Origin of the sequence: Isoptericola sp. NPDC056134 (assembly GCF_042264825.1) — a bacterium.
In the GTDB taxonomy this organism is placed as follows: Bacteria; Actinomycetota; Actinomycetes; order Actinomycetales; family Cellulomonadaceae; genus Isoptericola; species Isoptericola nanjingensis.
In genome coordinates, this window is sequence record NZ_JBHJVM010000012.1 from 97,715 (window position 1) to 139,471 (window position 41,757).

At 74.7% G+C, this 41,757-nt stretch carries 42 protein-coding genes (1 of these 42 running past the window's edge); 35 read left to right on the forward strand and 7 right to left on the reverse strand.

Annotated features, from left to right (window positions below):
• Together ychF and ACFCZN_RS13250 are read left to right on the forward strand one after the other, a co-directional pair.
• Positions 1 to 267, forward strand: the end of a protein-coding gene (ychF, locus tag ACFCZN_RS13245) for a redox-regulated ATPase YchF (protein ID WP_429762555.1). 819 nt of this gene lie to the left of the window's left edge; only the last 267 of its 1,086 coding nucleotides appear in the window; its start codon lies off the left edge, out of view; its stop codon occupies positions 265 to 267.
• 95 nt (positions 268 to 362) lie between these two features.
• On the forward strand, positions 363 to 791 hold the full coding sequence (locus tag ACFCZN_RS13250; RefSeq protein ID WP_429762554.1) for a hypothetical protein: 429 nt from the start codon (positions 363 to 365) through the stop codon (positions 789 to 791).
• A gap of 6 nt (positions 792 to 797) precedes the next feature.
• Here the strand turns inward: ACFCZN_RS13250 and ACFCZN_RS13255 are convergent, their stop codons facing one another.
• On the reverse strand, positions 798 to 1,139 hold the full coding sequence (locus ACFCZN_RS13255; RefSeq protein ID WP_429762553.1) for a YciI family protein: 342 nt from the start codon (positions 1,137 to 1,139) through the stop codon (positions 798 to 800).
• Between the two features lie 43 nt (positions 1,140 to 1,182).
• Positions 1,183 to 1,803: an ArsR/SmtB family transcription factor gene (locus tag ACFCZN_RS13260; protein WP_430557085.1), complete on the reverse strand. Its 621-nt coding sequence runs from the start codon at positions 1,801 to 1,803 to the stop codon at positions 1,183 to 1,185.
• Positions 1,804 to 1,873: 70 nt separating this feature from the next.
• On the opposite strand from ACFCZN_RS13260, the gene ACFCZN_RS13265 reads away from it, so the two are divergent.
• From ACFCZN_RS13265 to ACFCZN_RS13285, 5 genes are all read left to right on the forward strand, one after another.
• The gene (locus ACFCZN_RS13265; RefSeq protein WP_430557086.1) at positions 1,874 to 2,449 is read left to right on the forward strand and encodes a dienelactone hydrolase family protein; all 576 of its coding nucleotides are present in this window, start codon (positions 1,874 to 1,876) and stop codon (positions 2,447 to 2,449) included.
• 172 nt (positions 2,450 to 2,621) lie between these two features.
• Positions 2,622 to 3,041, forward strand: coding sequence for an oxidoreductase (locus ACFCZN_RS13270; protein WP_429762550.1), 420 nt, complete (start codon positions 2,622 to 2,624; stop codon positions 3,039 to 3,041).
• Between the two features lie 34 nt (positions 3,042 to 3,075).
• Complete coding sequence (locus ACFCZN_RS13275) at positions 3,076 to 3,531, forward strand: SRPBCC family protein (protein ID WP_430557087.1); 456 nt, start codon at positions 3,076 to 3,078, stop codon at positions 3,529 to 3,531.
• 80 nt (positions 3,532 to 3,611) lie between these two features.
• Positions 3,612 to 4,379, forward strand: a complete 768-nt coding sequence (locus ACFCZN_RS13280; protein ID WP_429762548.1) for a phosphatase PAP2 family protein — start codon at positions 3,612 to 3,614, stop codon at positions 4,377 to 4,379.
• An 86-nt stretch (positions 4,380 to 4,465) separates the two neighbouring features.
• On the forward strand, positions 4,466 to 4,840 hold the full coding sequence (locus ACFCZN_RS13285; RefSeq protein ID WP_430557088.1) for a hypothetical protein: 375 nt from the start codon (positions 4,466 to 4,468) through the stop codon (positions 4,838 to 4,840).
• Here the strand turns inward: ACFCZN_RS13285 and ACFCZN_RS13290 are convergent.
• On the reverse strand, positions 4,804 to 5,502 hold the full coding sequence (locus tag ACFCZN_RS13290) for a LysE family translocator (protein WP_429762545.1): 699 nt from the start codon (positions 5,500 to 5,502) through the stop codon (positions 4,804 to 4,806). The two genes, ACFCZN_RS13285 and ACFCZN_RS13290, sit on opposite strands and share 37 nt — an antisense overlap.
• Positions 5,503 to 5,591: 89 nt before the next feature.
• Here ACFCZN_RS13290 and ACFCZN_RS13295 point away from each other — a divergent pair, with 89 nt between their 5' ends.
• Together ACFCZN_RS13295 and ACFCZN_RS13300 are read left to right on the forward strand one after the other, a co-directional pair.
• Positions 5,592 to 6,065 (forward strand): GNAT family N-acetyltransferase, encoded by a 474-nt coding sequence (locus ACFCZN_RS13295; protein ID WP_430557089.1) that lies wholly within the window; start codon positions 5,592 to 5,594, stop codon positions 6,063 to 6,065.
• The gene (locus tag ACFCZN_RS13300) at positions 6,062 to 6,658 is read left to right on the forward strand and encodes a hypothetical protein (protein WP_430557090.1); all 597 of its coding nucleotides are present in this window, start codon (positions 6,062 to 6,064) and stop codon (positions 6,656 to 6,658) included. Before ACFCZN_RS13295 ends, ACFCZN_RS13300 begins: the two co-directional genes overlap by 4 nt.
• Before the next feature lie 18 nt (positions 6,659 to 6,676).
• On the opposite strand, the gene ACFCZN_RS13305 is transcribed toward ACFCZN_RS13300, so the two are convergent.
• Complete coding sequence (locus ACFCZN_RS13305; protein WP_430557091.1) at positions 6,677 to 7,165, reverse strand: NUDIX domain-containing protein; 489 nt, start codon at positions 7,163 to 7,165, stop codon at positions 6,677 to 6,679.
• A 97-nt stretch (positions 7,166 to 7,262) separates the two neighbouring features.
• On the opposite strand from ACFCZN_RS13305, the gene ACFCZN_RS13310 reads away from it, so the two are divergent.
• The 18 genes from ACFCZN_RS13310 (at position 7,263) to ACFCZN_RS13395 (ending at position 32,316) form a co-directional block, all read left to right on the forward strand.
• Entirely contained in the window at positions 7,263 to 8,072 is an 810-nt protein-coding gene (locus ACFCZN_RS13310) for a GNAT family N-acetyltransferase (RefSeq protein WP_430557092.1), read from the forward strand.
• Positions 8,073 to 8,082: 10 nt separating this feature from the next.
• Positions 8,083 to 8,298: a hypothetical protein gene (locus ACFCZN_RS13315; protein ID WP_430545067.1), complete on the forward strand. Its 216-nt coding sequence runs from the start codon at positions 8,083 to 8,085 to the stop codon at positions 8,296 to 8,298.
• A gap of 37 nt (positions 8,299 to 8,335) precedes the next feature.
• Entirely contained in the window at positions 8,336 to 11,302 is a 2,967-nt protein-coding gene (locus ACFCZN_RS13320; RefSeq protein ID WP_430557093.1) for an FtsX-like permease family protein, read from the forward strand.
• A complete protein-coding gene (locus ACFCZN_RS13325) occupies positions 11,302 to 14,040 on the forward strand; it encodes an FtsX-like permease family protein (RefSeq protein WP_430557094.1) in 2,739 nt (912 codons plus the stop codon). Before ACFCZN_RS13320 ends, ACFCZN_RS13325 begins: the two co-directional genes overlap by 1 nt.
• Positions 14,041 to 14,122: 82 nt before the next feature.
• Entirely contained in the window at positions 14,123 to 15,067 is a 945-nt protein-coding gene (locus ACFCZN_RS13330) for an ABC transporter ATP-binding protein (RefSeq protein WP_430557109.1), read from the forward strand.
• A complete protein-coding gene (locus ACFCZN_RS13335; protein WP_430557095.1) occupies positions 15,064 to 15,789 on the forward strand; it encodes an ABC transporter ATP-binding protein in 726 nt (241 codons plus the stop codon). The genes ACFCZN_RS13330 and ACFCZN_RS13335 overlap by 4 nt, the downstream gene beginning before the upstream one ends.
• Before the next feature lie 211 nt (positions 15,790 to 16,000).
• Positions 16,001 to 17,680: an ABC transporter substrate-binding protein gene (locus ACFCZN_RS13340; protein WP_430557096.1), complete on the forward strand. Its 1,680-nt coding sequence runs from the start codon at positions 16,001 to 16,003 to the stop codon at positions 17,678 to 17,680.
• A gap of 205 nt (positions 17,681 to 17,885) precedes the next feature.
• Entirely contained in the window at positions 17,886 to 18,812 is a 927-nt protein-coding gene (locus ACFCZN_RS13345; RefSeq protein WP_429762536.1) for an ABC transporter permease, read from the forward strand.
• Entirely contained in the window at positions 18,805 to 19,782 is a 978-nt protein-coding gene (locus ACFCZN_RS13350) for an ABC transporter permease (protein WP_429762535.1), read from the forward strand. Before ACFCZN_RS13345 ends, ACFCZN_RS13350 begins: the two co-directional genes overlap by 8 nt.
• Positions 19,779 to 21,560, forward strand: a complete 1,782-nt coding sequence (locus tag ACFCZN_RS13355) for a dipeptide ABC transporter ATP-binding protein (protein ID WP_429762534.1) — start codon at positions 19,779 to 19,781, stop codon at positions 21,558 to 21,560. Before ACFCZN_RS13350 ends, ACFCZN_RS13355 begins: the two co-directional genes overlap by 4 nt.
• 101 nt (positions 21,561 to 21,661) lie before the next feature.
• Complete coding sequence (locus ACFCZN_RS13360; RefSeq protein ID WP_429762533.1) at positions 21,662 to 23,407, forward strand: BCCT family transporter; 1,746 nt, start codon at positions 21,662 to 21,664, stop codon at positions 23,405 to 23,407.
• 57 nt (positions 23,408 to 23,464) lie between these two features.
• Positions 23,465 to 25,375, forward strand: coding sequence for a translational GTPase TypA (gene typA, locus ACFCZN_RS13365; RefSeq protein ID WP_430557097.1), 1,911 nt, complete (start codon positions 23,465 to 23,467; stop codon positions 25,373 to 25,375).
• Positions 25,376 to 25,385: 10 nt separating this feature from the next.
• The gene (locus tag ACFCZN_RS13370) at positions 25,386 to 26,531 is read left to right on the forward strand and encodes a PIG-L family deacetylase (RefSeq protein WP_430557098.1); all 1,146 of its coding nucleotides are present in this window, start codon (positions 25,386 to 25,388) and stop codon (positions 26,529 to 26,531) included.
• Positions 26,528 to 26,944 (forward strand): DUF6113 family protein, encoded by a 417-nt coding sequence (locus ACFCZN_RS13375; protein WP_430557099.1) that lies wholly within the window; start codon positions 26,528 to 26,530, stop codon positions 26,942 to 26,944. The genes ACFCZN_RS13370 and ACFCZN_RS13375 overlap by 4 nt, the downstream gene beginning before the upstream one ends.
• Positions 26,945 to 27,153: 209 nt before the next feature.
• Complete coding sequence (locus tag ACFCZN_RS13380; RefSeq protein ID WP_430557100.1) at positions 27,154 to 29,427, forward strand: VanW family protein; 2,274 nt, start codon at positions 27,154 to 27,156, stop codon at positions 29,425 to 29,427.
• Positions 29,427 to 30,329 carry a hypothetical protein gene (locus ACFCZN_RS13385; protein WP_429762528.1) on the forward strand — a complete coding sequence of 301 codons (903 nt, stop codon included), beginning with the start codon at positions 29,427 to 29,429 and terminating at the stop codon, positions 30,327 to 30,329. Before ACFCZN_RS13380 ends, ACFCZN_RS13385 begins: the two co-directional genes overlap by 1 nt.
• Positions 30,330 to 30,340: 11 nt before the next feature.
• Positions 30,341 to 31,300, forward strand: coding sequence for a prephenate dehydratase (locus ACFCZN_RS13390; protein ID WP_429762527.1), 960 nt, complete (start codon positions 30,341 to 30,343; stop codon positions 31,298 to 31,300).
• Positions 31,294 to 32,316, forward strand: coding sequence for a prephenate dehydrogenase (locus ACFCZN_RS13395; RefSeq protein WP_430557101.1), 1,023 nt, complete (start codon positions 31,294 to 31,296; stop codon positions 32,314 to 32,316). The genes ACFCZN_RS13390 and ACFCZN_RS13395 overlap by 7 nt, the downstream gene beginning before the upstream one ends.
• Before the next feature lie 34 nt (positions 32,317 to 32,350).
• Here the strand turns inward: ACFCZN_RS13395 and ACFCZN_RS13400 are convergent, their stop codons facing one another.
• Entirely contained in the window at positions 32,351 to 32,647 is a 297-nt protein-coding gene (locus tag ACFCZN_RS13400) for a hypothetical protein (protein ID WP_429762525.1), read from the reverse strand.
• A 73-nt stretch (positions 32,648 to 32,720) separates the two neighbouring features.
• On the opposite strand from ACFCZN_RS13400, the gene fdxA reads away from it, so the two are divergent.
• From fdxA to ACFCZN_RS13415, 3 genes are all read left to right on the forward strand, one after another.
• Positions 32,721 to 33,038 carry a ferredoxin gene (fdxA, locus tag ACFCZN_RS13405; protein ID WP_429762524.1) on the forward strand — a complete coding sequence of 106 codons (318 nt, stop codon included), beginning with the start codon at positions 32,721 to 32,723 and terminating at the stop codon, positions 33,036 to 33,038.
• Positions 33,038 to 34,189: a succinyldiaminopimelate transaminase gene (gene dapC, locus ACFCZN_RS13410; protein ID WP_430557102.1), complete on the forward strand. Its 1,152-nt coding sequence runs from the start codon at positions 33,038 to 33,040 to the stop codon at positions 34,187 to 34,189. Before fdxA ends, dapC begins: the two co-directional genes overlap by 1 nt.
• 193 nt (positions 34,190 to 34,382) lie before the next feature.
• On the forward strand, positions 34,383 to 35,705 hold the full coding sequence (locus ACFCZN_RS13415) for a citrate synthase (protein WP_429762522.1): 1,323 nt from the start codon (positions 34,383 to 34,385) through the stop codon (positions 35,703 to 35,705).
• 61 nt (positions 35,706 to 35,766) lie between these two features.
• Here ACFCZN_RS13415 and ACFCZN_RS13420 read toward each other — a convergent pair whose 3' ends face one another.
• Positions 35,767 to 36,624, reverse strand: coding sequence for a hypothetical protein (locus ACFCZN_RS13420; protein ID WP_430557103.1), 858 nt, complete (start codon positions 36,622 to 36,624; stop codon positions 35,767 to 35,769).
• 61 nt (positions 36,625 to 36,685) lie between these two features.
• Positions 36,686 to 37,654, reverse strand: a complete 969-nt coding sequence (gene dapD, locus ACFCZN_RS13425) for a 2,3,4,5-tetrahydropyridine-2,6-dicarboxylate N-succinyltransferase (RefSeq protein ID WP_430557104.1) — start codon at positions 37,652 to 37,654, stop codon at positions 36,686 to 36,688.
• A 31-nt stretch (positions 37,655 to 37,685) separates the two neighbouring features.
• Between dapD and dapE the strand changes: the two genes are divergently transcribed.
• The 5 genes from dapE to ACFCZN_RS13450 form a co-directional block, all read left to right on the forward strand.
• Positions 37,686 to 38,912 (forward strand): succinyl-diaminopimelate desuccinylase, encoded by a 1,227-nt coding sequence (gene dapE / locus ACFCZN_RS13430; protein WP_429762692.1) that lies wholly within the window; start codon positions 37,686 to 37,688, stop codon positions 38,910 to 38,912.
• Positions 38,909 to 39,790, forward strand: a complete 882-nt coding sequence (locus ACFCZN_RS13435; RefSeq protein ID WP_429762519.1) for a TIGR00730 family Rossman fold protein — start codon at positions 38,909 to 38,911, stop codon at positions 39,788 to 39,790. Before dapE ends, ACFCZN_RS13435 begins: the two co-directional genes overlap by 4 nt.
• Complete coding sequence (folP, locus tag ACFCZN_RS13440) at positions 39,787 to 40,770, forward strand: dihydropteroate synthase (RefSeq protein ID WP_430557105.1); 984 nt, start codon at positions 39,787 to 39,789, stop codon at positions 40,768 to 40,770. Before ACFCZN_RS13435 ends, folP begins: the two co-directional genes overlap by 4 nt.
• A 183-nt stretch (positions 40,771 to 40,953) precedes the next feature.
• Positions 40,954 to 41,121 (forward strand): DUF3117 domain-containing protein, encoded by a 168-nt coding sequence (locus tag ACFCZN_RS13445; RefSeq protein WP_430557106.1) that lies wholly within the window; start codon positions 40,954 to 40,956, stop codon positions 41,119 to 41,121.
• On the forward strand, positions 41,122 to 41,757 hold a 636-nt coding region (locus ACFCZN_RS13450), incomplete at its 3' end, for a M17 family peptidase N-terminal domain-containing protein (protein ID WP_430557107.1).

Here is a 41,757-nt window from a genome sequence, read left to right on the forward strand (position 1 = left end):
ACGCTCGGCCTGCAGACCTACCTCACGGCCGGTCCCAAGGAGTCCCGCGCCTGGACGATCCGCAAGGGCTGGACCGCCCCGCAGGCCGCCGGCGTCATCCACACCGACTTCGAGCGCGGCTTCATCAAGGCGGAGGTCATCTCGTTCGACGACCTCGTCGAGGCCGGTTCCGTGCAGGCCGCCCGCTCCGCCGGCAAGGCGCGCGTCGAGGGCAAGGACTACGTCATGCAGGACGGCGACGTCGTGGAGTTCCGCTTCAACGTCTGACGTCCCGTCCCGATGCCACGGCTCACCCGCGAAGGTGAGCCGTCTGCCCCCTGCGGAGGATCCCGGGGGCGCGCTGAGCCGGTCAGCCTGGAGGCATGGACACCACGACCGACACGCGCCCCCTCGACCGGACCCTCCCGTTCTCCCGCCCCCGCCGGATCGCCGGTGGTGTCGGGGCGCTCGCCCTGGCGGGGCTGGGCGTCGCGCACACGGTCACGAACGCCGTCGGCTTCGCCGCCGACCCGGAGGCCTCCTGGCCGCTCTTCCTGATCTTCGGGGCGGGGCTCAGCCTCGCGCTGTGGGCGATCGCTGCCGTCGCGTGGCGGTACTCGCGTCGTGGGGCCGGGCGGGGCGCGCGCGTCGTCGTCCTCGTCGCCGGAGTCCTCTGCGGCGCTCTGGCCGTCAACGTGCTGCGGGTGCACCCCGAGGTCGTGCTCTCTCCCGCCGGCCCCGGTCCGTGGTCCCTCGTCGCCGGTCCGGCGCTCCTGGTCGCGGCGGCGCTGCCGCGGCGACGGCGGTCGTGAGCGCGCTCAGACGACCCGACGGACCTCCTGAGGCCAGCCGCAGGCTGCGGCGACCCGGCCGCCCCACGCCTTCGCGTCGTCGTCGTCCGCGACGTCGATGATCGTCAGACCGCCGATGCGCTGCTCCGCCGGGGCGAACGGCCCGGCGGTGACCACCGGCGTGCCGCTGGTCGCGTCGGCGGTGAAGGCCGCGGCGTCGTCCTCGTCCACGCCGGCGGCGAACACGAGGACGCCCGCGTCCCTCATGTCGTCCACGACGGCGTTGGCGAGCGGCCCGCGCTCGGCGAACCACGCGGGGTCGTGGTCGCCCACCCACTGCTGGTTGAAGTAGATGAGGTAGTGACTCATCGTCGCTCGTCCCGTCGCGGTCGTCGGACACCTGGGCAGGACGCTACTCCGACCGCCGTCGTCCGGCGACGGCTCCCGTGCCCCGCTCGTCGTGCGACGCCGGTGGGAGCTGCGGGTAGTCCGCGACCGGGTAGACGCCGACGGCGAACCCGTGCACGACGTCGCCGCGGCGGGGGAGGGCGTCGAACTCCTCCACGAGCGCCGCCATGCGCTGCCAGAACTCCTGCTTCTGCGCCTCGTCGATCCGCGCGTGCCGCAGGAAGCCCCACAGCTCTCCCTCGAGGTACGCGGGCCGGGACTCGCGGGCCGCGACCTCGAAGTCGTTGAAGTCCACCGGCCTCGCGCCGTCGGCCCTGTCGCCCGATCCCTCGAGCGCGACGTAGAACAGCCGGGCGGTCCGGCCGTAGAAGGCCTCCTCGACGGCGCGGACCCGGCGCGTCCTGACCACCCGCAGCAGCCCGGCGTCGGCGAGGACCTTCACGTGGTGGGCGACCGTGCTCTTCGGGCGCCCCACCGCGCCGGCGAGCTCGGTGACGCTCGCCGCGCGCTCGTGGAGCAGGCCGAGGATCGTGGTGCGGAGCGGGTTGCCGAGAGCCCGGACCTGGTCGGGGCTGGTCAGGGCGATCCGGTCCTCGAGCTCGTAGTCGGGGGTCTTGCCGTCCATGGTCGACGATACTAACGTTCTGGAACGTTCGATGTATTTGGATCGTACTGCGGATCCTCGAGGAGGGGCCATGGCCGAGATCGTCCTGTTCCACCATTCCCAGGGGCTGACGCCGGGGATCCGGGCGTTCGCCGACGAGCTCGCCGCGGCGGGGCACATCGTGCACGTGCCGGACCTGTTCGACGGCCGGACCTTCGACGACGTCGAGACGGGCGTCGCCCACGCCCAAGAGCTCGGGTTCGACACGGTGATGGCCCGGGGTGTCGCCGCCGCGGAGGACCTCCCCGCGGAGCTCGTCTACGCGGGGTTCTCGATGGGGGTCATGCCGGCGCAGCGGCTCGCCCAGACGCGGCCGGGCGCCGTCGGCGCGCTCTTCGTCGACGCGTGCCTCCCGGTCGAGGAGTTCGGCACCTGGCCGGACGGTCTGCCCGTCCAGATCCACGGCGGCGTGGACGACGACTGGTTCGCGGAGGACCTCGAGTCCGCCCGCGCGCTCGCGGGCTCCGTGCCGACGGCCGAGCTCTTCCTCTACTCGGGCACGGCGCACCTGTTCGCCGACCGGTCGCTGCGGGGGCACGACCCCGCGGCGGCCGCGCTCCTGGGTGAGCGCGCCCTGGCGTTCCTCGACAGCGTGGCCGGTAGTTGAGGCCTGCGAAGTCGTCGCCACCGGGTCGAGCAGGTCGGGCATCGTGGGCTCCCTCGCGTCGTCTCGTCCGCCGTCGTGCCCGAGTGAGGCAGTGCGACGGCCGGAAATCACCGATCGTGTGAATCCCGATTCACACGGTGTCGACGGGTGCGCGGAGTGGATACTGGGAGGCATGACCCTGTACGACGACGTCGGGGGCTTCGACGTCCTGCTGGCGGTGTGCCGCCGCTGGAACGCGCTCTGCCTCGCCGACCCGGTGGCGGCGCACCCGTTCTCGCACGGCACGCTGCACCCGCAGCACGACGAGCGCCTCGCCGCGTACCTGGCCGAGGCGCTCGGCGGACCGCGCCTGTACACCGGCGGCTACGGGGACGAGTCGACGGTGCAGCGCATGCACGCGGGCAACGGGGAGCACGCGGAGCTCGACGAGGCGTGCGTCGGACTGTTCCGCCGGGCGCTGGACGACGTCGGCGTCGCGGCGCCCGTGGCCGCGAGGCTGGGCGAGTTCTTCGAGCGGCAGACGGTCGCGATGCGCGTCTACGGCCGCAGCCGCGACGACGTGCCCGCGAGGCTGCCCCTGCCGCGGGCGTGACGGCGCTCGGGAGCGGTGGGCCTACCATCGCCGGGTGCCGACCATCACGCTGACCACCGAGATCCCGGCGTCCCCGCAGGCGTGCTTCGCGGCGAGCCTGTCCGTGGACGTGCACACGGCGTCGATGCGCCGCTCGGGGGAGCGGGCGGTGGCGGGCGTGACGTCGGGCGTCATGGGGCCCGGCGACACGGTGACGTGGCGGGCGCGTCACTTCGGCATCCCGTTCCGCATGACGTCGCGCATCAGCGCTCACGACGCCCCGCACTGGTTCGTCGACGAGCAGGTGGCCGGGCCGTTCCGCCGCTGGTGGCACGAGCACCGGTTCGAGGCGACGCCCGGCGGCACCCGGATGACGGACACGGTGGAGTTCGCCGCCCCGGCCGGGCCGCTGGGGCGGCTGGTGGAGCGGCTGGTGCTCACCCGGTACATGACGCGCCTGCTGCGCACCCGCAACGCGTGGCTCGCGTCGGCGCTGGCGCCGCGCGCCTGACCGGGGCCGACGGAGGACGTGCGGCACACCACACGCGCTCGACCAGGTGATGCCCAGCCGGGCTGCTTACCCTGGGCGCGATGTTGCTCCAGGCTCCTGATGCGCCCGCGCGCGCCCTCGACAGCTCGCGCGTCGCTACCCGAGCCGGGCACTCCCGGCAGCCGGAGGACCCGCTCGGCCGGCTGACCTCGGCGCCCGCCCTCCTCGTGGGGCTGGTGGTGGTGACGCTCCTGGCGGCCGGCCCGTTCCGGGGCGTCGACGAGGACGCGCACGGGTACTGGGCCAGGTTGTTGACGCCGGGGCTGCAGCCCTTCATCCAGCACGTGCTCGACCCGATCGCCGGGCAGGCGGTCTGCCTGCCGGTCCTGCTGGCCGTCGCGGCCACCCTCTCGTGGCGGCACCGCACGTGGCGCCCGTTGTGGTGCGCGGCCATGGCCGAGCTGGCGTTCTACGGAGGTGTGGGGTTGCTCAAGGTGGTCCTCGCGCGGCCGGCGCCCACGACGGACGACGCCGACCTGTTCGACGGCGGGCTGCGCCCCCTCGGCTGGGCCGGCATCAGCTTCCCGTCGGGCCACGCGGCCGAGGCGGTGCTGATCTACGGCACGGCCGTCTACCTCGTCGGGCGCTGGACGAACGCGTCGTCGCGCACGATGACGACCCTGCGCCTCGGCGTCGGCCTGGTCGCGCTCAACGCGGTCGCGGTGTCCTACTACCTCGGCTGGCACTGGATCAGCGACCTGGTGGGCGGGCTGCTGGTGGGCGGGCTGCTGCTGCGCCTGCTGGTCGAGGCGGACCGGCGCGGCTGGTGGCTGCGACCCCGGCGCGCGGTCGTCGCCCGGCACCTCTGAGCGCCGCTGCCGGACCGGCCCCCCGACGCCGTCTCCGTGCGTCGGACGGGCTTGCGCGGCCTCCGCAGGCCTGGGAACGTCGGCGGATGAGCCGACCCGCACCCGTGCCCCCGACGCGGGGCCGTCATCTCGCCTCGTTCGTCGGCGGACTCCTCGTGGCCAACAGCGCGCCGCACCTGGCGTCGGCCGCGACGGGACGGGAGCACCTCACCCCGCTGGCGGGACGCGGGTCGTCGCCGCTGGTCAACCTCGTGTGGGGCGCGGCCAACCTGGCCGGCGGCCTGGCGCTCGTGCGTGCGGCGACCGGCCCGGGCCGGCGCTGGGACCGGCGGCTCGTGGCGTTCGAGCTGGGTGCCGTGACGTTCGCCGCCTGGATGGCCGCGAGCGAGGGGTTGGCGCCGATGAACTCGGTGCCGCGCGGCGATCAGACCACGACCGCGGTGCCGGCCAGCGCCAGGTAGATCCCGCCGGACGCGCGGCCCAGCCTGCGCCGGGCGCGCTCCGACCCGCGCAGCCGCCACGACATCCGGTCGGCGAGCAGGACGTACGAGGAGTCCACCAGGGCGGCGAGACCGACGAAGAGGCCGCCGAGGAGCGCCAGCTGCGGCGCGACGGCCCCGCGCGCCGGGTCGGCGAACTGCGGGAGGAAGGCCAGGAAGAACAGGGCGGTCTTCGGGTTGAGGACGTCGACCAGGACGCCGTCCGCGAAGAGCCGCCAGCGGCGCGGCGACGCCGGCGCGGCGCCCTCGCCGGTGGCGTCGCCCGGGGCCGTGGCCCGGGTCCGGGCCGCGCGCAGCTCGCGGACCCCGAGCCACACCAGGTAGGCGGCGCCGGTCCAGCGCACCACGTCGAACAGCGCCGGCGACCGCGCCAGCAGGGCGGCCAGCCCGGCCGCCGCGGCCACCACGTGCAGGGCGGCACCCGTCTCCAGGCCGGCCATCGAGTACAGGCCGGCGCGGCGTCCGTGGGCGGTGGAGCGCGCGACGACGTACACGATCGACGGGCCGGGGGCGGCCAGCGTCGCGAGGGAGGCGCCGAGGAAGCCGAGCAGCGCGGCGTAGCTCGGCAGCAGCGCCGTCACCGACTCCACCGCCTGCGTCACCTGCATCGCCTGCACGGTCATGGTGGGGAAGGAGGGTGCCGGACTGTTGTCGGTGACATCCTTCGGCGTTCGCGTGGCCCGCGCGGGCGCCCCGGGCGAGGATCGTCTCCATGGCGGGATGGACGGTCGTGCAGGTCACGGACCCGGCGGAGCTGGTCGCGGCGTCGTACCTCTTCGATCGCCCGGTCTCGCCGGAGGGCGCGGCGGACACGCTGCGCCGCCCGGGCCACGTCGTGCTGCTGGCGCGCGCGGCCGACGGGAGCGACGTCGGGTTCGTGTCGGGGGTGGAGATGCGCCACCCGGACAAAGACGCGGAGCTCTTCCTGTACGAGCTGGGCGTCGACGCGGCGTGGCGCCGCCAAGGGGTGGCGACGGCGTTGCTCGCGGCGTTGCGGGACGTGGCCCTCGCCCGCGGGTGCCGCGGCATGTGGACCGGCACCGAGGCGGACAACGCCGCGGCGCTCGCCACCTACCGCGCGGCGGGGGCGGACGTCGACGACGGGTCGGTCTTCGTGGTCTGGGACGACCTGGCCGGGGGCAGCTCCACGGGCGCGGGGCGGACCGACGGCGGGAGCGTGGGATGACAGGGCTCGGTGCGACGCTGCGGCGCGCCTGGGGGGAGTTCGTCGGGCCGGAGGCGACGCCGACGAACCACGCGCTGACGGCCGCGACGACGGCCGTCGGGGCGGTGGCGGCCCCGCTGGTCGCCCGGACCCGCGGCGCAGGGCGGGCCCGGGCAGGTGCGGCCTGCCTGCTCGCCGTCGACCTCTGGGGCGGCGCCTACGTCAACAACACGCGGGCCTGTGCGCGGTGGTACGAGCGGCCGGGACAGGGGGCCGCGGCCCACTACGGGTTCGCGGCGCTGCACGTGCACCCGGCGGCGGTGGCGTGGCTCGACGCGAGGGCGGAAGGGCCCCCGCGTCGGGTGCCCCCGGCGGCATGGGCCGTCGCCCAGTACGCCTACCTGATGGCGGCGACGGTCGTCGTCCGCCGCAACCCCGCGCGACGGCGCGCGCTCGGCGTCGCGCTCACCGCCGGTGGCCTGGCGCTGGACGCCGTGCTGGGCCCGTCGCGCGTCGCGCCCTGGTTCGCATGGACGTACTACCCGAAGCTGCTGCTGGGCCACGCGTCGGCCGCCCTGTGGTCGGACGCCGACCTGGCAGGCGCCCGCCCCTGACGCCCGGCGCCGTCCCGATCAGTCCCAGACGCCGCGGCGCCCGGCGACCAGGGCGTCGAGCATCGGCACGTGCGGGCCGAAGAGGGGCTCGGGCAGGGCGTCGAGGGCGAACCAGCCCAGCGCGCGCGTCTCGGCGCCGTCGACCGTGAGCTCCCCGGACAGCGCGCGGGCGACGAACACCGTGACGACCGACTGGACGACGTCGCCGTTCGGGTAGGTGTGGGGCCGGGCGCCGGAGAAGACGCCGAGGAGGGCGTGGGGCTCGACGTCCAGCCCGGTCTCCTCGCGCGTCTCGCGGACGGCGGCCTCCGCGACCGTCTCGCCCAGGTCCAGGGCGCCGCCGGGCAGGCCCCACGGCCCGCCGGGCTCGCCGCGCTGCTGCAGCAGGACCCGCGTCGCGCCGTCCGCGCCGTCCCGCAGGACGGCGCAGCAGGCGGCGGGCAGGAAGATCGGGTCGTGGCCGACCAGGGCGCGCAGACGGTCGACGTAGCCGTCGCGCTCGGTCATGGGCGCCGATGCTAGCGGACCGGAAGCCCATGCCCGCTCCATGCATCCCCGTGAAAACCGTTGCCCCGCGTGCCCGGGCTCTGGAAGGGTGTCCGCCGTGAACGCACCTGCTGCCGACGTCGACGTCGCGCGCCTCCTCGCCGCCTACGACGACCAGCTGAGGACCGACGCCGAGACACCGAGCGCCGTCGCCGTGACCCGCCTCGGACCGTTGCGCCTCGTCACGTTCACGGGCAGGCGCGGCTTCGTCACCTACCGCGATCTCGGCGGCGCCGACGCGGCGACGATCCGGGGGTTCGTCGCCGCGGCCCTCGCGCACTTCCGCGACGACGCCACGATCACGAACGCCGAGTGGAAGACCCGTGGTCACGACGTCGCCCCCGGCCTGCACGAGGCCCTGGTCGACCACGGCTTCCTGCCCCAGGAGCCGGAGTCGATCATGATCGGCGACGCGCGGCTCCTCGTCGCGGACGTCCCGCTGCCGGCCGGCGTCACCCTGCGCCGCGTCACCGCGGAGGCGGACGTGCGCGCCATGTCCGCGATGGCGGACGAGGTCTTCGGGGACGACCCGGCCACGTCGGGGCACGCCGACCAGATCCTCCGGCGCCAGGAGCGCGACCCCGAGATGGAGCTGTGGGTCGCGGAGGCGGACGGGCAGATGGTCAGCGCCGGCCGGCTCGAGCCCGTGCCCGGCACCGAGTTCGCCGGGCTCTGGGGCGGGTCGACCCGCCCCGAGTGGCGGGGGCGCGGCATCTACCGCGCGCTGACCGCGGCGCGCGCCCGATCCGCCGTCGAGCGCGGCAAGACGTACCTGCACAGCGACTCGACCGAGTTCTCCCGCCCCATCCTGGAGCGCTCCGGCCTGGTCAAGGTCTCCACCACCACGCCCTTCGAGTGGCGTCGCTGAGGGGGACTCCGTGGGCCTCGAGGACGACCCGTTCGAGCACCGGGTCACCAAGGACGGCAAGGTGCTCGTGAGCCGCGGCGGCCGCCCGGTCGTCACGGTCGCGGGGGCGCGCGCCGCCCGCCTGGCCGCGCTGCTCGGCCGCGACCCCGAGACCGACCAGGAGCTGCTGGCCCGCGCGACGGGCAACTACCGGCGCGGCAACGAGAAGCGGGGGCACCGCCCGTGACCGCGGCCCGCGGAGCGCACGCCGTCGGGGCGGGCCGGTGAGCCGCGCCCGGCTGCTGGCACGCCGCTCGGGCGCACGCCGCGGGCTGCTGGTCCTCGTCGCGCTGCTCGTCGCCACCGTCGCGGCGGCGCTCGGCACCGCCGTCGGAGCGGTCCGCGCCGCCGAGGCGGACGTCGTCCACGACGGGCTGACCCGGGGCGACGTCCCGGCCGAGGTGCAGGTGACCACCCGGCTCGCCCCGCAGGCGGACGCCGCGGCACAGGACGCCGCGCTGCGCAGCGACGTCGACGCGCTCTTCGCCCCAGCGCCGTACGACCTGGTCCGCGAGGAGGTGCCCGACGACGACTCCGACGACCCGTTCGTGCGCTGGACGCTCACGCCCGACGTCGCCGCCATCGGCACCGCCGACCTCGCCGTCCTCGCCGCCGGGTCCGACGCGCTCCTCGAGACGGTCCTCGCCGACGACGCCGTCGCCGTGCGCGGCGCGACGGTGACCGGGGACCTCGGGGAGCGGGCCGCCGACGCGGCCGCCGCGGCCGCCGCGGCGTCGGCCGTGGCCCTCGTCCCGATGCTGGTGCTGGCGCTGGCGGGCGCGGTCGCGGTCGCCCAGGTGGCGCGGCTGCTCGCGGCCACCCGGGCGGGGGAGGTGCACCTCCTGGTCTCGCGCGGGGCGTCGGCGGGCCAGCTGACGGCGGCCGCGGCGTCCGAGGCGGTCCTGGTGGTGGTGGTCGGCGCGGCGCTGGGTGCGGGCGCGGCGGCGGCCGTGCTGGCGGCCCAGGGCACCCTCGCCGGATCCTTCGCGGGGACGCTGGCGCCCTCGGTAGTGGCGACGGCGGCGGGTGCGCTGCTCCTGCTGGTGGCGGTCGGCGGCCTGCAGGCCCGGGCCGCCGCGGCGCTGCGAGACACGGACCGGTCGGGTCGTGCGCGGCGGGCCGCCACGTGGGGGACCGTCGTGCTGGTGGCGGTGGCCGCCGGGGTCACCACGTGGCTGCTGCGGCGGTACGGCTCGCCCCTCGTCCCCACGCCCGACGGCGGCCAGACCGACCCGGCGGCCGCCGCGGCGCCCGCTCTCGTCCTCGCGGCCGCGGCCGTCGTGGCGGTGGCGCTGCTGGGCCCGCTGTCGCGGGCCTGGGCGGCGCTCACCGCGCGCCGCCCGGGCACGCGGGTGCTCGCGGCGCGGCAGGTGGCCCGGCGGCTCGCGGTCACGGCGGTGCCCGTGGTCCTGGTGGTGGTGGCCGCGGGGAGCGCGGTGCTCGCGTCCGCGTACACAGGGACCGGTCAGCACCTGCGGGCGGCGGCCGCCGGCGTGGCCGCGGGCAGCGACGTGCGGGTCGTCGCGACGGAGGGGGCGCCCGGGCCGGCCGCGATGTACGCGGCGCTGCCGGGGGCGGCGGACGCCGCCCCCGTGCGGGTGTCCGAGGCGGTCGTGGACGGCATCCCCCTGACCACCACGGGCGTGCCGCCCGACCGGGTCGCCGCGGTGGCCCGCGGGCCGCACGGGCAGCAGGGCGTCGACGAGATCGCGGCGGCGCTGGACGGCCCCGGCCCGTACGCGGACAACCCCCGGCTCCCGGCCGGCACGACCGGGTTGGTGCTGCGCGCCACTGGGCAGTACTACGTCGTCGACGAGGCGGCCACGGCAGAGGCGGCCACGGGCGCGGCGGGCGGCGAGCCCGCGACCTGGGCGTCCCTCGAGGAGGCGACCGCGTCGGCGCCGTCCGAGCGGGGGCAGCTCCTCGTGCTCGAGGACTCGACGATCACCCTCCGGCTCTGGCTCGCCGACGCGGACGGACAGGTCGTCGGCGTCGACGTCGAGGAGCTCGACGTGGACCTCGACGGCGACCCCGGCGGCGGGCGGGTCGACACCCGCCCCATCGGCCCCGACGAGAGCACGGTCGAGCTCCGGGCCGACGTGCCGGCCGCGCCCCCGGGCACCGACGGCGCGCCGGGAGCGTGGACCGTCGTCGCGCTCGACACCCGGCTGCCGAGCTCGCCGAGCGCGCTCACCACGCTGCGGCTCTCCGTGGACGGGCTGGACGCCACCACCGAGGAGGGCGCGACGGCTGAGATCGACGTCGCCGGCGCCGACTGGGCCCCCGCCCGCGACGACCCGAACGTCGCCTTCGGTGCCCGACCGGGCACGGGCCTGAGCTTCGCGGCCCAGGCCGACCACGAGGCGATGCCCTCGCCGTTCCGCGCGATGGTGGCGGGCTCCGGACGGCAGCCGGCCCGCGCCGTCCTGTCCCAGGACCTGGCCAGGCTGCTCGACGTCACCACCGGGGGCACGACGGAGGTGCCGCTGGGCGAGGGCGGGCGGCTGCCCGTGCAGGTGGTCGACGTCGTGGACGTCGTGCCGGGCTCCCTGCACCAGGGTGCGGCGATGGTGCGGCTCGACGAGCTCCAGGCGGCGTCCCTGCACCTCGCGACGGTGGTCCCCGGGGCCGCCGAGACGTGGGTCCGTGCCGCGCCCGGCGGCGACGTCGACCGGCTGGCGGCGGCCGCCCAGGACGCCGCCGGGACGGTGCCGGTCCAGATCACGACGTCGACCGGGTCGGAGGGGGCCGACGCCGCGGGGCCGGTGCGCCAGGCGTTCGGGGTCGCCGCGCTCGCGGCCGCGGCGCTCGCCCTGGTCGGCGTGGGTGCCGTGAGCGTGGCCGGCGTGCGGGAGCGGCGCGGCGAGGTCGCGGTGCTCCGCGCCGTCGGGCTCCCGCCCCGGGCGCAGGGGGCGAGCCGCGCGACGGAGCTGGCCGTCGTCACGGCCGCCGCGCTGGTCGCGGGGCTCCTGGCCGGGTGGGCCCTGGCGGCCGCGACGGTGCCGGGCCTGGCCGCGGCCACGCTCACCGGGTTCGCCGTCGTCCCGACCCCGGACACGGCGTACTCGCCCGCGGCGGCGCTCGTGCCCGGCGGCGTCCTCGTCGCGGGTCTGGCCGCCGTCGCGTTGGTCGTGGGGGCCGCGGTCGCCGCGCAGGCGCGCGACGGCGGCTACCGGGAGGAGGTGCGCTGATGCTGTGGCTGCTGCTGCGCCGCCACCTGCGCTCCGCGTGGGGGACCGCGCTGGTCCTCGCCGTCGTGACCGTGCTCGGGGCGGGCGCCGCCACCGTCGCCACCCGCGCGATCGGCGAGATGCGCTCGGAGCAGGTCACCTACGCCACCGAGCAGCTCTCGCCCCAGCGCCGGGACGTCTCGTCCCGGTCGTCGGTGGTCCCCGGCGGGGGGCTGTCGGCCACCGACGCCGTCATGACCGGGCCGGCGAGCGAGCCCGCCGTGCCGCCCGAGCCCCAGTGGGACGAGTTCCTCGACGGCATGGTGCGGCTGCGCGACGAGCGGCCGCAGCCGCTGCGCGACGTGCTCGGCGAGCCGTCGTTCGCCGTCTCCTCCCGGAAGACGGTGACCGAGCAGGTGCCCGGGTCCGGGATCCAGGTCCCGCAGGTCGTGATGCGGGCGTCGGCGCGGATGACCGAGGACCTGCGGCTCGTCGAGGGCGAGTGGCCCGCCGCGACCCCGGTGGTCACGAGCTTCAACGGGCCGGAGGGCGATGAACCCGTGCAGGTGGTCCTGTCGAGCTCGGCCGCCGAGACGCTCGGGTGGGAGCTCGGCGGCACCTACGCCGTGGACGTCTGGAAGTTCCCCCCGCTGCGCGTCGTCGGGCTCACCGAGCCCGTCGACCCCGGTGCGAGCACCTGGTACCACCAGCCGTTCGGTCGCGACGCCCAGCTGAGCGTGACCGCGGACGGCGCCACCATCGCGACGGCGGCCGTCTACGTCGACCCGGCGATGATCGGCTCCCTCGCCTTCCGGGAGGCGCAGACCGAGCTCTGGTACCCCGTGACGGTCGCAGGGCTCCGGTCCGACGACGTCGCGCTCCTCGCCGACCAGGTGCGCGGTCTCACGCACGAGACGCTGGCCGTGGTGCCCGGTGACCCGGTGGTCCTGCAGGCGCGCACCGCCCTCTCGGACGTGCTCGACGCGCTCCTGCGGGAGCGCGTGACCACCGACGCCGTCCTCGCGGTGCTGGTGGTGGGCCCGCTCGGCGCGCTCGCCGCGGTCGTGGTGCTGGCGACACGCCTGGTCGTGGAGCGGCGCCGGTCGGCGCTCGCGGTGCTGCTCGCGCGCGGCGCGACCGGCGCCCGGCTGCGGCTGCTCACGGCGTGCGAGGGCCTCGCCGTCAGCCTGCCGGCCGCCGTCGTCGGCGTGCTGCTCGGCCTCCTGGTCCGCCCCGGCGCCGTGACCGGGACCCAGCTGACGTGGGCCGTCGCGGCGGCGCTGGCGCCGGCCGTGGCGGCCGCCGCCGTGACGGTGCCGCGCTCGCTGCGCGGCGAGCGGAGGGACCTCGCCGCGGGCAAGAGCGGACCGTGGCGGCGGACGGCGGAGCTCGCGGTGGTCGGCGTCGCGGCGCTCGCGGCGGTGCTCCTGGCGCGCCGCGGCGTCGTCGGGGGTGCGGGAGACGGCGGGGTCGACCCGCTGGTGGCGGCCACCCCGCTGCTCGTGGCCGCCGCTGCCGCCCTGGTCGCCGTGCGCCTGATCCCGCTGCTGGCGCGCGGCCTCGAGCGGCTGCTGTCCCGGCGCCGCGACCTGGTGCCGTTCCTGGGGGCGGCCAGGGCCACCCGTGCCCCGGCCGGCGGCGTCGTGCCCGCGCTCGCCCTGGTGCTCGCGGTCTCCGTGGGGGCCTCGTCGGCGGTGCTGCTGTCGACCGTGGACGCCGGCGTGGCGCGCCAGGCGCACGTCGAGCTGGGGGCCGACCTGCGGGTCTCGGGACCCGCGCTGGGCGAGGAGACCGTGACGACGCTGCGCGAGGTGGACGGCGTCACGGCGGTGGCGACGGCGTCCCGCGTGCCCGAGACCGGCCACCTGAGGTCGGCCGACGGACGGACCCGCTCGGTGCAGGTGGTCGCCGTGGACGCGGTGGAGCTCGCCGCCGTGCAGGCCGAGGTGCCGGACGCCCCGCTCGACGTCGCGGAGCTGTCCCGCCCGGCCGCAGACGGCGCCCTGCCGGTCCTTTCGCTGCGGGTCCCGGAGGTCGCGGCGGGCACCACCGGGCTCGTCCTCGACCTGCAGGACGAGAGCGCCGACGTCGTGGTGGCCGGCGCGACGGACCGGGTGCCCGGCGTGATCGACGCGCCGTCGACACTCGTGCTCGACGCGGGCGTCCTCGCCGGCCCGCTCGACTACGCGACCGAGCCGCGCACCGCCCTCGTGGCGCTCGACGCTGGCGCGGACCCGGCGCGGGTCGCCGCGGCGCTGCGCGACGCCGTGCCGGGCGCCACCGTCGACGACCGCACGACGGTCGCCGCGGAGCTCCTGGAGTCGCCGGCGGCCCGGGGGATCGCGACCGGGGCGCGGGTCTCCGTCGCCCTGGCGGGCGTGCTGGTCGCGCTCACCGTGGCCCTCACCCTGGTGCTGGCCGCCCCGGACCGGGAGCGCCTGCTCGCGGTGCTGCGCTCGATGGGGGTGCGGCGCTCGGAGGCGCGCGGGCTGGTCGCGTGGGAGGTGGCGCCCTGGGCCCTGGGCGCGCTCCTCGTGGGGGCGCTGGTCGGGGTCGCGGTGCCCGCCCTGCTGCGTGCCCGCGTGGACCTGACCGCGCTGACCGGGGGCGGGCCGCAGCCCGCGCTCGCGGTCGACCCGGTGCTCGTGCTGGGGGGAGCGGTCGGCTTCGTGGCGACGGTGGTCGTCGGAGCCGTGCTGGCGGCGGTCGCGGGGCGTCGCGGCGCGACGCCGGAGCGGTTGCGGGAGGCGGCGGAATGAGGGAGGACGGCTGATGGGCGACGGCGACGACGATGACGACACGGTGGCGACGACACGGTGGCGACGGGACGGTGGTGACGCGATGGTGGTGACCGAGGAGGGGGCAGGCCGGCCCGCGGCCGACGCCGCCCGGTCGGAGCCCGGCGAGATCCGCTGCCGAGGGCTGGTGCGCATCTTCGCCACGGACGGCATCGAGGTGCAGGCGCTGCAGGGGCTGGACCTCACCGTCGACCGCGGGGGACTGGTCGCCGTGGTCGGGGCGTCGGGCTCGGGCAAGTCGACGCTGCTCAACATCCTGTCCGGCATGGACCTGCCGACGGCGGGCTCCGCGGTGGTCGCGGGCACGGACCTGCTGGCGATGACGCGGCGCGACCGCGTGCGCTACCAGCGCTCCACCGTCGGGTTCGTCTGGCAGCAGACCGGGCGGAACCTGCTGCCGTACCTCACGGCGGCCGAGAACGTCCGGGTGCCGCTCGAGATCGCGCGCTCCGGCTCCCGGGCCGCGCGCGCGGCGCGCGTCACCGAGCTGCTCGAGCTGCTCGACGTCGGGCACGTGGCGGACCGGCGGCCGGGCCAGATGTCGGGCGGGCAGCAGCAGCGGGTCGCGATCGCCGTCGCGGTGGCGGGCGCGCCGCGCGTGCTGCTGGCGGACGAGCCCACGGGGGAGCTGGACGAGGCGACGAGCGTCGAGGTGCTCGAGGCGCTGCGCGGGGTGAACGCGGCGACCGGGGTGACGACGCTGATCGTCACGCACGACCCGGCCGTCTCGGAGCACGTCGCGCGGACGGTGCAGATCCGTGACGGGCGCACGTCCACGGAGGTGCTGCGCCGCACGGAGGTGGACGAGGACGGCGCGCAGCGGCACGTCGCGGAGGAGTTCGCGGTGCTGGACCGCGTGGGGCGCCTGCAGCTGCCGCAGGACTTCGTCAGCGCCCTGGCCCTGCGGGACCGGGTGCGCCTCGCCCTGGAGCCCGACCACGTCGAGGTCCGGCCGGACGGCCGCCGGGGACCGGGGGAGCGGCGATGAGCGTCACGACGACGACGGTGCTGCGCGCGGAGGGCGTCTCGCGCGTCTACGGCAGCGGCGCGGGCGAGGTGCGGGCGCTGGAGGACGTGTCCGTCGAGGTCGGAGCCGGCGAGCTCGTGGTGGTGGTGGGGCCGTCAGGCTCCGGCAAGTCGACGCTGCTGCACCTGCTCGGCGGGCTCGACCGCCCGACCACGGGGACGGTGCACCTCGGCGCCGACCCCACGGCACCGGGCGGCCCGGGCGCCGTCGAGCGCGAGCTGGGCGGCCTGGACGAGGACGAGCTGCACGCGGTGCGCCGCACCGAGATCGGCTTCGTGTTCCAGTCGTTCGGGCTGATCCCGGTGCTGTCGGCGGCCGAGAACGTGGAGGTGCCCCTGCGCCTGGCACGGGTCGACGCCGCCGAACGGGCGGCCCGGGTCGCGGAGGCGCTCGAGGCGGTCGGCCTCGCGGACCACGCCGAGCAGCGCCCGGACGAGCTCTCGGGCGGGCAGCAGCAGCGGGTCGGCGTGGCGCGGGCGCTCGTCGCCCGTCCGCGGGTGCTGCTCGCCGACGAGCCGACCGGCCAGCTGGACTCGACGACGGCCGCCCGCGTCATGGCGCTGCTGCGCGACCTGGTGCACTCGCGCGGGGTGGCCGCCGTCGTGGCGACCCACGACCCGGAGCTGGTGGCCATGGCGGACCGCGTCCTCGTGGTCCGCGAGGGCCGGTTGGTGACGGTATGACGGCGTCCGGGGCCGGCCGCCGGTCGTGTCCCTGAGGTTGCGCCCAGATACCGGATTGGTCACGGTTCCGGGCGCAAAGCGGGCGAAGGGTATGTCCGGGCCCTGAACCGTGACTAGAGTCACCCGCGCACAGTGCAGTGCGCGGGCACACGCGCCTGCACCTCACCGAGGGGTGATCCCCGCCGGTGAGCGACTCAACTCAGGAGGACACGTGACACCTCGACGACGACTTGCAGGCATCGGGGCCTTCACCCTCGCCTCGGCCCTGGTGCTGTCCGCGTGCGGTGGCGGTTCGGGCGACGACCCCGAGGCCGGCGGGGGCGGTTCCGACGCCGGCATCATCACCGTGCAGAACGGCGAGCCGCAGAACCCGCTCATCCCCACGATGACGAACGAGACCAACGGCTCGCTGGCCATCTCGAACATCTTCGCGGGCCTCGTCTACTACGACGCCGACGGCCAGACGCAGAACGACATGGCGGAGTCCATCGAGTCTGACGACAACCAGACGTGGACGATCACCATCAAGGACGGCTGGACGTTCACCGACGGCTCGAAGGTGACGGCGCAGAGCTACGTCGACGCCTGGAACTACGGCGCGTACGGGCCCAACGCCCAGAACCTCAGCTACTTCTTCGAGCCGATCGAGGGCTTCGCGGACGTGAACTTCGCGGAGGACCAGCTGCAGGAGGACGGCAGCCCGAAGGAGGGCGAGAAGCCCGCCTCGGAGACCATGAGCGGCCTCAAGGTCGTCAGCGACACCGAGTTCACGGTCAAGCTCGCCCAGCCCGAGTCGGACTTCCCGATCCGCCTGGGCTACTCCGCGTTCATGCCGCTCCCGGAGGCGTTCTTCGACAACCCGGACGCGTTCGCCGACAAGCCGATCGGCAACGGCCCGTACCAGGTCGAGAACTGGACGCACAACGAGGTCATCGAGTTGCGCCCGAACCCCGACTACCAGGGCGAGCGCAAGGCGCAGAACGACGGCGCCGACCTGGTCGCTTACACCGAGGAGGACACGGCGTACAACGACCTCCTCGGCGGTCAGCTCGACATCGTGAAGAACGTGCCGTCGTCGTCGTTCGCGACGTTCGAGGACGAGCTGGGCGACCGCGCGGTCAACCAGCCCGCGGCCGTCATCCAGGTCGTCAACGTCCCGGAGTACGTCAAGGAGTTCCAGGGCGACGCGGGCGTGCTGCGCCGCCAGGCCATCTCCATGGCGATCGACCGTGACCAGATCACCGAGACGATCTACAACGGCACCCGCACCCCGGCGAAGGACTTCACGTCGCCGGTCATCGACGGCTGGTCCGACCAGATCGAGGGCAACGAGGTGCTCGAGTACAACCCCGACGAGGCCAAGAAGCTCTGGGACCAGGCCGAGGGCGAGGACCCGGTCGGCAAGGACTTCACGCTGCAGATCGCCTCGAACGCCGACTCCGACCACCAGACCTGGGTGGACGCCGTCTGCAACAACGTCCGCAGCACGCTCGGCATCGGGTGCGAGTTCGACCCGTACGCCACCTTCGACGAGTTCCTCGACGCGCGTGACAACAAGGAGATCAAGGGCCTCTTCCGTGGCGGCTGGCAGGCCGACTACCCGGCGCTGAGCAACTTCCTCGGGCCGATCTACGGCACGAACGCCGGCTCGAACGACATGGGCTACTCGAACAAGGAGTTCGACGCCAAGCTCAAGGAGGGCAACGGCGCGACCGACCCGGAGGCCGCGATCAAGGCCTACCAGGAGGCGCAGACCATCCTGTTCGGTGACATGCCTGGTATCCCGCTGTGGTACCAGAACGCCACCGGCGGCTTCGGCGAGGACGTCGAGAACGTCACCTTCGGCTGGGACAGCGACCCGATCCTGTACCAGGTCACGAAGCAGGGCTGACGCCCGATTCGGTGACGGCCGGCCGCGTCCGGTAGGTTCGCGGCCGGCCCGCCGACGTCCGGAGGGCAGGGTGTGCCGACGCAGCACACCCTGCCCCCTATCCTTGTCCTGGCCACACCCCGTCGTGGCCGTCGTCCTGGCAACGAGGCCCGAAACTTGAACCCGTGGCCCTGGGAATCCCGGGGCGAACGAGGAGACAACACACATGCTCTGGTATCTCGGACGCAGGCTCCTACAGGTGATCCCTGTGTTCCTGGGAGCGACGCTCCTGCTCTACGCACTCGTGTTCCTGCGGCCCGGAGACCCCGTGGCAGGCCTGGGCGGGGAGCGCGGTCTCCCCGAGGCCGTGCAAGCCCAGATCCGCGAGCAGTACAACCTGAACGAACCGTTCATCGTGCAGTACCTGCTGTTCCTCAAGGGCGTCTTCACGCTCGACTTCGGCGTCGACTTCCGAGGTCAGGACATCATGGACGTCATCGGCGCGGCGCTGCCGGTCACGTTCCAGCTCGCGATCATGGCGCTCGTCATCGAGGCCGTCTTCGGCGTCCTCTTCGGCCTCTTCGCCGGCATGCGCAAGGGCGGCTGGTTCGACGGCACCGTGCTGGTGATCAGCCTGCTCGTCATCTCCGTCCCGACGTTCGTCATCGGCTTCGTGCTGCAGTTCGTGATGGGTGTGAAGCTCGGCTGGTTCCCCGTCACCGTCGGCAGGGACCCCAACTTCTACAGTCTCCTGCTACCGGCGATCGTGCTGGCAGCGACGTCGTTCGCGTACGTGATCCGCCTGACCCGCACGTCGGTCGCGGAGAACCTCAGTGCCGACTACGTCCGCACCGCGCGGGCCAAGGGGCTCCGTCGCTCGCAGGTCACCGGCCGCCACGTGCTGCGCAACTCGCTCATCCCCGTCGTGACGTTCCTGGGCGCCGACCTCGGCAACCTCATGGGCGGCGCGATCGTGACGGAGGGCATCTTCAACATCAACGGCGTCGGGGGGACGCTCTACCAGGCGATCATCCGCGGCGAGAACATCACCGTCGTCTCGCTCACGACCGTGCTGGTCATCGTCTACATCCTGGCGAACCTGCTCGTCGACCTCCTCTACGCCGCCCTCGACCCGAGGATCCGTTATGCCTGAGAACCGATACGAGACCGTGCCCGGCGGACGGCGACCGCGCCCCGGGCAGGAGCACTTCGCCGCCGAGGTCGACGAGGGCGGCCTCGGTGCCGTCGACGCGGTCAAGACGGACGAGGCGCCGTCCAGCCTCTGGCGCGACGCGTGGCGCCAGATGCGCCGCCGCCCCATGTTCTGGGTCGCGGCCGTGATCATCCTGCTCGTCATCACGGTGGCGGCGTTCCCCGGCTGGTTCACGTCCGTGCACCCCCGCTTCGACTGCGAGCTCGCCAAGTCGCTCGACGGCCCCGAGCCCGGGCACCCGTTCGGCTTCGACAAGCAGGGCTGCGACATCTACGCGCGCACCATCTACGGTGCCCGCGCGTCCGTGCTCGTCGGCGTCATGTCCACGGCGATGGTCGTGATCCTCGGCACCATCATGGGGGCCGTCGCCGGCTACTTCGCCGGCTGGTTCGACGTCATCCTGTCGCGCATCACCGACATCTTCTTCGCGATCCCGCTGGTGCTGGCCGCCATCGTCATCATGTCGATCACCACCAACCGGACCAGCTTCACGGTGGCCCTGGTGCTCGCCGCCTTCGGGTGGACGTCGATCGCCCGCATCACGCGCGGCACCGTGATGTCCGTGAAGAACAACGAGTTCGTCACCGCCGCCCGCTCGCTCGGCATGGGGCGCGGCAAGATCCTGCTGAGGCACGTGCTGCCCAACTCGGCCGCACCGATCATCGTGTACGCCACGGTCGCGCTGGGCACGTTCATCGTCGCGGAGGCGACGCTGAGCTTCCTCGGCATCGGCCTGCCGCCCAGCACCGTGTCGTGGGGTGGAGACATCGCGCAGGCCCAGCGGGCGATCCGCCAGGCCCCCGAGATCCTCTTCTACCCGGCCGCCGGCCTGGCCATCACGGTGCTCGGCTTCATCATGATGGGCGACGTCGTGCGCGACGCCCTCGACCCGAAGGCACGGAAGCGATGACGACACAGTTCCCAGTGACGAACGGCAACCAGCCCGTCGGTGAGGGCGCCGGCCGCAGCTACGAGGCGGGGACCGACAAGCCCCTGCTCGAGATCCGCGACCTCGAGGTGTCGTTCACGACCTCCGAGGGCGTCGTGCACGCCGTCCGCGGTGCCGACATCACCGTGTACCCCGGTCAGTCGGTCGCGATCGTCGGCGAGTCCGGGTCGGGCAAGTCGACCACCGCGCACGCCGTGATCGACCTGCTGCCCGGCACCGGCAAGGTGACCGGCGGCAGCATCACGTTCGACGGTCGCGAGATCGTGGGCCTGCCCCGCACGGAGATCGAGGCGATGCGCGGCCGGGACATCGGCCTCGTCCCGCAGGACCCGATGTCCAACCTCAACCCGGTGTGGCGCATCGGCACCCAGATCGAGGAGGCCCTCAAGGCCAACGGCTTCGAGGGCGGCAAGCGGGAGCGCAAGGAGCGTGTCGCCGGCCTGCTCCAGGAGGCCGGGCTGCCCGACGCCGAGCGGCGGGCGCGCCAGTTCCCGCACGAGTTCTCGGGCGGCATGCGCCAGCGCTCGCTCATCGCGATCGGGCTGGCCTCGCGGCCGAAGCTCCTCATCGCGGACGAGCCGACGTCGGCCCTCGACGTCACGGTGCAGCGGCAGATCCTCGACCACCTCGACGTGCTCACGCAGGAGCTCGGCACCGCCGTCCTGTTCATCACGCACGACCTGGGCCTGGCCGCGGAGCGCGCCGAGCACCTCGTGGTGATGTTCAAGGGACGTGTCGTCGAGTCGGGCCCGGCCCAGCAGATCCTCGCGAACCCGCAGCACCCGTACACGCAGCGGCTGGTCGCCTCGGCGCCGTCGCTCGCGTCCCGCCGCATCCAGGTGGCGCACGAGCAGGGCGAGGAGTCGGACGAGCTGCTGGCGCCCGACCTCGAGGCGACGGTCCCGCTCCGGGCTGCCGGCAAGGCGGCGCAGTCGGACATCGTCGTGGCGAAGAACCTCACGAAGGTCTTCAGCATCCGTGGCGGACGCCCGGGGGCGTCGACGGACTTCAAGGCCGTCGACGACGTGAGCTTCACCCTCCAGCGTGGCCACACGCTGGCCCTGGTGGGCGAGTCCGGCTCCGGCAAGTCCACGGCGGCGAACATGGTGCTGGGCCTGCTCGACCCGACCTCCGGGGTCGTCGAGTTCGACGGCGCGGACGTCGCGAAGTACTCGCCCAAGGAGGCCTTCGCGTTCCGGCGGCGCATCCAGCCGGTGTTCCAGAACCCGTACGGCTCGCTCGACCCGACGTTCTCCATCTTCCGGTCGATCGAGGAGCCCCTGGCCCTCCACAGGGTCGGCGGCAAGAGGGAGCGCGAGAAGCGGGTGCGGGAGCTCCTCGACATGGTGTCGCTGCCCCAGTCGGCGATGCGCCGCTTCCCGAACGAGCTCTCCGGCGGTCAGCGGCAGCGCATCGCCATCGCGCGTGCGCTCGCCCTGCGTCCCGAGGTCATCGTGCTCGACGAGGCCGTGTCGGCCCTCGACGTGCTCGTCCAGGCGCAGATCCTGGAGCTCCTCGGGAACCTTCAGGAGGAGCTGGGGCTCTCGTACCTGTTCATCACCCACGACCTCGCGGTCGTGCGGCAGATCGCCGACTCGGTGGTCGTGATGCAGAACGGTCGGGTCGTGGAGCAGGCCACCACCGACGAGGTGTTCGACAACCCGCGCCAGCAGTACACGCGCGACCTGCTCGCCGCCATCCCCGGTGCGGGGCTGGAGGGCGCGGCGATCGCGGGCTGACGCCCCGGCGTGGCCCGACGGGGGCCGGCGCACGACCAGGTCGTGCGTCGGCCCCCGTCGTCCGTTTGCCGAGGGGCGGACCCGGCGTCAGGGTGAAGGGCATGGCAGGGGCATCGACGCTGGCCCGCGGGGTCTTCTATCCGGCAGCAGGCATCATCTTGCTGTTCGTCCTGGTCGCGGTCCTCTTCACCGACGCCACCGACGCCGTGATGACCACGCTCCAGGGCGAGGTGATCGGCGCCTTCGGCTGGTACTACGTGCTCCTGGTGGCCGCCTTCGTCATCTTCGCGATCTGGATGGGGCTGAGCCGCTTCGGCGACATCGTGCTCGGCCCGGACGACGAGGCGCCCGATTTCAAGCTCCCCGTGTGGTTCTCCATGCTCTTCGCCACCGGCATGGGCATCGGGCTCGTCTACTACGGCGTGTCCGAGCCGTTGTCCCACTTCGTCACCCCGAAGCCCGGCGTGACCGGCGACGACGCCGCCCTCGCCCAGGCGGCGATCTCGCAGACGTACGTGCACTGGGGCATCCACGCCTGGGCGATCTACGTGGTGGCCGGTCTCGCGCTGGCGTACGCGATCCACCGCAAGGGCCGTCCCGTGTCGATCCGCTGGGCCCTCGAGCCGGTGCTCGGCGACCGCGTCAAGGGCTGGCTGGGCAACGTCATCGACGTCGTGGCGATCATCGGCACCGTCTTCGGCGTCGCGACCTCCCTCGGCCTGGGCGTGCTGCAGGTGGCGCACGGCCTGGGCTATCTCGACGTCGTGGAGCCGAGCACCGCCCTCGAGCTCGGCCTGATCGCGGCGATCACCGCGCTCGCGGCGTTCTCGGTGGCCTCGGGCCTGTCCAAGGGCATCAAGTGGTTGTCCAACGGGAACATGGTGCTCGCAGGAGTCGTGCTGGCCGTCGTGCTGGTGCTGGGCCCCACCCTGTTCATCCTGCGCAGCTGGGTGCAGTCGTTCGGGTACTACTTCGCGAACGTCATCCAGATGACGTTCGACACCCTGGCCTTCCGGGGCGACGAGGGCCTGGCCTGGGAGTCGAGCTGGACGATCTTCTACTGGGGCTGGTGGATCTCCTGGGCACCCTTCGTGGGCGTCTTCATCGCGCGGATCTCGCGCGGGCGCACGGTGCGCGAGTTCGTCCTGGGCACGCTGGCCGTCCCGATGGCCGTCGCCACGATCTGGTTCAGCGTGTTCGGGGGAGCGGGGCTGCACCAGGAGATGACGGAGCCCGGCAGCATGCTGGATCCCGCGACCGGAGGCGTGAACACCGACACGGCGATGTTCCAGCTCTTCGACAGCCTGCCGGGTGCCGGGACGTGGCTGTCCGTGGCGGGCATCGTGCTGGTGGTCATCTTCTTCGTGACGTCGTCCGACTCGGGGTCGTTCGTGGTCGACATGCTTGCGAACGGCGGCGACCCGAACCCGCCGCTGTGGAGCCGGCTGTTCTGGGCGATCCTCGAGGGCCTGGTCGCGGCAGCGCTGCTCCTGGCGGGCGGGCTCACGGCGCTGCAGACGGCCGCGATCCTCATCGCCCTGCCGTTCTCGCTGGTCCTCATCGGGATGGCGGTGTCCATCGTCAAGGAGCTCAGCGTGGAGCACCGGCAGATCGTGCGCGCCGAGCGTCGCGCCGCCCGGGCGGAGCTCACGGAGCACGTCACGGAGAAGGTGGCGACCACGCTGGCCGGCCGGTGGGAGAACGTCCTGCCGCCCGCGCCGGGCGCGCTGCGGCTGCGCGTGCCGCGCCGTCGGGAGGCGAAGGGACCACCCGGAACAGCGCCCGGAAGTGCGCCTGGGAAGCCGCGGGAGGCGGGCGGGGACGAGCAGCCTGGACCGGGCGGGTAAGATAGCGGCGGCCCGATTGACGGGTCGCCTCCCCACCCCAGGAAATGAGACCCGTAGATGTCTGTGCGCTCCGACCTGCGCAACGTGGCGATCGTCGCCCACGTCGACCACGGCAAGACGACCCTCGTGGACGCCATGCTGCGCCAGGCAGGCGCCTTCTCCGCCCACCAGCACGTGGACGACCGCGTCATGGACTCCGGTGACCTGGAGCGCGAGAAGGGCATCACCATCCTCGCGAAGAACACCGCGGTCCGGTACGCCGGCCCGGCGGCGGCGGAGGAGGGCGAGCCCGACGGCATCACCATCAACGTGATCGACACCCCGGGGCACGCCGACTTCGGCGGCGAGGTCGAGCGCGGCCTGTCCATGGTGGACGGCGTCGTGCTGCTGGTCGACGCGTCCGAGGGCCCGCTGCCCCAGACCCGCTTCGTGCTGCGCAAGGCGCTCGCCGCGAAGCTGCCCGTGATCGTCGTCGTGAACAAGGTCGACCGCCCCGACGCGCGCATCACCGAGGTCGTGGGGGAGACCACCGACCTGCTGCTCGGCCTCGCGAGCGACCTGTCCGACGAGGTCCCCGACCTCGACCTGGACGCCATCCTCGACGTGCCCGTCGTGTACGCGTCGGCCAAGGCCGGCCGCGCGTCGATCGACCAGCCCGCCGACGGTGCGCTCCCCGCGAACGAGGACCTCGAGCCGCTGTTCGGCACCATCCTCGAGAAGATCCCCGCGCCGACCTACGAGGCGGACATGCCGCTGCAGGCGCACGTCACGAACCTCGACGCGTCGCCGTTCCTCGGGCGGCTCGCGCTGCTGCGCATCTTCAACGGCACCCTGCGCAAGGGCCAGACGGTCGCCTGGGCCCGCCACGACGGCACCCTGTCGAGCGTGCGGATCACCGAGCTGCTCGAGACCAAGGCGCTCGACCGCGTGCCCACCGAGTCCGCGGGGCCCGGCGAGATCGTGGCCGTGGCCGGCATCTCCGACATCATGATCGGCGAGACCCTCACGGACGTGGACGACCCGCGCCCGCTGCCGCTCATCACGGTGGACGACCCGGCGATCTCGATGACCATCGGCATCAACACCTCGCCGCTGGCGGGCAAGGGCGGCAAGGGCCACAAGGTCACGGCGCGCCAGGTCAAGGACCGCCTCGACTCCGAGCTCATCGGCAACGTGTCGCTCAAGGTGCTCCCCACCGAGCGCCCGGACGCGTGGGAGGTGCAGGGCCGTGGCGAGCTGGCCCTGGCGATCCTCGTCGAGCAGATGCGCCGCGAGGGCTTCGAGCTCACGGTCGGCAAGCCGCAGGTCGTCACGAAGCAGATCGACGGCAAGCGGCACGAGCCGATGGAGCGCATGACCATCGACGTGCCGGAGGAGTACCTCGGCGCCGTCACCCAGCTGCTCGCGCAGCGCAAGGGCCGCATGGAGACGATGAGCAACCACGGCACCGGCTGGGTGCGCATGGAGTTCATGGTCCCGGCGCGCGGCCTCATCGGATTCCGTACGCAGTTCCTCACCGAGACGCGCGGCACCGGCATCGCGGCGTCCATCTCCGAGGGCTTCGAGCCGTGGCACGGCCCGATCGAGTCGCGCAACACGGGCTCCCTGGTCGCCGACCGTGCGGGCAAGGTGACGCCGTTCGCCATGATCAACCTGCAGGAGCGCGGCTCGTTCTTCGTCGACCCCACGCAGGAGGTCTACGAGGGCATGATCGTCGGCGAGAACTCCCGCAACGAGGACATGGACGTCAACATCACCAAGGAGAAGAAGCTGACGAACATGCGGTCCTCGACCGCCGACAACTTCGAGAACCTCATCCCGCCGCGCCACCTCACGCTCGAGGAGTCCCTCGAGTTCGCGCGCGAGGACGAGTGCGTCGAGGTGACGCCGGAGGTCGTGCGGATCCGCAAGGTCGAGCTCGACGCCACGGCGCGCGCCCGGGCGACGGCGCGGGCCAAGCGCGCCTGACCCGCTCCCGGTGACCGGCCCCGCCGCGCCCGCCCCGGAGCAGCCGGTGCCCGACGGCGGGCTGCTCGCGGTGCACGCGCACCCCGACGACGAGACCCTCGCGACCGGCGCGCTCCTCGCGTCGTGGGCGGCCGCGGGTCGGCCGGTCGCCGTCGTCACCTGCACGCGCGGCGAGCGCGGCGAGGTCATCGACACGCCGTCGCACCCCACCGGCCTGGCGCGCCTCGAGGGCGACGGCCCGGCGCTCGCTGCGCACCGGGAGACCGAGCTGGCCGCGGCCCTGGCCGCGCTCGGTGGCGGGCCGGGCGTCGTCGGGCACGTGTTCCTCGACGCCGTCGACCTGTCAGACGCTCAGGTCACCGGGGTGCGCCCCGGGTCTGACCCCGCCGGCGAGGCGCGCGCGGCGTTAGACGTCCAGCCCACCGGGATGCGCCCAGGGTCCGACAGGCGGTTCGAGGACTCCGGCATGGCGTGGGTCGCGCCGGGAGTGGCCGGGCCGGCGGACGACGCGCCCGCGACGGCGTTCGTGCGCGTCCCGCTCGACGACGCCGCCGCGCGTCTGGCGGCCGTCGTGCGCGCCCGCCGCCCCGACGTGGTGGCGACGTACGAGGAGCAGGGCGGGTACGGGCACCCGGACCACGTCCGCACGCACGAGGTCACGGTGCGGGCGCTCGCCCTCGCGGCCGACCCGGACGCCCCCGTGCCCGGCGAGCCCTGGGGCGACGCCGAGCTGTGGCGTGCGGTGACGCCGTCCGCCGCGCTCCGGGCGGGGCGCCGCGCGCTGGCCGCCGTGCCCGCGGTCCAGGACCTCGCGGCCCGCACCGGGCTGACGTTCCCCGACCCGGACGAACCTCTGCCCCCGCTCGCGCGCCACGACGCGGAGCTGCGCGACGCCGGGCCGCACGACGTCGCCCAGGTCGCCGTCGCCCCGGTGCTCGACCGGGTGCTCGCCGCGATGCGCGCGCACGCCACCCAGGTGCAGCACGCCACCGGGGCCCCGGAGGCGGCGCTGCCCGGTGCCGACCTGCCCGGCTGGTACGCCCTCAGCAACGCCGTGCTCGCCCCGGTGCCGGCGCACGAGGTCTACCTCGTGTCCTCGTCGCCCACGGCGCCGGACGTCGCGGCACGCCGGACGCCGGTAGGCTCGCGCCGATGACCGGCCCCGAGCACGCGACGTCTACCTCGCCCGTTCCCCCCGCGGGTGCGGGCCGGTGGTGGAGGTCCGCCGCGCGGACGCTCCTGGCCGTCGCGCTGGGCGGCGTCGTCGGGGTGCTCGGCACGGTCGCGCACCGCACCCAGTGGCACGACCTGCCCGCCGGCATCGTGCTGGCCCTCGCGATCACGCTGTCCACGGCGGTCCTGTGCCGCGCGTGGGCCGGGCTGGGCCCGCTGCTCGCCGCCGGCGCCGGCTGGGTCGTGGCCGTGCAGGTGCTGGCCGTCGCGGGGCCCGGCGGGGACGTGCTGGTCCCTGCCCAGGCGGTGGGCCTGGTGTGGACCTACGGCGGCCTGGCGATGTTCCTCGTCGCAGCCTTCCTGCCCCGGTCCTGGTTCTCCGACCGGCGGGGCTGACGCCCGGTCCACGCGGCCGCCTGTGAGCGTCCCGTGCGCGCCACCCGGCCGGGCGTGACGAAGCTGTGCGGACCGGCGTCCGATTTGGCGCTTTCACCCGGACTTGCGCCGAGGCGGTCGGTGCCGCCCGAGTAGGATCCCCCAGGCGGGTCTGCCCGCTCACCTGTCCCCCGGGGCGTCGCCCCGCACCCCACCCTGACGGAGCATGCATGGGTCACCCGACCGAGCGCGAGCCGGACCCCGCCGGGTCCGCACCCGCCGAGCCTGCGCGCCCCGAAGCCGAGCCCGAGCCCCAGGCCGGAGTGCCCGCCGCGGCGCCCGAGGAAGCCGGTGCCGCCGAGCCGTCCGCCGCCGAGCCGTCCGCCGCGCCCGAGGCTCCAGCCGCGCCCGAGGCTCCCGCCGCCCCCGAGGTCGCGCAGCCCCCGGTCGCGCAGCCCCCGGTGGCTCAGGGGCCCGCCGCGACGGCGCAGGCTCCCGGGCAGCCGGCCGACGACGAGCCGGAGACGCCGTACGAGCCGCGCGTGCGGCTGTACGAGCAGCGCGTCATCGCGACCGTGCCGGCACCGTCGGGACCGCCGACGCAGGCGCTGCCGGCGGTGGCGGCGTCGGTCGCCGGCCCTTCGGCGGCCCCGGCCGGCCCGGCGTTCGCCGGCGGCCCTGCGGACCCGGCCGGGGCGGCCACGCCGCCGCCCGCGGACCCGGGCTCCCCGCTCGACGGCCTGGCCGGCGACGGTGCGCCCAGCCGCGCACCGAAGGTCGCGCTGTGGGCCGGCGTCGGGCTCGTGGTCGTCGCGGGCCTCTACGCGGGGGCGCAGTGGGCCGTCGCAGGGACGGTGCCGAAGGGCACCAGCGTCGCCGGGGTCGAGATCGGCGGGATGGACACCGGGCCCGCGGTCGCGGCGCTCGACGACGGCCTGGGCGAGCGTGCCGCCGAGCCGATCGACGTCCGGGCGGGCGAGGCCTCGAGCACGATCGACCCGGCCTCCGCGGGCCTGTCGTTCGACGCGCAGGCGACCGTCGACGGGCTCACGGGGTTCTCGCTCAGCCCCGCGCACCTGTGGGAGCACCTCGTCGGCGGCGACGCCGTACCGCCCGTCGTCGACGTCTCCCGGCCCACGCTCACCGAGGCGGTCTCCGGCCTGGAGGACTCCCTGAAGGTCGAGCCGGTGGACGGCTCGGTCGGGTTCAAGGGGGCCAAGGCCGTGTCCACGGACGCGGTCGAGGGGTCCAGCGTGCTGGTCGACGACGCCGTGGACGCCGTCGTGGACGCCTGGCTCGTCACGTCCGGGCCGGTCGACCTGCCGACCGAGGTCGTCGAGCCCGCGGTCACGCAGGCGGAGACGGACGCCGCCCTCGAGCAGGCGCAGCAGGTGGTGAGCGGCCCCGTCACGGTCGATGTGGGGGAGCAGTCCGCGGAGCTGACCCCGAAGCAGCTCGCCAAGGCGACGTCGTTCAAGAACTCCGACGGTGAGCTGAAGGCGCGGTTCGACGGCGAGAAGCTGGTCTCCGACGTCGTGGACGACACCGACGACCTGCTCACCGAGCCGGACGACGCGCACTTCGTGTTCGCCGGCGGCAAGCCGGTCGTCGAGGGCGGGGAGCAGGGCACGACGCTCGACCCGGACGACACCGCGTCCGCCGTCGGCGATGCCGCCCTCTCGGACGACCGGACGACCGAGGTGAAGCTCGTCGAGCGCGAGCCGGAGCACACCAAGGAGGCCCTCGAGGACATGGGGGTCAAGGAGGTCGTCTCGTCCTTCTCGACCCCGCTCACGAGCGAGCCGATCCGCACCCGCAACCTCGAGCGGGGCGCCCAGATCGTCACCGGCACCCTCGTGGCACCGGGGGAGACCTTCTCGCTGCTCGACACCCTGTCACCGATCGACGAGTCGAACGGCTTCGTCGCGGCCGGCGTCGTGAGCAACGGCGTGCACACCGACGCCGTGGGCGGTGGCCTGTCCCAGATGGCCACGACCACGTACAACGCCGGCTTCCTCGCCGGGTACGACGACGCGGGCCACCAGCCCCACAGCTACTGGTTCAGCCGGTACCCCGCGGGGCGCGAGGCGACCATCTACGTGGGCGCCATCGACATGAAGTTCACCAACGACACCCCGTACGGGGCCGTCATGCAATCGTGGGTCTCGGGCGGCGAGCTGCACGTGCAGATCTGGTCGACGAAGTACTACGAGGTCACGAAGCAGGCGGGCGACAAGCGCAACGTCGTGCCGGCCACGGCCGTGCACAAGTCGGGTGCGGGCTGCGAGCCGTACCCGGGCGGGAACGACGGGTTCACGATCACGAACTACCGGCAGGTCTTCCACGACGGCAAGCAGGTCAAGGACGAGTCGAAGACCTGGACCTACAAGCCCGACAACCCCGTCGTGTGCGACCAGCCGAAGGCCGACCGCGACGACGACCGCCAGCCCAAGGACGACGGCAAGGACGACGCCGCCGACGACGGGAAGGCCGAGGAGGACTGATGCTCGGACGCTCGGAACGCGAGTCCCCGGCGCACGCCGCGCAGGCGGCGCACGACGCGGGCTGGTCGGGGGTCGCCCCCGGGTCCGCGGTGGCCACGGCCGTGCCGGACGAGTCGATCGAGCTGCTGGACCTCGGCACGACGTCGGACACGCTGGCCACCGTGGCGACCATCGACGACCTGGCGGCGGTGGTGCACCTGGGGCATCCGGAGCAGCCGTCGCCGGGGCTCGAGGAGGCGCTGCTCGCCGGTGAGCCGTCGCTCATCGTCACGGCCGCCGTGCCGGTCGCGCCCCAGTGGGTGTGGGTGGCCCCGGCGGGCGCTACGGGCGGCCAGGTGGTCATCGACGAGGCGGGGATGCGGGACTGCCAGGACCTGCTGCGCGCCATGGGCGTGAGCCCGCGGCTGGTGCCGACCCGCACCCCGGTGGACGAGCGTGTCGCGCTGGCGGGTGCGGCCGGCTCGCTCGTGGTCGAGCGGTCCCGGGTGCCCGCCGGCTGGGTCGAGGTACCCGGCAGCGAGCGGCTCGCCGGGAGGCGGCCGGTCTGGTACGGGCTCCTCGAGGCGCGGGCGGCATGGCCGCGGTTCGACGTTCCCGCCCAGGTGTGGCTCGCCGTCGGGCCGTCGGACGACCACCGCGGGTCCCTGCAGCACACGCTGGCGGTCCTGTCGGCGGCGGGCGTCGACCTGCAGCACCTGCGCAGCCACCCCTCGGCCCACGGGCCGCACGTCTTCTTCACCTCGTTCGGCTGCGCGAGCGTCGACGTGCTCGACGGGCTCGTCGCGGAGCTCGACGGGCGCGGCGTCGCGCACCGCACGCTGGCCGTGCTGCCGGGCGAGGGCTTCGTGCCCGGCCCCGTGCCGCTGGCGCCGCGGTGGGCCACCGGCCCCGCCGGGGCGTGAGGGGGCGGCGGATGAGGATCGCGTACCTCGGGCCGGAGGGCACGTTCACCCACGAGGCGGTCCGGCGCTGGGCCGGCGCACGGACGAGGGGCGGCGACGCCGCGCAGCTGCCGCTGGCCACCGTCCGGGAGGTGCACGACGCCGTCGCGTCGGGCGCCGCTGACCGCGGGGTGGTGGCGATCGAGAGCTCCGTCGAGGGGTACGTCGTGCCGTCCCTGGACGCGCTCGTGGGCAGCCCCGACGTGGTCGCGGTGGACGAGGTCGTGCTGGACGTCTCCTTCGACGCGTTCGTCCGTCCCGGGCACGCCGACCCGTCGGGGCTGCGCGAGGCGACGGCGCACCCGCACGGCCTGGCGCAGTGCACGCGGTTCGTCGCGGAGCACGACCTGCTGCCCGTGCCGGCGTCGTCGAACGCGGCCGCGTGCCGCGACCTCGCCGACCACCAGGTCGCCTTCGGGCCGAGGCTGTGCGGAGAGCTCTACGGGCTGGAGACGCTCGCGACGGGGGTGGAGGACTTCGCCGGCGCGCGCACGCGGTTCGTCGTGCTGTGCCGCCGGGACGACGCGACCGCCGCGTGGGCGCCGGTGCGTGCGGCGGGGCACGCCCGCGACGCGTGGCGCACCATGGCCGCCGTGACCCCGGTGGTCACCGGGCCGGGCGTGCTGGCGCGGGTCACGGCGGAGTTCGCCGAGCGCGGCGTGAACATGTCGAGCCTCGTGGAGCGCCCGTTGAAGGTGCGCGAGAGCCAGTACGTGTTCGTCGTGACGCTCGACGGCGCCCCCTGGGAGCCGCAGGTGCGCGACCTGTTCGCCGCCCTGCTCGGCGCGGGCGACTCGCTCAAGGTGCTCGGCGCGTTCCCCGTGGCGCCCGGCGGGCCGGGCCTCGACGGCGTGCTGCCCGACCACGTGCCGACGGGCAGCGTGCTGGGCTCGGACGACGACGCGACGGTCGCGCGGGGCCTGCTGTGGTGAACGACGCGCGGGACGGCCGGGTCGGGGTCGTCGGCCTCGGCCTGGTCGGCGGGTCGCTCGCGCGGCTGCTCGCCGCGCGCGGCGTGGACGTCGTCGCGACGGACACCGACGCCGGCACCCGCGGCGACGCGCGCGCCGTCGGGCTGCGCGTGGCGGACGATCTGGCGGACCTGTGCGCCGAACGTCCCGACGTCGTCGTGCTCGCCGTCCCGCTGCGCGCCGTGCGCACCACGGCCGCCGAGCTCGCGCCGCTGCTGGCGGGTGGCGACGCGACCGTGACCGACGTCGGCTCGGTCAAGGGCCCGGTCCGGGCAGCGGTCCTCGCCGCGGGGCTGGGCGACCGGTACGTCGGGGCGCACCCGATGGCCGGCACCGAGCACAGCGGCTTCGCCGCGTCCGACGCCGGCCTGCTCGACGCGGCGCCGTGGGCGGTGACCGTGGCCGAGCCGGGGGGTGCTGCGCCCGACGAGCCCCGGCGTCTGGCGCAGGTGCTGCGCCTGGTGACGGGTCCGCTGGCCGGCACCGCCGCCGTCGTCACCGACGACCGGCACGACGAGGCGGCCGCCCTGGTGAGCCACGTGCCGCACGTGCTCGCCACCCAGCTGCTCAACGCCGTGGCGGGCGCGCCGGTCCGCGACCTCGCGCTGGGCCTCGCCGCCGGCAGCTTCCGCGACGGCACCCGGGTCGCGCTCACCGACCCGGCCCGCACGGAGGCGATGGTCACCGAGAACGCTGCGTGGGTGGCGCCCGCGCTGCGCAAGGCGGTGCGCGACCTCGAGGTCGTGATCGGCGCCCTGGAGACGAACGGCTCGCTGCACGACGTCTTCCACGCCGCCGACGACGTCCGCGAGCTGCGCGCGGGGGGCCGCGCGCGCCCGGCGGGTCCCGAGGAGTCGCTGCCGGTCGGCGACGCCTGGACGTCCGGCCTGGTCGACGACCTCGTGGCGCGCTGCACGGCGGGCGCCGTCGTCGTGGGCGTCGACGACGGCGCGGTCCGGGTGCGCGCGCCGCGCTGAGCGGTACGACAGCCTCGCAGGCTCGGGCCGCGGCTCAGGTCTGGTCGGGCCGCCCCCGCCGCGGTCGCCGCGGCGGGACCGGCTTCACGGCCTCGACGTCGTCGGCGGCGACGGCCACCTCCGGCAGGTCGGGGGAGCGGTCGGGGCGCACGCGCAGGCCGGCGGGCCCGACGGCCGTGAGAATCCCCACGACGTCCGCCCACCGGGCCCCGTGCTCGGCCGCCTCGGCGGGGGACAGGCGCCGCCGCACGACGACGCGGGTGCCCGCGGGCACCCCGCGCCAGGCGGGCGGGGGTACGGCAGGTGGGACGGCTGACGGCGGAGGCACCACGTCAGCGATACTAGAGTTGGTTCGGCGCCCGGCTCTCCGGCGCGCGCCCTCGTCACCTGGAAGGTAGCCCGCAGTGACCTACGTGATCGCTCAGCCGTGCGTCGACGTCAAGGACAAGGCGTGCATCGAGGAGTGTCCCGTGGACTGCATCTACGAGGGCTCGCGCTCCCTGTACATCCACCCGGACGAGTGCGTGGACTGCGGCGCCTGCGAGCCGGTGTGCCCGGTCGAGGCCATCTACTACGAGGACGACGTCCCCGAGCAGTGGAAGGACTACTACCGCGCCAACGTCGAGTTCTTCGACGACCTCGGCTCGCCCGGCGGCGCCGCGAAGATGGGGCTCATCGAGAAGGACGACCCCATGATCGCCGGCCTGCCGCCCCAGGCCTGATGGGGTTCGCCGACCTCAGCGGACTGCCCTACCCCTGGGACACGCTCGAGGACGTGCGGGCGACCGCCCGTGCGCACCCCGGCGGCGTCGTGGACCTGTCGATCGGCACGCCGGTCGACCCGACCCCGCAGGTCGTGCGCGACGCGCTCGCCGCGGCGTCCGACGCCCACGGCTACCCGCTGACGCACGGCACGCCCGCGCTCCGGGAGGCCGTGACGGGCTGGTTCGCCCGCCGCCGCGGGGTCCCCGGTCTCGACCCGGACGCCGTGCTGCCCACCGTCGGCTCCAAGGAGCTCGTCGGCCTGCTGCCGTCGCTGCTGCGCCTGGGCCCGGGCGACGTCGTCGTGCACCCGGCGGTCGCCTATCCCACCTACGACGTCGGGGCGCGGCTGGCCGGTGCGACGCCGCTGGCCACGGACGACGTCGACGCCTGGGCGGGGCGCCGCGACGTGCGCCTGGTGTGGGTCAACTCGCCCGGCAACCCGACCGGCGAGGTCGCCGACGTCGCGCACCTGCGCCGCGTGGTGGAGGCGGCGCGGGAGATCGGCGCCGTCGTCGTGGGCGACGAGTGCTACGCCGAGCTGCCGTGGGCCGACGCCTGGGTCGGCGACGACGGCGTCTCGCGGGTGCCCAGCCTGCTCGACCCGCGAGTCACCGGGGGTGGCACCGAGGGTCTGCTCGCGGCGTACTCGCTGTCGAAGCAGTCCAACGTGGCCGGGTACCGCGCGGCCTTCGTGGCCGGCGACCCCACCCTCGTGTCGGGTCTCCTGGCCACCCGCAAGCACCTCGGGATGATCGTTCCCGCGCCGGTCCAGGCGGCGATGACCGCCGCCCTGGGCGACGACGCGCACGTCGCGGCCCAGCGCGAGGTCTACCGCGGCCGCCGCGCCGCGCTGCTCGGCGCGCTCGGGACGGCGGGCTTCGTCGTGGACGGTTCCGAGGCCGGCCTCTACCTGTGGGCCCGCCCGGCGGACGGGACGCCGCTCGCGGGCGCGACGTCGCGCGACCTCGCGGCGTGGTTCGCCCGCCGCGGCATCCTGGTGGGGCCGGGGGAGTTCTACGGCGACGCGGGGCGGTCGCACGTCCGCGTCGCGCTCACCGCACCCGACGGGTCCGTGGCCGAGGCTGTGGCGCGCATCACAACTCTGTGACCCGACGGATGGCTGCGGCTGGGTGAGGGATTGGAACACCTTGGTGTTGGGGGGTAGGTTCGACCGCAGGCCGAGGTAGCCCTGGAGGATGCCACGGCCGGCGTGCCCCGGGCCGCCCCCGTCCCAGAGTCACGAGTCACGCGCCCACCGGTCCCGTCGTCGGGAGTCGGCAGGCCCGTCACGGAAGGAAGACATGACGTCCACCACGCCTGCCGCAGGCACCACGGGCGACTCCGCCTCGGTCGAGCTCGTCGTCGACGGTACCGCTCGCCAGCTGCCCGTCGTCCCCGCCACGGAGGGCAACGACGGCATCGTCGTGTCGTCCCTGCTGAAGGACACCGGGCTCGTCACGGTCGACCCCGGGTTCACGAACACCGCGTCGTGCCAGTCGGAGATCACGTACATCGACGGCGACCAGGGCATCCTGCGCTACCGCGGGTACCCCATCGAGCAGCTGGCCGACTCGTCCACCTTCCTCGAGGTGGCGTACCTGCTGATCCACGGCGAGCTGCCCTCCCCGGCCGAGCTGTCGGCGTTCGAGGAGCGGGTCAACCGCCACACGCTGGTGCCGGAGGGCTTCCGTGCCTTCCTGTCGTCGTTCCCGCGCGGCGGCCACCCGATGTCGATCCTGGCCTCGGCGGTCAACGCGCTCGCGACGTACTACCCCGAGTCGCTGGACCCGCACGACCCGGAGGCGGTCGAGCTCGCCACGGTGCTGATCCTCGCCAAGATCCGCACCATCACGTCGTACCTGCACCGCGCCACGCGCGACGAGCCGCTGATGTACCCGGACTACGCCCGCGGCTACGTCGACGACTTCCTGCGCATGACGTTCTCGCGGCCGTACGAGCAGTGGGAGTCCGACCCGGTGCTCGTGTCCGCGATGGACAAGCTCCTCATCCTGCACGCGGACCACGAGCAGAACTGCTCGACGTCCACCGTCCGCATCGTCGGCTCGTCGAACGCGACGCTCTACGCGTCGGTCGCCGCCGGCATCAACGCGCTGTCGGGCCCGTCGCACGGCGGCGCCAACGAGGCGGTGCTCACGATGCTCGAGAGCATCCGCAGCGGCGACGACTCTGTCGAGACCTTCATGAAGAAGGTCAAGAACAAGGAGGCCGGCGTCCGGCTCATGGGCTTCGGCCACCGCGTCTACAAGAGCTACGACCCGCGCGCCGCGATCGTCAAGAAGCACGCGGACGCCGTGCTGGGCCAGCTCGGCGCCAAGGACGAGCTGCTCGACATCGCCCGCGGGCTCGAGGAGATCGCGCTGCACGACGACTACTTCGTCGAGCGCAAGCTCTACCCGAACGTGGACTTCTACACCGGGCTCATCTACAAGGCCATGGGCTTCTCGCCGGCCATGTTCACGCCGCTGTTCGCACTGGGCCGCATGCCCGGCTGGATCGCCCAGTGGCGCGAGATGATGAACGACCCGCAGACCAAGATCGGCCGCCCGCGGCAGGTCTACACCGGTCCGACCGAGCGCGACTACGTGCCGCTCGAGCAGCGCTGAGGCTCTCGCCTCCAGGACGGGTACCGCACCGACGCCGGCCGTCGGCCCGCGACCAGGACGATCACGACAGGACGATCGTCACCTGGCCGTCGGGCCGGCGGTCGGCGTCGTCGTCCACGACGGACCACGTGCCGTCCTCGCGGGTCCACACCTGTGCGTCGGCCCGCACCTCCTGCGCCCCGGAGACGGACGCCGTCGCGACCGCCCAGTGCGCGACGGCCCACGTGGCGAGCTCGCCGTCGAGCGGCACCGCGGTCGCGTCCACGACGACGGCGTTCACGTCCTCGGCGGACGTGTCGGCGCGCAGGGCGTCGGCGGGCAAGCCGAGGTCGCGCGCGCCGCGCTCGGCGAGCAGGTCCCGGGCGGCTGCGCCGGACGGGGCCTCGTCGTCCTCGGTGGGCGGCAGGTCGCAGGTGATCGCCCCGGGGGAGTGGCCGGTGAGCGCGGACGCCCAGGCCCGCGACCGGGTCTCGTGCTGCGCGTACGCGTCGGGGAACCCGGAGCGCTGCACCGCCTGGGCGGCGACCGTGACCTCCAGGTTCTCGTAGCCGTCGACCTCGACGAGGCCGTCGTAGAACTTCCCCGTCGAGTAGACCGGGTCCATGATCTCGTCGACGGTGCCCCACCCCTGGGAGGGGCGCTGCTGGAAGAGGCCCACCGAGTCGCGGTCGCCGTAGTCGATGTTGACCAGCCGGGACTCCTGCAGCGCCGTCGCCAGCCCGATCGTGGCCGCCCGGCTCGGCAGCCCGCGCTGCACGGACGTCCCGACGATCAGGGCGGCGTTGTCCGCCTGGACCGGCGTGAGGTACCACGACGTGCCGTCCAGCTCGGCCGCGCACCGCTGCACCGAGGGCGTGTCGACCCGGTTGAGGAACCAGACGACGCCGGCCGTCGCCCCGGCGCCGGCGACGAGGACCACGGCGAGGGCTGCGCCGGCAGCCCCCCGCCGGCCTCTCCGCCGGCCCCGTCGGCCGGACACCTCAGTTGGCGTGCAGCGCGGCGTTGAGCTCGATGCCCACGCCGCCCCGCTCCAGCACCTCGACCGCGCCGGTGCGCGAGTTGCGGCGGAACAGCAGGTTGTCGCGACCGGCGAGGTCGCGGGCCTTGACCACCAGCGGGTCGCCGTCGGCGCCCATCTCGCCGAGCACGGTGACCTTGGTGCCCGCGGTGAGGTAGAGGCCGGCCTCGACCACGCAGTCGTCGCCGAGCGGGATGCCGAGGCCGGCGTTGGCGCCGAGCAGCGACCGCTCACCCACGCTGATGACCTCCTTGCCGCCGCCCGACAGGGTGCCCATGATCGACGCGCCGCCGCCGACGTCGGACCCGTCCCCCACGACGACCCCGGCGGAGATCCGGCCCTCGACCATGGAGGCACCGAGCGTGCCGGCGTTGAAGTTGACGAAGCCCTCGTGCATGACGGTGGTGCCCGACGCGAGGTGCGCGCCGAGGCGCACGCGGTCGGCGTCGGCGATCCGCACGCCGGCGGGCACGACGTAGTCGACCATGCGCGGGAACTTGTCGATCCCGTGCACCGTGACGGCGCGGCCGGTGTCGGCGCGCAGGCGCAGGCGCGTGGCCTCGAAGCCTTCGACGGCGCACGGGCCGTGGGACGTCCACACCACGTTGGTCAGGACGCCGAAGAGGCCGTCCAGGTTGAGGCCGTGGGGCTGGACCAGGCGGTGGGAGAGCAGGTGCAGCCGCAGGTACGCGTCCCGGGTGTCCTGGGGGGCGGCGTCGAGGTCGATCACGGTGCGCACGACGACGACGTCCACGCGGCGCGCGTCGTCCCGCTCGGTGAGGGCGTCGAGCTCGGCCGGGATGTCGACGTCGGTCTCCGGCGGCGCGCCCAGCACGGGCGCGGGGTACCAGACGTCGAGCGTGGTGCCGTCGTCGGCGACCGTGGCGAGACCGAGGCCCCAGGCGGGGCGGGAGAAGGCAGGCGTCGTCATGCGGCCCAGCGTAGTCGGCGCGTCTGCCACGATGGTGCGCGTGACCACGGACAGCACACCCCCTTCTCGCGACCCCCACCCCGGCCCCCGCGCGGACGCCCGCCTGGACGCCCTGCTCGACCCGGAGACGGTCGCGACGTCGGACCTCGTGGACCTGCTGGCCGCGATCTGCGACGTCCCGTCGGTCTCCGGCGACGAGGCCGCGCTCGCGGACGCCGTCGAGCGGGTGCTGCGCGCCCAGCCCCACCTCGACGTGCTGCGCGACGGCGACGCCCTCGTCGCCCGCACCCGCCTGGGCCGCGCCCGACGCGTGGTGCTCGCGGGCCACCTGGACACCGTGCCGCTGACCGACCCGCCGAACCTCCCCACGCGCCTCCAGGCGGCCGCGGACGGGACCGTCGAGATGTGGGGCCGCGGCACCGTGGACATGAAGGGCGGCGTGGCGATCATGCTCGCGCTCGCCGTCGAGCTGGGTCGCGCGGGCAGCGAGCCCGCCCACGACGTCACGTACGTCTTCTACGACCACGAGGAGGTCGAGGCGTCGCTCAGCGGGCTGGGCCGTCTGGTGCGGAACCACCCGGAGGCGCTCGAGGGGGACGTCGCGATCCTGGGCGAGTCGAGCAACAACGGCATCGAGGGCGGCTGCAACGGGACGCTGCGCGTCGAGGTCCGCACCCACGGCGTCGCCGCGCACTCGGCGCGCGCCTGGGCCGGGGTGAACGCGATCCACGCGGCGGCGCCGGTGCTCGAACGGCTCGCCGCCTACGAGGCGCGTGAGGTCGAGGTGGACGGGCTGGTGTACCGCGAGAGCCTGGGCGCCGTCGGCATCCGCGGCGGCATCGCGGGCAACGTGGTGCCGGACGCCTGCACCGTCACGGTGAACTACCGCTTCGCCCCGTCGCAGGGCGTCGCCGAGGCGGAGGCGCACGTGCGCGAGCTCTTCGAGGGCTTCGAGGTGGTCGTCACGGACGCCGCCCCCGGGGCCCGGCCGGGCCTCGACGACCCGCTCGTGGCGGACTTCGCCGCGGCCGTCCAGGCCGCGACCGGGACCGCGCCGACGCCCAAGTACGGCTGGACCGACGTCGCGCGGTTCGCCGAGCTCGGCATCCCCGCCGTGAACTTCGGCCCGGGGGACCCCGTGCTGGCGCACAAGGACGACGAGCGCCTGCCCGTGGCCCGGCTCGCGGTGGGTCGCGACGCCCTGCGCGGCTGGCTGCTCGGCGGGCCCGCGGGTGGCGTGGATAGTCTCGAGTCATGACGCGAGCGACGACCTCCCCCAGCGCCCACGGACCCGAGCGCGGCGACGACGGGGTGCCCGAGAAGGGCAAGGGCTACCGCAAGGGGCCCGTGCTGCTGCGGGGCAAGGAGATCCCGGCCCAGACCACCGACCAGAGGCTCCTCTCCGGCGGCGGCGACTCCGACTGGGTGCACTCCGACCCGTGGCGCGTGATGCGGATCCAGTCGGAGTTCGTCGAGGGCTTCGGCGCCCTCGCCGAGGTGGGCCCCGCGGTGTCGGTGTTCGGGTCGGCCCGGACGTCCCCCGACCACCCCGACCACGCGCTCGCCGTCGAGGTCGGGCGGCTGCTCGCCGAGGCCGGCTACGCGGTGATGACGGGCGGCGGCCCGGGGATCATGGCGGCGGCCAACGAGGGGGCGCACCACGCGGGCGGCACGTCCATCGGGCTCGGCATCGAGCTGCCCTTCGAGCAGGGCATGAACGAGTTCGTGAACCTGGGCGTGAACTTCCGCTACTTCTTCGCCCGCAAGACGATGTTCGTCAAGTACGCGCAGGGCTTCATCGTGCTGCCGGGCGGCTTCGGCACCTTCGACGAGCTGTTCGAGGCCCTCACGCTCGTGCAGACCCACAAGGTGACCGAGTTCCCGATCGTGCTGGTCGGCTCCGACTACTGGGGCGGGCTGCTGGAGTGGCTGCGCACCGCCGTGGCGGACCGCGGGATGATCGGCCGGGCCGACCTCGACCTGCTGCACCTCACGGACTCGCCGGAGGAGGCCGTGCGGTACGTGATCGAGCGCGGGCGGGCCCTCGCCGCCTCGGAGCGCGAGGCGTTGGACGAGCTCGTCGAGGACCAGCGGGACGCGGCTGACGACGCGGGCGAGGCGGCCGACGCCTCGTGACGACCGACGCCCCGTCCCCGGCCGGCGTCCCGGCGGCGGGGACCCCGCTGGTGCTGCGCGGGCGGGAGGTCGGCCGCGGCCCCGACGGGGTGCTGCGGCCCGTGGTGATGGCGATCGTCAACCGCACCACGGACTCCTTCTACGCCCCGGCCCGGCGGCCCGACGACGGCGCCGCGCTCGACGCGGCGCACCAGGCCTGGGCGGACGGCGCGCAGATCCTCGACGTCGGCGGGGTGCGCGCCGGCGTCGGCCCGGACGTCGACGAGGCGGAGGAGATCGGCCGCGTGGTCCCCTTCGTCGCGCGGGTGCGCGAGGAGCTGCCCGACCTGCTCGTGTCGGTCGACACCTGGCGCTCCGGCGTCGCCCGCGAGGTCGTCGCCGCCGGGGCGGACCTCGTCAACGACACCTGGGCGGGGCACGACCCCGCGCTCGTGGAGGTGGCCGGCGCGGCGGGGGTCGGGGTCGTGTGCTCCCACACCGGCGGGGCGGTGCCGCGCACCGACCCGTACCGCGTCGAGTACCCGCCCGTCGACCACCCGTCCGTCGACCAGGCCGGGCCCGGGGAGGCCGCCGACCCGCGCGACGGCGTCCTGGACGACGTCGTCGCGACGCTGCGCGCGGCCGCCGCGCTGGCCGTCGCCTGCGGCGTCCCGCCACGGTCGGTGCTCGTGGACCCCACGCACGACTTCGGCAAGAACACCTGGCAGTCGCTGCACCTCCTGCGCCGCACCGCCGTGCTCGCGGGGCTCGGCTACCCGCTGCTCATGGCGCTCAGCCGCAAGGACTTCGTCGGGGAGACGCTGGGGCTGGCCCCCGGCGACCGGCTGGAGGGCACCCTCGCGGCCACCGCGCTCGCGGCCTGGCAGGGCGCCACCGTCTTCCGCGCCCACGACGTCGTCGCCACGCGGCGCGTGCTCGACCTGGTCGCCGCCGTCCGCGACGAGGCCCCGCCGGCCGCCGCGCTGCGCGGCCTCGCCTGAGGCCGCCTGACCTGGCCGGGCCGGGCCGGGTCTCGCCAGTCGACCCCTGACGTCCGGGGTGTGGAAGTCAGGGGTGGGTTCTGACCTAGAATGGTGGGGCGCGCCTCGTCTCGCCCCCGCCGACCGGCGGGCAGCGGGCAGGGGGCAGGCCGAGGAACCGGACAACGGAATGGAGAGCCACAGATGGCTGCGATGAAGCCGCGGACGGGCGACGGGCCGCTGGAGGTCACCAAGGAAGGACGCGGCATCGTCATGCGGGTCCCGCTCGAGGGTGGCGGCCGTCTGGTCGTGGAGCTGAACGCCACCGAGGCGACCGAGCTGGGTGAGGCACTCCAGGCCGTCGTGGGCTGATTGCCCGCACGTGAGCGCCGGGCCTCCGGTCTCTCCGGGCTGCCGCGCACGCTGCCCGAGGTGGTCGGTGCCCGGGGCGCTCTGAGCGACGCGGCACTCCTCGACGACGCGCAGGTCGACGCGGTCGTCGTGGCCGTCGCGCCTCCGCGCGAGGCCGAGGACGGCGTGCAGCCGCGTGCCGGCACCGTCGATGCGACGGTGCGGTACGGCGTCGACCTCGCAGAGCTCGCCGAGCGTGCGGGCGGGCGGAGCTTCCGTGGTGCGTCCGGAGAGGTCGTGCGCGTCGACCTGCCGCGCGCGCACGCCGGTTCCGCGACCCGGCTCCCGTGGGCGGGCCTGCCCCCGCGGATCCTGCTGCTCGGGGTCGGTGCCGGGACGGCGTCGGACCTCCGGCGCGCCGGTGCGGCCCTGGCCCGGGCGTCGCGCGGCCTGGAGCGTGTCGTCAGCGCCGCCACCGCCGACGCCGGTCCCGACGGGGTCCGCGCGTTCGTCGAGGGCTACCTGCTCGCCGCGTACGCCCAGCCCAAGCAGAGCGGGTCCTCGCCGTCCGCGGCAGAGACGGCCGCGGAGCAGCTCGTCCTGCTCACGCCCGAGGACCGGCCCGACGCCGCGACGCCGATCGAGGCCGCGCAGCGC

What these genes read in the sequence shown, in the direction of transcription:
- ACFCZN_RS13250 (WP_429762554.1), top strand. Translation starts at nt 363, where the DNA reads ATGGACACCACGACCGACACGCGCCCCCTCGACCGGACCCTCCCGTTC.
- ACFCZN_RS13255 (WP_429762553.1), bottom strand. Translation starts at nt 1,139, where the DNA reads ATGAGTCACTACCTCATCTACTTCAACCAGCAGTGGGTGGGCGACCAC.
- ACFCZN_RS13260 (WP_430557085.1), bottom strand. Translation starts at nt 1,803, where the DNA reads ATGGACGGCAAGACCCCCGACTACGAGCTCGAGGACCGGATCGCCCTG.
- ACFCZN_RS13265 (WP_430557086.1), top strand. Translation starts at nt 1,874, where the DNA reads ATGGCCGAGATCGTCCTGTTCCACCATTCCCAGGGGCTGACGCCGGGG.
- ACFCZN_RS13270 (WP_429762550.1), top strand. Translation starts at nt 2,622, where the DNA reads ATGACCCTGTACGACGACGTCGGGGGCTTCGACGTCCTGCTGGCGGTG.
- ACFCZN_RS13280 (WP_429762548.1), top strand. Translation starts at nt 3,612, where the DNA reads ATGTTGCTCCAGGCTCCTGATGCGCCCGCGCGCGCCCTCGACAGCTCG.
- ACFCZN_RS13285 (WP_430557088.1), top strand. Translation starts at nt 4,466, where the DNA reads ATGAGCCGACCCGCACCCGTGCCCCCGACGCGGGGCCGTCATCTCGCC.
- ACFCZN_RS13290 (WP_429762545.1), bottom strand. Translation starts at nt 5,502, where the DNA reads ATGACCGTGCAGGCGATGCAGGTGACGCAGGCGGTGGAGTCGGTGACG.
- ACFCZN_RS13295 (WP_430557089.1), top strand. Translation starts at nt 5,592, where the DNA reads ATGGCGGGATGGACGGTCGTGCAGGTCACGGACCCGGCGGAGCTGGTC.
- ACFCZN_RS13300 (WP_430557090.1), top strand. Translation starts at nt 6,062, where the DNA reads ATGACAGGGCTCGGTGCGACGCTGCGGCGCGCCTGGGGGGAGTTCGTC.
- ACFCZN_RS13305 (WP_430557091.1), bottom strand. Translation starts at nt 7,165, where the DNA reads ATGACCGAGCGCGACGGCTACGTCGACCGTCTGCGCGCCCTGGTCGGC.
- ACFCZN_RS13325 (WP_430557094.1), top strand. Translation starts at nt 11,302, where the DNA reads ATGCTGTGGCTGCTGCTGCGCCGCCACCTGCGCTCCGCGTGGGGGACC.
- ACFCZN_RS13330 (WP_430557109.1), top strand. Translation starts at nt 14,123, where the DNA reads ATGGTGGTGACCGAGGAGGGGGCAGGCCGGCCCGCGGCCGACGCCGCC.
- ACFCZN_RS13335 (WP_430557095.1), top strand. Translation starts at nt 15,064, where the DNA reads ATGAGCGTCACGACGACGACGGTGCTGCGCGCGGAGGGCGTCTCGCGC.
- ACFCZN_RS13345 (WP_429762536.1), top strand. Translation starts at nt 17,886, where the DNA reads ATGCTCTGGTATCTCGGACGCAGGCTCCTACAGGTGATCCCTGTGTTC.
- ACFCZN_RS13350 (WP_429762535.1), top strand. Translation starts at nt 18,805, where the DNA reads ATGCCTGAGAACCGATACGAGACCGTGCCCGGCGGACGGCGACCGCGC.
- ACFCZN_RS13355 (WP_429762534.1), top strand. Translation starts at nt 19,779, where the DNA reads ATGACGACACAGTTCCCAGTGACGAACGGCAACCAGCCCGTCGGTGAG.
- ACFCZN_RS13360 (WP_429762533.1), top strand. Translation starts at nt 21,662, where the DNA reads ATGGCAGGGGCATCGACGCTGGCCCGCGGGGTCTTCTATCCGGCAGCA.
- typA (WP_430557097.1), top strand. Translation starts at nt 23,465, where the DNA reads ATGTCTGTGCGCTCCGACCTGCGCAACGTGGCGATCGTCGCCCACGTC.
- ACFCZN_RS13375 (WP_430557099.1), top strand. Translation starts at nt 26,528, where the DNA reads ATGACCGGCCCCGAGCACGCGACGTCTACCTCGCCCGTTCCCCCCGCG.
- ACFCZN_RS13380 (WP_430557100.1), top strand. Translation starts at nt 27,154, where the DNA reads ATGGGTCACCCGACCGAGCGCGAGCCGGACCCCGCCGGGTCCGCACCC.
- ACFCZN_RS13385 (WP_429762528.1), top strand. Translation starts at nt 29,427, where the DNA reads ATGCTCGGACGCTCGGAACGCGAGTCCCCGGCGCACGCCGCGCAGGCG.
- ACFCZN_RS13390 (WP_429762527.1), top strand. Translation starts at nt 30,341, where the DNA reads ATGAGGATCGCGTACCTCGGGCCGGAGGGCACGTTCACCCACGAGGCG.
- dapC (WP_430557102.1), top strand. Translation starts at nt 33,038, where the DNA reads ATGGGGTTCGCCGACCTCAGCGGACTGCCCTACCCCTGGGACACGCTC.
- ACFCZN_RS13415 (WP_429762522.1), top strand. Translation starts at nt 34,383, where the DNA reads ATGACGTCCACCACGCCTGCCGCAGGCACCACGGGCGACTCCGCCTCG.
- dapD (WP_430557104.1), bottom strand. Translation starts at nt 37,654, where the DNA reads ATGACGACGCCTGCCTTCTCCCGCCCCGCCTGGGGCCTCGGTCTCGCC.
- dapE (WP_429762692.1), top strand. Translation starts at nt 37,686, where the DNA reads ATGGTGCGCGTGACCACGGACAGCACACCCCCTTCTCGCGACCCCCAC.
- ACFCZN_RS13435 (WP_429762519.1), top strand. Translation starts at nt 38,909, where the DNA reads ATGACGCGAGCGACGACCTCCCCCAGCGCCCACGGACCCGAGCGCGGC.
- ACFCZN_RS13445 (WP_430557106.1), top strand. Translation starts at nt 40,954, where the DNA reads ATGGCTGCGATGAAGCCGCGGACGGGCGACGGGCCGCTGGAGGTCACC.